Raw genomic sequence first — 57,671 nt, forward strand, 5'->3', positions numbered from 1 at the left:
GATTGTCACCGTGGGACGACCCGAACGAATTATTGGGGATCGCGCCTACGATAGTGATCCGCTCGATCAAAGACTTGTATTGACCCAGCCAAACCTGCTCACACTATGCCGCTAAAGCAAACGCCTCAGCCGGCGTCTTCATCCCCAACGCCTGATGCGGTCGGCGGTGGTTATAGAAGCCAATCCAGTCGCCAATAACGCGGCTGGCGTGCTGCAATGTCTCGAAGCGATGCCGGTGAGTGCATTGCTCCTTCAAGGTCCTGATGACGCGTTCGACCATGCCATTCTGCTGCGGGCAATGCGGCGTGATGAACTCCTGCTGCAGCCCGTAACTGCGGACCAACGCGGTGTAACTACGGCTGGTGAATACCAGACCGTTATCGGAGCGCAGCAAGAACGGCGCCGTCACGCGACCTAGCGAGCCATAACGCGCGATCAGCGCTTGCTCCAAGGCCGACTCTGCCGTCTTCGACTTACCCGAACGCGACAGATGCCAGCCCAGTAATTCCCGCGTGTGGCAATCAATCACCAGGGCCAGTACCGCCCAGCCATCACGCCCCGCCCAGATCCGGCACAGATCGGTTGCCCAGCGCTGGTCTGGTCCTGTGGCTACCGACGGCAAGGCTTTCACCCTGGGCCGGAACCCAATGGGCCGCTTTTTGACCGGCCAGCCTTTGAGCTGGAAGATTCTCTGCACCGTGTTCTTGTTGAGCCCAAGCAGGCCAGCCACCGTGCGATAGCCGAAGGACGGCTCTTCCAAGATCATCTTGCGAATGGGTTCGGCAAAGCGCTCCCGTACCTTGGGCTCGGCCTTCACCGGCTTGTAGTAGGCGCTGCGTCTGGGAATCCCGAACCACGTGCATATCTTGCTCACTGCCACATCGAAACCGTCTTCTTTGAGTCCCTGGCGGATGGTCTCGATTACTTGTCTTCCTCGCCCAACAGGGACGCCAATTTTTTTCTGGCGCGCAGCTCCAACATGGCTTCACCGTAGGCTTCCTGGAGCTCTTTGAGTTGCCGCTCGTACTGCTCACGGACATCCAAGGGCTTGGCCCGAAGAGCGTTCTCCATCCCTTTGCGGCCTTCATCGACCCATTCTTCGATCTCTGACGGCGGGATATCAAATGACCGACTGGCCTCTGCCACCGTCGTCTTCCCTTGGATGATTTCCATCACCAGCGCAGCTTTGCGCTTGGCTGTCCAACGCTTGAATTCTTCTTCCATGACCTTGCTCATTTTGATTTTCTTTCACGATTATCTACTGAGCAGGTTTTTAGTGGGTCATTACAAGCTGTTTTTAGCGTTTTTATTAAGATCTAAGTTGTTGATTTTAATTGGTCGTCTGTCCGAATACAATTTTCCACGACAGCAGCCTGCGCTGTTATTGATCGCAATTTTCCGGAAAACCGCGAGGGCCGAAATCGCTGACTTGGCTGCTCAAGTCTTGCCGATCCAGGCAAAGAAATCTCCCAATGACAAGCGCTGAAACAAGGCCGCTTCTTCCCGTTCACTGTCCTCCGCAAAAAACGCCGCACAGCACCCGCTGATCAGAATTGATAACGCAAGCGCAAATCCCCGGTCTGGGCCGTATAACCTGGCGCGACTTCCATCGTGTAGCGCGCCGTGATCGTCAGATTCTGCCGATTGACGAGCGTGGCGCTCAAGGCGAATACTCCGCTGTCGCGCAGCGGAGTGGCGCCGCTGCTGACAAAGGTGGAAGTTCCGGTGGTGTCGTCAGCAAAGCTTGAAATCGTGCGCAGCGCATTGCTGCGGTACTCGTGGCGCCATCCCATCTGAATGGCTGGCGACAATTCTCCATAGGTTGTGTCGACCATGCGCTCCAGCTTGAGCCCCACTTCGCTCTTGAGCGAATTGGCCGATACCCCGTCTACCCGCAGCGCCGCACCGTTGCCGCCGGTTTCGGTATAGGCATCCTGACGCAGATTGCTGTAGCTGATCTTGCCGATGGGGGTCAACGTGGTACGGGACCACATCTGGTCCAGACGCACAGGCAGACCCGCTTCCAATGACACGATGTTCTGCAGTCCCTGGAAACGCCCGCTGGCAATACTGGAGAAACCGGTGAAATCAATGACGCGTGCCGTATCGTAATGATGCTTGATGACACCGATGCTGGCATCGGCATACCACCGGTCAGCCGTGTAGCCGGCGTAGGCCATCGCCCCGTAGGAATCCACGTGAGAAGAACTGCCGGCGTTGTCATCGCGGCCCACGACCGAGTTGCTGACGTAGCTGGCCAGCGCGCCGACGCGCCAGCGCTCTTCCACGCTGCGATCCAGGCCCATCAGAAGGCCACTGTAGCTGGCGCGGAATCCGCTGACGTTATCGCGCATGCTCTGCCGGGCGCTTCCGGCCAGTGCTTGCCCCCACCAGGCCCAGTGACTCGCGGATTCGCCGGTGGCGATGCCGGAGCCGCTGCCGGCTTGCGCCACGCGCAAACCATCAACGTGCGCAGAAATGACGTCGACAATTTTATTGGTCGCACTGGAGACCGCCTGGTTGGCCGCCACCGTCCCGGCCGCCGGACTCAGTTGCGCACCCGCCTTGTTGGCCTCGCTCGCCGAGCCCAGTGCCAGAGCGGCGTTGAGCACGTTGAGCAAACGCTGGTTGGCACCGCCGTAGTTGATCAGCCCGTTGAAGGCGGATTGCGCATTGCTGGTGGTGGCGGGGTTGACGGCATCGCCCAGACTCAGCACCAGTGCCGTGCGGCCGTTATCGATGACATTGGCACCGCTGACCGTGAAGCCGCTGGCCACATAGTTCAGGTTGGCGGGATCATAGTTGGTGGTGCCACTGGTGGAGATGGCCACATAGCGCTGTCCGCGCGCAAAGGAATACGTGCTGTCCAGTTTCTTGAGCGAGATGGTGGTGCCGGCGGCCAGCGTCGTATTGCCATCGACCTGCAGGGAACCGTAGCCGCTATCACCGCTGTTGCCATTGGTGGTGGCGCCATTGGCCACGCCCAGGATCAATCCGGCAGCGGCCGCTTGCGTGTAGTTGCCGGTAATGTCCAGACGATTGTTGATCTGCAGCTGACTGCCGCTGTTGTTTACCGTATGTGTGCCGGCATTGATATGGTCATTGAGCAGCAGGTTGCCCGAGCTCAGTACCACGTCTGCGGCAGTGCTGGTGATGGTGCCGATGCCGTTGTTGTAGCCCGTGAGCACGCCCAAGCCCGAACCGCTTGCCCCGGAAATGGTGAGCGCGGCGGCCGCCGTGTTCTCGATGTCGCCAGCCAGCGTGCCGGTATTGGCAATGGTGCTGGCGCCCCCACTGAGGATCAGCGATTTGCCCTGGGAACGGATGGTGCCGCTGTTGCTGATGTTGTTGGCGGAGGAATCCAGATAGGCAGCATAGTCCACACCGCTGATGGTGCCGCTGTTGGTCAGACTGGCATTGCCTGTGATCGTGTTGCTGGCCGATGCCGAGGTGTCGTTGATGCTGTCGTTGCCCAGACCGGCGCCGCTGGTCATGGCCACGCCGGCCTTGCCGCTTACCTGTCCGGCATTGGTGATGCTGGCATTGCCTTGGGGGGTGTGGGCGACGATGGCAACGTCACTGTTGGCCGTCGCCGTTGCGCCGCCGCTATTGGTGATGGTGATGTCGCCGACATAGTCCACCGCTGCCCGCATGGCGGAGAAACCCGCGGTACCGGCGGACCCCGAGACCAGCTTGCCCGCGGTGGCGGTGCCGCTGTTGCTGATGGTGGCATTGCCGCGCTCGGTGAAGGCGACGATGGCGTTGTTGTCATCGGTGGTCGCGGTGCCGCTGTTGCTGATGGTCGTATTGCCAGCCTGCGACCACGCAACCAGTGCCTGTGCCGTGGTCGAATGTGCGCTGCCGGCATTGCTGGCCTGCGCCAGGCCGTAGTAGTTGATGACGCGAATGGCCGCCTGATAGGCCTCCACTGTGCCTGTCGCGGTATTGTTGATGCTGACGGTGACTTCAGGCCCGCTGGTGCCGGTGATGTTGTAGCTGCCATCCACGGTCACCGCCCGTGAATTGCCGTCCGCATACAGACCTCGTCCATTGGTGGCGGTGACGCTGCCGCTGTTGACCACGGTGGCTGCGCCCAGGTTGGTGGAGGCGCTCAGGCCATATCCTCCGCTGCTGGGATTGTTGCTGCTGTCCACGCCAAGCGATGTGACAGTGGCGGCGCTGTTGATACTGACATCGCCCGCGCCATCGTTGTGGGCGAATACGGCGGCCCCATACTGCACGTGCGAATTGATCGTCACTCCCTGGCCCAGGTTGATGGTGGAGTTGACCGTGTTGCCGTCATTGTTGGCGGCAGTGGACGTGCCAAGCGTGATCCCGATGCCACCATTGACGTTGGACTGGCCTGCTGTGCTGGAAAGCGAGGTGGTACCCGTGACGTTGAGGGTCTGATTGTAGGTTTGACCGGAGCTGTTCGACGGCGGGGCGTAGTAGATGCCAACCGAGCTTGTACCGTCCACCGTCACGCTGGAGCTGCCGGTGTTGGGAGCAATGGTGATTGCCGTACTGTCGCATTGCGTGACGGTGGCATTTGTCGCACTGCAGGCCGCTTGCGCCTGCGGTGCGACCAGGCCGCATAACACCAACGCCGCCGTGCAACGTGCCAGCGCAAAGCCGGCGGGGTGGTGATGATAGTTCAGCCGCACCGCGCGCGACGAATGGACTTCGGTCATGTGAGTCTCCCCTGAGAATGGAATCGAATTGAGTTTGATATTGTTTTTATGTCAATTTTTACGTTACCAATTCTAACGTAAACTCACACATTCATCGGGAACTCCGCTCGTCAAGTGTCAAGCGATGCCGCTTCTCGACAGTTCTTCAGCTCTTGCTGCGGATTTCGTTTCAATTCCCGCTAGCAGTCAGCCCAGGGCGGTGGCCATATACTGCGTGGCATAGTCCACGAAGGCGCGCACACGCAGCGGCAAGGTGCGGCGTACGGGATAGACCACGTGCGCGGGCAGGCTGCGTGCCTCCCAGCGGGGCAGCAGTCGCACCAATCGTCCCGAGACCAGGTCTTCCTCGATCAGCCAGGTCGGCAGGGCTGCCACGCCCAGATCCATGCGTGCCGCCTCGCGCAGACTGGTGACGCCTTCCGAGACCAGGACCGGCTGCACCTGCAACCGGCGTTGCTGGTCAGCTTCGCCATACAGCATGATTTCCCGTGTACCACCGAAGTTGGGCGAGGCCAGGATCAGCCAGGGCCAGGCCTGCAGATCCTCGGGCCGACGACACCGCCTGTGCGCCGCGATCAGCCCGGGAGAGGCTACCACGTGGCGTCTGATCGGCCCCAGCGAACGGGCCACCACGCGCTCATCGCTGAAGGTCCCGGCGACGATGCCGACATCGCACCCCTCCTCGATCATGTGCACCGGACGGTTGGAATAGGACAGTTCCATGGTCACGCCAGGATGCGCCTGGATGAAGCTGCTGATGAGCCGGCTGACCACGGTCTGTCCGAAGTCGATGGTGGAAAACACCCGGATGTTGCCCTGCAGCCCGCTCTGTTCCTGCCGTAGCCGCTGCTGGGCCTCCTCGGCCAGTTCGATCAGGGCGCGGGCGTCCTGAAGGAAGCGCTGCCCGCACTCGGTCAGGCTCATGCGATGGGTATCCCGACGCAGCAATTCGGTTCCACATTGCTCTTCCAGGCCCCCGAGCTGGCGGCTCAGGGTGGGTTGGGTCATGTGCAGGGCGCGGGCGGCGGCGGAGATGCTGCCACAGTCGACGATGGTGACGAAGCTGCGCAGCAGTTGCAGGTCGTTGAACATGGTCATGCAAAAAGTGGATAAGCGATATGCCGATTATACGGCTACAGGAGATCCGGTCAGGATGGGATGATGCTTTCATTCGCTTCACCCACCCACCTCTCAAGGAGAACCAGCATGAACACCATCCAATCTCAAACCACCCGCCCCTCCAGCCAGCAGGTCGCCATCGTCACCGGCGCCTCGCGCGGCATCGGCGCTGCCATCGCCCTGCGGCTGGCAGCCCAGGGCATCGCCATCGTCGTCAACTATGCCGGCCGCAAGGATGACGCCGATCGTGTCGTAGCCGAGATTGCCGCAGCCGGCGGGCGGGCTGCCGCCATTCAGGCCGACGTTGCCGTGCCGGCTCAGGTGGCGGCTCTGTTCGACCAGACCTGCACGCTCTTTGGTGGCGTCGATATTCTGGTCAACAATGCCGGCATCATCCAGCCCGGCCTGACCATGCTGGCCGATACGGATGACGAGCTCTTCGACAAGCTGCTGGCCATCAACATCAAGGGCAGCTTCAACACCATGCGCATCGCCGCCAAGCGCTTGCGCGAGGGCGGACGCATCGTCAATTTCTCCAGCAGCATGAAGACCATGGCCTCGCCTGGCTACTCCATCTACGCGGCCACCAAGGCGGCCGTCGAGACCATGACCAATGTCTTCGCCAAGGAACTGCGTGGCCGCAACATCACCGTCAACGCCGTCGCTCCGGGACCGACCGCGACCGAGCTATTCCTCAAGGACAAGACCCCGGAACAGATCGAGCGCCTGGCCAAGCTGCCGCCGCTGGAACGTCTGGCCCAGCCGGACGATATCTCCGGGATCGTGGCCTTCCTGATCGGCCCCGACGGCAGCTGGATCAACGGCCAGACCGTGCGTGCCAATGGCGGCTCGATCTGAGCGCGGCGCTTCATCACCCGACAAGCAAAGGAGATTTTCATGGACAAGGTGATCCTCATCACCGGCGCCTCCAGCGGCTTCGGCCGCCTGACCGCCGAAGCGCTGGCCCGCGCCGGGCACATCGTCTACGCCTCGATGCGCGCCACCGCCGGGCGCAATGCAGCAGTAGTGCAGCAGATGGCAAGCTTCGCCGCGGTGCATGCCGCTGACTTGCGTGCGATCGAACTGGATGTCCAGTCACAGGACTCCATCGACACGGCAGTCGATGACATCATCGCCGCGCACGGACGCATCGACGTACTGATCCACAATGCCGGCCACATGGCCTTCGGCCCGGCCGAGGCCTTCTCGCCGGAACAGTTCGCGCAACTCTATGACGTCAACGTCGTGAGTACCCAGCGCCTCAACCGGGCCGTGTTGCCGCATATGCGGTCGCGCCGGGAAGGCTTGCTGGTCTGGGTGTCGAGCAGCAGTTCGGCCGGTGGTGCACCGCCTTACCTGGCACCCTATTTCGCGGCCAAGGCAGCCATGGATGCGCTGGCCGTGCAATATGCTCGCGAGCTCGCGCGCTGGGGTATCGAGAGCAGCATTATCGTGCCCGGCGCCTTCACTTCCGGTACCAATCACTTTGCGCATGCCGGCAGTCCTGCTGATGAAGCGGTGCTGGCACAGTACGAGCAAGGGCCGTACGCGGGCTTGGGGGAACAGATCCAGCAAGCCTTTGCCGCCCTCGTGCCAGCCGACGCCGACGCGGGGCAGGTCGCCCAGGCCATCGTCGCCGTACTCGCCCAGCCGTTCGGGCGGCGGCCATTCCGGGTTCACATCGATCCCGCCCAGGACGGCGCCGATGTCGGTTTCGGCGTACTGGACCGCTTGCGTGCGGAAATGCTGCATCGGGTCGGCATGGCAGATCTGCTTGCGCCGCGACACCAGCAAGCGCATGCCTGATGCGCTTGTCATTGGCTGATGGTTGGTCCGGCGGGCTTTACTTCACGCCCGCCGCCACCGCCATCCGATCAAAATCTGCATCCAGCTTTTGCAGCGAGCCGGCAATGTGCTGCTGTCTCGCTTTGATCCAGGCGTCCTGTTGCGCCACTCTTGCCGTGGCTTCGCGCAGCATGCGATCCATCTCGGCCGGCTGCGGACCGCCGACGGTCGCGCGATTGCGTACGATGGCCACGGGATCGAGCGTGCTGCGAAATTCCTGTTCCGACATCGGCAGGCTCTGCGGGAATTCCGAATTGAGCACCGCTTCGTGATAGATGCGCTGCGCCTGGTCATAAGGGAAATCCAGCGGACGGATATCGTTGGCCTTGGCATACTCCACCACCTCCGAGGCAAAGTGGTGACCCACCCGGAACGGCAGCTTGTACTTGCGCATGAGCACATCGGCCAGCTCCTGGGATGCGGTCCAGTCACTGTTGAGTTCTTCCAGCGCGCGCTTGGGATCGATGACCAGCGCCCCCAGAATGCTCTCCCAGTTCTTCAGTACCTTGACCGTGTTGAGCACCATCTCCTTGTTGGGTTTGACATCCTTGGCATCGCTCATGCCGGGCGGCAGGTTGTGCGCCACGATGAGCACGCCCATGCCATCGGCAATGACCCGCGAGGCATCGCGCCGGGTGCCGTTGAGTAGCCCCGGATTGCGTTTCTGCGGCATGGCCGAGGACACGTAGGTATTGGCGCCGCCTTCCTGCAACAGGATCCATGGACGCGGCTGGGCATATTGCGTCATCACGTCCTGGATATAGGCGCCCGCATGCAGGGCGATGGACGAGACCAGGGCGCCCACTTCCACCGGGGCATCCACCGGCGAGAGCTGCGCGGCGTCATAGGCGTTGTCGACAATGGCCGCAAAGCCCAGGTAGTCCGCCATGCGCTGGCGGTTCAGCGGCCAGCTGGTGCCGTTAAGGACGGTGGTCCCCATGGCCGAGCGGTCCAGGCGCACATAGGCTTCGCGCAGACGCTGGGCGTCGCGGTCCAGTGCGGCCGCGAAGCCCAGCAGGTAGTGACCGTAGCTGTTGGGTTGCGCGGCCACGCCATTGGTGTAGTTGGGCACGATGGTGTCGCGCTGGCTGGCAGCCAGCTTTACCAGCGCGGCGGTGGTGGCGTTGAGCTGGCTGGCCAGGGTCAGCAGGTCTTCGCGCAGGATGGCCGCGCGCAGGGTGGAAAGCATGTCCTGGCTGGAGCGCCCCGCATGCAGCAGCGTGATCTGCGGGCCGGCGGCCTGGATCAGCAGCGGCTCGAAGGTGATCACCAGTGTCGGCCGTTTGGCCCCGGGCAGCTCGCCATCGGCCAGCACCTTGCGGATACCCTTGACGAACAGCGGCGTCATCGACTTGTCCAGCAAGCCTTCGTCGGTATTGATGACCGCCGTGGCCTTGTTGATTTCACCCAGCCAGAAGAATTCATCGTGGCGCGTGTGCTGCTGCGCGTGCAACGGGGGCGCGCTGCCCAACAGGGCGGCGCACAGCGCAAAGGCGAGGGTAGAAGGCTTGGGCAAGGCGGTCTCCTGGAGCAATGTTGGAATGTGCAGCGCCCATGATAGCGGTCATCGGCCCTTCGCGTGGAGGCAGCCACGTCACATCCTTCATACGCAGTCACGCCAATCTGTAGCGATTTGTCAGGACACGATATACTGTGCATTCATACAGTCATCTCGCCACGCCATCTCAGCCGCAATGCCCGCCGTCCCCGATCACCGCTTCTACTCCCTGAGCAATTTCCAGCAGGCGGCATGAGCGAGTCCACCCTTACCCCCATCGTTGTGGTGCAGGACAGGGGCGTGCCGCGCTATACCGTCTCGGTACGCGCCTTGTGCGAATTCACCGCCAAGGCGGGCGATCTGGACCTGCGTTTCACCCCCACGCCGACTGCCCGGGAAGGCATGGCCGGTCACCTCATCGTGGCGCAGCGGCGCGGGCAGGGCTACCAGAGCGAAGTGAATCTTTCGGCGCAGCATGGGGCGCTGCACGTGCGTGGACGCGCCGATGGCTATGACCCCATGCGCACGCGGCTGGAAGAAGTGAAGACTTATCGCGGTCAGCTCGCCAGCCTGCCGGACAACCACCGTCACCTGCACTGGGCGCAGTTGCGCGTCTACGGGCACCTGATGTGCGAGAAGCTGGGACTGGCGCACATCCATCTGGCACTGGTGTATTTCGATATCGGCAGCCAGCAGGAAACGCTGCTGGAAGAAATCCGCAGCCGTGAAGAACTGGCCGCACTCTTTGCCGCCCAATGCGAGCGCTTCATGCGCTGGGCCGAGCAGGAACTGGCGCATCGCCACGCGCGTGATGCGGCCTTGCAGGCCCTGCGCTTTCCGCATGGGGATTTTCGTCCCGGCCAGCGGCAACTGGCCGAGGCCGTCTTTCGCGCCCACACGGCCCGGCGCAGCCTGCTGGCACAGGCGCCCACCGGCATCGGCAAGACACTGGGTACGCTGTTCCCGGCGTTGAAGGCGGCACCGTTGCAGCGGCTGGACAAGATCTTCTTCCTCGCCGCCAAGACGCCGGGCCGGCAGCTGGCGCTGGATGCCGCGACCACCTTGAAGGAGCACGGCAGGCTGCCGCTGCGCGTGCTGGAACTGTGCGCCCGCGACAAGACCTGCGAATATCCCGACCGGCTGTGCCGGGGCGATTCCTGTCCCCTGGCCCAGGGTTTCTACGATCGCCTGCCGGCGGCCCGCGCGGCCTGTCTGACGCAGCCGCTGCTGGATCGCGACCAGTTGCGCAGCGTGGCCCTGCAACACCAGGTCTGCCCCTACTACCTGGGCAGCGAGATGACGCGCTGGAGCGACCTCATCGTCGGCGACTACAACTACTGGTTCGATGGCGGCGCCATGCTCTACGCAATGGCCCAGGCGCATGACTGGCGCGTGAGCGTGCTGGCCGACGAGGCCCACAACCTGGTCTCCCGCGCCCGCAGCATGTACAGCGCGCAACTGAGTCGCGCGGCCCTGCGTGCGGCACGCGCGGTGGCCCCGCCGGCGGTGGCCAAGCCGCTGGAACGGCTGGGCCGCGCCTGGACCGCCACCGGCAAGAAGGCCGACTTGCCCTATCAGGTGCTGGAGGCGCCACCGGCCAGACTGGTCGAAGCGCTCGCCGGCAGCGTGGGCGCCATCAGCGACTACCTGGCTCAGGTGGCGGTGCCGCTGGAGGCGCCGCTGCGGGATTTCTACTTCGATGCCATGGCCTTCGTCAGGCTGGCCGAATCCTTCGGTCCGCATTCACTGTTTGACCTCACGCGGGAAGATGAACGCAACACCGTGCTGTGCATTCGCAACGTGGTGCCCGCACCCTTCCTCGGACCACGCTTTGCCTGCGCGCATGCCACCATCCTGTTCTCGGCCACGCTGGCGCCGTGGAACTACTTTGCCGATCTGCTGGGCATGCCCGCCAGTACCGCCTGGGTCGACGTGGCGTCGCCCTTCCAGGCCAGCCAGTTGCAGATACGGGTGGCGCACCGGATCGCCACCACCTGGCAGCGCCGCGCCGCCTCCATCGCGCCCATTGGCGAACTGATGGCGCGCCAGTATGCAGAGCGTCCCGGCAATTACCTGGCGTTCTTCTCCAGCTTCGATTATCTGCAACAGGCGCATGGCGCCTTCGCCCATGCCCACCCGGAGATTCCCACCTGGCAGCAGTCGCGCCGCATGTCCGAAACCGACCGCGATGCCTTCCTGGCCCGTTTCGAAAGAGGCGGGCAGGGTATCGGTTTCGCGGTCTTGGGCGGTTCCTTCGGGGAGGGCGTGGATCTGCCCGGCGAGCGTCTCATCGGTGCCTTCGTGGCAACCCTCGGGCTGCCGCAGTTCAATCCGGTCAACGAGCAGATGCGCCAACGCATGGAGCAATTGTTTGGTTGCGGCTACGACTACGCCTACCTCTACCCCGGCATGCAGAAAGTAGTGCAGGCGGCCGGCCGCGTCATTCGTACCGAGAGCGACTACGGCACCGTGTGGCTGATCGACCAGCGTTTTGGCCGACCCGAAGTGCAGGCCCTGCTGCCCGCCTGGTGGCAACTCGATTCACCACCGGCAGCAACCCCCCGAGACCCTCGGTAGCCGCTGCGCAGCAGGGGCTGCACGGACTTGTCAGGTTTTTCCCGAGTGACAAGTTTTTTTGAATGGATAGCATAGGCGGTGTTGGTACGGGTAGGGCAAATTCGCCACATCTTCCTGCAAGATGGGAGGTGCGGCGCTGAGCGGCACAGGCTGGGCGATCTGGCCGAAAGGGCCAGGTGGCCGGTGTGTCAAATCCGCGTCGCGGCAGGAACAAATTGTCGCTGACAAGCGACAAGACGAGCCGCTGACATGTAAGATTCCGCCTCTTCCTTCATGTATTCCCGTCAAGAAATGAGTGTTGTGTCTTGTCGGCTTTTTACATTTTTGACAACGAAGAAGGTTGCGGTATCAGGATTTGTTTGTTTTAATGACAACTCGGAATGTGGTCGAAAATACAACATTCCTGCGCTTGGTCCGTACGGAGCATCACTCCGTAGGCAGAGGGGAACGCTCCGCCGATAGAGCGGATTAACGAATATAGCAGGGGGATGGCAGCATATGGGGAAACTTACCGCTTTTTAACAAGGTTGCAGGCAGGTCGTGCGCACCCGGTCAAAAGCCGCCGGTAGCAGGACTGGGCAGGGAGTCAAGCATGGGAAACGATATCTCCAACTTGCTGAGCAAGTTCGGGGCAACGGTGGACGGATACCTCGAGATCGAGGCTGCGATCAACTACAAGGAGCCGTCGCGCAAGCCCAAGGCGCCGCTGGTGGTGGCGCAGCAGGGCGCCGCCGTGACGGCAGCCGGGCCGGTGGACGGCAGTGCCGGGGCCGAGCCGGCACCGGTAGTGGCGGCCAGCGCAGCGGCTCCCTTGCTGGCGGACCCTGTGCCTTCTTCTTTGCAACGCATTGAGCCCGTGATGGATCCCGTCACGGCACCGTCGCCCGCTCCCGTGGCCGCCAGGCTGGCTCCGGTTGCCCCGCTTGCCCGTCCGGCACCTGCGCCGACCGCCCCGACCGCGACCCCGGCTGCGGTCTCACCCGATGCTTCTGCGAGCGTTCCTGTCCAAGCTGCCTCCACCACCGAGCCCGCCGTTCCCACCCTGTTGCGCTCCATGCTGGGCGAGGCCGCGCGCGAACGCGAAGCCCAGCAGCGCGCCAGCAATGACGACACCGGCCAGCCCCAACTGGCCGTGCCGCCTACTACACCGGCGCAGGTGATTGCCGTGGTCTCGCCCAAGGGCGGGGTCGGCAAGACCACCCTGTGTTCGGCGCTGGCCTGCAGCCTGGCGCGTCATGGCCGTGTGGTCGCCATCGACCTGGACCCGCAGAATGCCTTGCAATATCACCTGGGCGTGAGTGCCGAGGCCGTGGCCCGGCAGACTGCCGCGGCCGCCAGCGGGGACTGGCGCAGCAGCATGGCCGTCGGTACGGCCGGTACGCAGGTGTTGAGTCATACCGTGGTGGCCGCCGCCGGGGAAGCGGCGCTGGCGCGGCAGATGAGCGTGGATGGCCAATGGCTGCTGCGCCAGCTGCACGCGCTGCAATTGCAGGCGGGTGACGTGGTCCTGCTGGATCTGCCGGCCGGCCAGACCCCTTATCTGGAGCAGGCCCTGCAGGCGGCCGATCAGGTGCTGGCGGTGGTCACGCCCGATGCCGGTTCCTTCCTGGCACTGGAGCACATGCGCCAGGCCCTGCATGGCCGCAACAATTGCCGCTATGTGGTCAACAAGTACGACGGCAGCCGCAGCTTCTGCCAGGACATGCTGGAAGTCCTCAAGCGCTGGATGGGGCCGCGCCTGGCCGGTGTGGTCGCGCTCGATCACGCCATCAGCGAAGGTCTGGCCTACGGCTTCAATCCGCTGGTCAAGGCCGGGCATTCGCCGGTCTATGATCAGTTGCAGGGCGTCAGCGAAGTGCTGCGCGCCGCTGTGCTCAAGGCGGCCGCCGCAGGTGCACGCGCATGAACCATGGACCACAGGCAACATCGCCATCGCAACGCCAGCCCGACATGAAATCCCCCGCCACGCTGTCCCCTCATCCACCAGGGCAGGAGCCCTCGGCCCGCCCGTCGGCCAATCGCCTGCAGCAATGGATACAGCGCGTCGGCGAGCGCCTCGAAGGTCTGCCACGCGGCCCGCGCCGCCTGGTGCAATGGGCCGTGATGCTGTTTGCCACGCTGCTGGCCCTGCTCATCATTTCGGTGCCGCTGGATTTCACCGCGCAGTGCGTCTTTGCCATCGGCTGCTTCGTCGCCGCGCTGGTGTTGCGCAAGCAGTCGGGGCGCTTTCCGGTACTGGTGCTGATCACGCTCTCGCTGATCGTCTCGATGCGCTACATGTACTGGCGCATCACCTCCACGCTGGCCTTTGAAAGCTGGCTGGACATCGTCTTCGGCTATGGCCTGCTGGCCGCCGAAATGTATTCCCTGCTGGTATTGACGCTGGGTTACCTGCAGACCGCCTGGCCCTTGCGCCGCAAGCCGCAGATGCTGACCATGCCGCCCTCGCAATGGCCGACGGTGGATATCTTCATTCCCTCGTACAACGAATCGCTGGACATCGTCTCGCTGACCATCTTCGCCGCCCAGGCCATCGACTGGCCCCAGGACAAGCTGCGCGTGCACGTGCTCGATGATGGCCGACGTGAGCAATTCCGCGAGTTCTGCGACAACATCGGCGTGAACTATCTGGTCCGTTCCAACAACAAGCATGCCAAGGCCGGCAATCTCAACGAAGCGCTCAAGGTCACCGATGGCGAATTCGTCGCCATCTTCGATGCCGACCACGTGCCGACGCGTTCCTTCCTGCAGATCTGCATGGGCTGGTTCTACAAGGACCCCAAGCTGGCCATGCTGCAGACGCCGCACTTCTTCTTCTCGCCCGATCCCTTCGAGAAGAACCTCAATACCTTCCGCTCGGTGCCCAATGAGGGCGAGCTGTTCTATGGTCTGGTGCAGGATGGCAATGACCTGTGGAATGCCGCCTTCTTCTGCGGCTCCTGCGCCGTCATGCGCCGCACTGCCCTGACGGAAATCGGCGGCATCGCCACCGAGACCCTGACCGAGGACGCTCACACGGCGCTGAAGATGAACCGCGCCGGCTACAACACCGCCTATCTCGCCATCCCCCAGGCGGCCGGCCTGGCCACCGAGAACCTGGCGCGCCACATCCGCCAGCGCGTGCGCTGGGCGCGTGGCATGGCGCAGATCTTCCGGGTGGACAATCCCTTGAAGGGACGCGGGCTGCGACTGGGCCAGCGGCTGTGCTATCTCAACGCCATGCTGCACTTCTTCTATGGCTTGCCGCGCCTGATCTTCCTGACCGCGCCGCTGACCTACCTGTTCTTCGGTGCCCATATCTTCCACGCCTCGGCGCTGATGATCACGGCCTACGTGCTGCCCCACGTGCTGCACGCCAGCCTGACCAACTCGCGCATCCAGGGACGCTTCCGCCATTCCTTCTGGAACGAGGTCTACGAGACCGTACTGGCCTGGTACATCCTGGGGCCGGTGCTGCTGGCGCTGATCAATCCCAAGCTGGGCGGCTTCAACGTCACCGACAAGGGCGGCATCATCACCGACGACCATTTCGACTGGAAGCTGGCGCGTCCCTACATGTTGCTGCTGGCGCTGAACGTGGCCGGCCTGGGCTTCGGCATCTGGCAACTGATCCACGGCGACCCCAATGCCGTGACCACCATCCTCATCAACATGGCGTGGACGCTCTACAACGTCATCATCAGCAGTGCTGCCATGGCCGTCGCCTCCGAAACCCGCCAGGTGCGCAGCGAGCCGCGTGTGGCGGCCGAGCTGCCGGTGCGCATCAAGTGCGATGATGGCAGCCTCATCGAAGGCACTACGCTGGACTTCTCGCAGAAAGGCATCGGCCTGCGCCTGCCGGCCGGGGCGACCATCGCGCGCAATGCCCGCATCGAGGTCACGCTGTTCCGCAATGATCAGGAGAAAGTGTTCCCGGCAGTGGTGGTGTTCAGCCGCAACGACATGGTCGGTGCGCAGTTCCACGAACTGACGCTGCGCCAGCAAAGCGAACTGGTGCGCCTGACCTTTTCGCGCGCCGACATCTGGGCCAACAACTGGGGCAAGAGCCGTCCCGATACCCCGCTCAAGGCCCTGCGCGAAGTGGCCGGCATCGGCATGAATGGTATCCGGCAAATGTTCAAGGCGCTGGCGATCCAGCTGCGCCGCCGGCCCGCCGAAGCACGCGCGCCTGCCTCGGCAGCAGCCTCCGCCTCATCGGCAGATCCCGCACCTGCCATGGATAACACTCTGGAAAAACAATAATGAAAACGAAGCAGCCTCAAGCGCAGCGCGCCCTGTTGCGCCAACGCTCCCTGTGTCTGATGCTGGCGGCGGTGATGACCGCCGGCAGCCTGCCGCTGCCGGTGCTGGCGGCCTCTGCTGGCAGTCCCGCGAGTGCGGCCACGGCCACGCCCGGCCTGCCCGCACCGGTTCCGGTAGCTGGCGACCCTTACGTGTTCACCTTCAAGCAGCTGGGTCGCAATGGCTCCATGAACCTGCATGGCGTGGACGCTACCGACAGCCTCAACTTCGACGTGCCGGTCTCGCTGGTGACCACCGGCGCCCACGTGACGCTGTATTACACCTATTCCCCGGCCTTGCTGCCGGACCTCTCGCAGATCAACGTGATGGTCAACGACGTGGTGGCCGGCAGCATCCCGCTGCCCAAGGAAGGCTCGGGCAGCATGCAGACCGCCAAGGTCGACATCCCGCCCAAGCTCATTACCGAATTCAATCGGCTGAGCCTGCAATTCATCGGCCACTACACCATGGGCTGCGAGGATCCCCTGCATTCCAGCCTGTGGGCGCGCGTGGCCAATGGCTCCACGCTGGACCTGCAGACCACGCCCTTGCCGCAGAAGGATGACCTGGCGCAGATGCCATTGCCCTTCTTCGACCGGCGCGACATCCGCATGCTGAGTCTGCCCTTCGTCTTCGCGGGGAACCCCGACAACGGTACGCTGGAAGCGGCGGGTACGCTTTCTTCCTGGTTCGGCGCGCTGGCCGCTTATCGCGGCGCGCGTTTCCCGGTGCAGATCAATGCCTTGCCGCCGCGCGGCAATGCCGTGGTGATGGTGGCCGGCGAGGCCCCCACCAGTGTGGCCGGACTCGAGGTGGCCGCCCCCAAGGGGCCGACGCTGACCGTGCTGCCCAATCCGAATGATGCCAATGGCAAGCTGCTGGTGGTGTCCGGTCGCAACGTGGGCGAACTCAGGCAGGCCGCCGCCGCGCTGGCGCTGGGCAGCAAGGGCCTCTCGGGCAGCTCGGCAGTGATCGACAAGCTGCAGCCGCTGGCGCCGCGCCAGCCGTATGACGCGCCCAACTGGTTGCCCACCGATCGCGCAGTCAAGCTCTCCGAACTGATCGATCCCAAGCGCCTCAACGTGTCCGGTTACAACCCCGGCGAGATCACCATCCCCCTCAATTTCCCGCCGGCTCTCTCCAACTGGCGCCAGGATGGCGCGAAGCTGAAACTGGTCTATCGCTATACGCCCCAGCCCAAGTCCACCAACTCGTCCTTCCTGGTCAGCTTCAATGATGGCCTGATCAAGTCCGACATCCTGCTGCCCAAGGACAAGCTGGACAAGAGCCTGCTGGCTTCGATCAAGGATGAGGCCCTCACGCGCGAGATGGATCTGCGCCTGCCGCTGAACCTGGCCGGTCCGCAATCGCGCCTGCAACTGCGCTACATGTATGACTTCGTCAAGCAGGGCGAATGTCAGGACATCATCATCGACAACGTGCGCGGCAGCATCGATCCCGATTCCACCATCGACCTGCGCGGTTACGATCACTTCATGGCCATGCCCAACCTGGGCGTGTTCAAGGATGCCGGTTTCCCCTTCACGCGCATGGCCGATCTCTCGGAGTCGGCCGTGGTGTTGCCCGACAATGCCAGCACCGACGATCTCGCTGCCTACCTGACGCTGCTGGGCCGCTTCGGCAGCGCCACCGGATACCCCGCCACGGGCGTGGTGGTGACCCAGGCCGCCCAGGTCGACAAGGTCGCCTCGCGCGACCTGCTGGTACTGGCCTCGGGCCAGAACCAGCCATTGCTCAAGCAGTGGGCCGATCATCTGCCGGCGGCGGTGACGGGGGACAAGCAGCGCTTCGATGTGGGTGATTTCGCCCTGCGCGTACGCAGCTGGCTCAAGCTCGCCGACGATGACCAGGCCAAGCGCCGTGCGCGCCTGGCACTGGCCTTCACGGGCGGCGAACCGACCTCTTATCTGACCGGTTTCGAGTCACCGCTCGACAGTGGTCGCAGCGTCGTGGTGCTGGCCGGTGGCGACGCCACGGGCCTGGACCAGATCCTCGCGGCCATGGCCAGCAAGGATCCCGAAGCCGAGACCATCCAGGGCAGCCTGGTGGCCGTGCGCGGCACCACCATCGATCCGCTGCTGGCTGAAGAACAGTATTTCACGGGCAGCATGTCACCGCTGCGCATGCTGCGCTGGTGGCTGTCGCGCCACGTCCTGGCCATGTTCGTGCTCATTGCCGGTGGCATCCTGATGCTCGGCGGGCTGGCCTACCTGACCCTGCGCGCCAAGGCGAGAAAGCGTCTCAATGCCTGAGCTGTCGTTTCAATTTCGACGCCGCAGCCTGGTCAAGGCCATGGCCGCGCTGGCGCTCGGTGGCGTAGCCGGCGTGGTTGAGGCCGCGCCCGCGTCCTCCGCGTGTGCAGTCACGGACTGGCCGGCCTGGCAAGCCTGGGCCAGCGGCCACGTGCAGCCCGATGGGCGGGTCCTGCATTCCAGCCTGCTGCCCAATCACACCACCTCCGAAGGTCAGTCCTACAACCTGTTGCTGGCGCTGATCGCCAACGATGCACAACGCTTCGAGCAGATCTGGAGCTGGACCCGCGACAACATGATGGGCGCCGATGCCGCCAACCGCCTGCCGGGCTGGCTGTGGGGGCAGGGCGCCGATGGCAGGTGGCAATTGCAGGATGCCAATTCGGCTTCCGATGCCGACCTGTGGATCGTCTACGCCCTGCTGGAAGGCGCACGTCTGTGGCAGCGCCCGACCTACCGCAGCGATGCCCGGCGCCTGCTCGACAGCATCGAAGCGCGCCTGGTGGTGGACCTGCCGGGCCTGGGCAAGATGGTGTTGCCGGGACCGCAGGGCTTCAACCAGCACAACCAGGTCTGGACGCTCAATCCCAGCTATCTGCCGCTGCCGCTGCTGCGCCGACTGCACAAGGAGCGCCCCAAGGGGCCCTGGCAGCAGATCGCCAGCAATACCGTGCGCATGATCCAGGCCACCAGCCCCAAGGGCTTCGTGGCCGATTGGGTCGGCTACAAGATGACGGCGGTACAGGCCGGTCAGTTCATGGTCGATCCGGCCAAGGGCGAGCTGGGCAGCTATGACGCCATTCGCGTCTACCTGTGGGCCGGCATGACCTCGCCGCGCGACCCCGATGCCGCCGCGCTGCTGGCCGCACTGGACGGCATGCGCCAACGCATCCTCGCCACCGGCGCTGCGCCCGAGAAGGTGGCCGTGACCACCGGCGTGGCCGAAGGCCAGGGGCCCTTCGGGTTTGGTGCGGCCCTGGTCCCCTACCTGCAGGCCAAGGGGGAAACCACCCTGGCCGCGCAATGGCAGGCGCGCGCCGCACAGCAACTGGAAAGCGGACTGGCGCAACCCAGCGCGCAACCTGAAATCCTTTACTACAACGTCATGCTGGGCCTGTTCGGAATCGGATGGGCCGAGAAGCGATACCAGTTCCGCGATGACGGAACACTCAATCTGTCCTGGGAGAAGTCATGCGCACGCGCCGTACCACGCTAGCCATCGGAGTGCTGACCGCGCTGCTGGGGGCCCATGCCGCACCGGTCCTGGCCGAGTCCGCGGAGATCGAGGCCCAGTTGGTGGAGCAGGGCCAGTACTGGCAGGCGCGCAACAACAACCAGCGCGCCGCCGAGGTGTGGCAGAAGGTGCTGCAGCTGGACAAGTCCCAGGTCAATGCGCTGTACGGCATGGGTCTGATCGGCGTCAAGCAGAACCGACCACAGCAGGCCAACGACTATCTGGAACGCCTGCAGGCACTCTCGCCCCAGCCCTGGCAGGCCCGCCAGCTGGCGCAGGACATCGCCCTGGCGCGCCCGGAAAACCAGGCCCTGCTGGCCGAAGCGCGGCGCCTGGTCGATGCCGGCGAGCGTGACCGCGCCACCGATACCTTCCGCAAGATGTTCAACGGCCTCACCCCTTCGGGGTCGGTGGGCCGCGAGTATTACAACAACCTGGCCTTCAACGATGCCAGCTGGCCGGAGGCACGCAAGGGCATGGAACGCCTGTTGCGCGAGACACCGGGCGACAGCATCCTGGCCCTGTTCTACGGCAAGCAGCTGGCGCGCCATGAAGACACCCGGGTGGAAGGCATCCGCGTGCTTTCGCGCCTGACCAAGCAGGTGGACATCGCCGGTGATGCCGATGAAAGCTGGCGTCTGGCACTGACCTGGCTGGGTCCGCCGACACCGGCGCAGGTGCCGCTGTTCGAGGACTTCCTCAAGGTGCATCCGGACGACAAGGACATCCGTGATCTGCTGGCCAAGGGCCGGGCGCAGGTGGCCGCCGCGCAGACGCCCACGGTGCTCTCGCGCGGCTTGCAGGCGCTCGAGAAGGGGGATCTGCAGGAAGCCGAAAAAGCCTTCCAGGAGCGTCTTTCCACCCATCCCGATGAAGCCGATGCGCTCGGCGGCCTGGGCGTGGTGCGTCAGCAGCAGAACCGCCTGGCCGAGGCCGAACCGCTGCTCGCGCGCGCCGTCGCCAGGGGCGGCAGCGGCTGGAAGAAGGCGCTGCAGAGCGTGCGCTACTGGTTGCTGATCCAGCGCGGCCGCGACTTGCAGGCACGCGGCCAGAGCGCCCAGGCGCAAGATGCACTGACCCAGGCCCTGCGCCTGGATCCGAACAATACCGACGGCCTGGTGGCCATTGCCGACATCGAAGCCACGGCCGGCCGACTGGAGGCTGCCGCCGGCCATTATCGCCAGGTGCTGGCGGTGCAGCCGGCCCAGGTGGGCGCCATTCGCGGGCTGGTCAACGTGCTCTCGCAAAGCGGCCGTGCCGACGAAGCGCTGCGCCTGCTCGACAAGCTCACCCCGCAGCAGCAGGCCGAGTTCGGCGACCAGGGCCGCCTGCGCGCCCTGCGCGCCACTCAGCAGGCCAACCTGGCCGAACAGCGCGGAGACCTCAATGCCGCCCTGGAGGCCATGCGCGAAGCCGTACGCAACGACCCCGACAATGTCTGGACCACCTTCGATCTGGCGCGCCTGTATGTCAAGTCCGGTCAGTCGCGCCAGGCACGCGTGACCATCGACGACTTCACCCGCGCGCATCGCGACAACGTCGATGCGCTCTACGCCAGTGCCTTGCTCTCGGTGGAGATGGCGCAGTGGCAAGATGCGCAGGACACGCTGAGGCGCATCCCCGAGGCCCGTCGCACCGCCGCCATGACCGAGCTGATGCGCCAGGTCACGCTGACCATCCAGGTCGGCCATGCCACCGAGCTGGTCAAGACCGGTCAGCGTCAGGAAGCCCTGGCCCTGCTGGACCGCGTGCAGCCCGATGCAGCCGGCAATGCCGAACGTACCGGCACGCTGGCCTCGGCCTATGTCGACGCCGGTGACACCCCGCGCGCGCTGGCGCTGATGCAGCCGCTCATCGCGCCACCGGCCACGCCGACCATCGGCACCCGCCTGCAATACGCCTCGGTTCTGCTCAAGGCCGGTGAGGATGCCCAGGTCTACGGCGTACTGACGGCCTTGCAGAACCAGAACATGGACGTGGCCACCCGCAAGCAATACGACGACCTGCGCTTCCTGTACCGTGTGCGCCAGGCCGAACGCCTGCGCGAGGGCGGCGACCTGGCCGCAGCCTACGACACGCTGGCTCCGGCCCTCTCGCAGCGCCCCAGCGATGTCGGTGCCGTCTCGGCGCTGGCCCGCATGTTCAATGCCGCCGGCGACAACGCCCGTGCCCTGGCGCTCTACAAGCCGCTGGCCGCGCGCAATCCGCGCGACGTCAATGTCTTGCTGGGCGCGGCGGACACAGCCATGCAGGCGCGCGAGAACGACTATGCGATCAGTCTGCTGGAGCAGGTCGGCAAGCTCGACAGCACCGACCCCGCCACGCTGACCGAAGCCGCGCGCATCTATCGGGCGCTGGGCAAGGTCGGTGAAGCCACGGCGCTGTTGCGCCGGGCGGTGGCCATCGAAAACGGCGCGCGCCAGCGCACCCTGGCCGCGCGCGGCAATGGCTTCGACCCGGCTGTCAATCCCTTCCGTACCCGACGTACTCTGCCGGGCAACGAGAACGTGGCTGCCATTCCGCCGCCGGCGGAAACCCTGCTGCGCCCGGCCATGATGGCGGCCGCAGCACCGGCTGCCAGCGATGTACTGCCCACTCCCGCAGCGGCGCGTGCCAGCACGTCCACGGCAGCGCCGGCGGTGGCCTATGGCCAGACGCTCGGTCCCGTGTTCAGCAATGCAGCACCGGCCCAGATGGCCCAGACCACCCAGCCTGCCGCGATGCGCGGCTACGCACAGCCGCCGGTGCAAGCCGCGGCCACTGGCACCGCCTTGCCCGGCGCGGCCAGTGCAGCCCAGCGCGCTTTGCTGGCGCTGCAGGGGCAGGGCGACCAGCCCGCTGACAACCTGAGCCCGGCACAGCGTGCACTCAACGACATCCTGCAGGCCCGCAGTCCCTACGTCACGCAAGGCGTGGTGGTGCGCGGCAATGCCAGCGAATCCGGTCTGAGCCGCATCAACGACATCGAAGCCCCGCTGGAAGCCAACATGCCCGTCGGTAACGGCCGCGTGGCCGTGCGCGTGACCCCGGTCTCGCTGGATGCCGGCGCCATGACCGATGAGGCGGCCAGCCGCTTTGGCGGCGGCGGCTCCAGTGCTACCGGAGTGGGCAAGCAGAGCGCCAGCGGGGTAGGCGTGGCGGTGGCCTATGAGCGTCCCGACGATGGCATCAAGGCCGACATCGGCACCACGCCCAGCGGTTTCAAGTATTCCAACGTGGTCGGTGGCGTCAGTGTGGAGCAGCCGCTGGGCGGCAGCAGCACCAACCGTTTCGGCGTGACGGTCTCGCGGCGTGCCGTCAACGACAGCATCACGTCCTTTGCCGGCAGCACCGATACGCGCGTGGGCCGCTCCTGGGGCGGCGTGACCGCCAACGGCGGACGTGCCGAGATGAGTTCGGACGATGCCCGCACCGGCGTCTACGCCTATGGCGCCCTGCACAGCCTGCAGGGCCACAACGTGGAATCGAACACGCGCGTGGAACTGGGCGGCGGCGCCTACCAGTACCTGACCAACGGCAATGACGAGAAGATGACGGCAGGCGTCTCGGCCACCCTCATCAGCTACGCCAACAACCAGAACTTCTACACCTATGGTCACGGCGGTTACTTCAGTCCGCAAGCCTACCTGGGACTGGGCGTGCCGGTGACCTGGGCCAAGCGCACCGACCGCTTCAGCTTCCAGCTCAAGGGCTCGGCTGGGGTGCAGTACTTCCGCCAGGATGGTGCCGATTACTTCCCCACCGATGCCGCCCTGCAAGCGGCCAGCGGCAAGAGCTACGCCCAGCAGACCAAGACCGGCATCGGCTACAGCCTGGAAGGCAGCGGCGAATACCGCTTCGCGCCGCGCCTGTTCGTGGGCGGCACGCTGCGCCTGAACAATTCGAGCGACTTCCGCGAACTCAACGTCGCCATGTACCTGCGTTACACCCTGGAGGACATGCAGGGCAGTTTCCTGACCTTGCCGGTCAGCCCGTATCGTTCGCCGTATTCCAACTGATTTGACTGAACACTTTTTGATAGAGAGATCGCCATGGCAGCTGCATCCATCCTCGCTGGTCTGAGTATCCTGGTCCTGGGCGAAAGCCACATGAGCCTGGCCGACCACCTCACCGAACCCCTCAACGCCAAGCTGGTCCAGATGGGCGCCAAGGTCCACTCCATCGGCGCCTGCGGCGCCAGTGCCGGCGACTGGCTGACCACCAAGAAGGTCGACTGCGGCGCCGAGCAGATCGACAACGGCAAGATCCAGATCAAGGGGCGCGATGCCACCACCACGCCCATCACCGAGCTCATCGCCAAGGACAAGCCGGACCTGGTCGTGCTGGTCATCGGCGACACCATGGCCTCCTACGACAAGCCCGACTTCCCCAAGGCCTGGGCCTGGCAAAGCGTGACCAGCCTGACCAAGGCCATCGCCGCCACCGGCACCAAGTGCGCCTGGGTCGGCCCGGCCTGGGGCAAGGCCGGCGGCATGTACCACAAGAACGATGCGCGTACCGAACTGATGTCGCGCTTCCTGGCGGCCAACGTGGCGCCCTGCACCTACATCGATTCGCTGACCATGTCCAAGCCCGGCCAGTGGATCACCACCGATGGCCAGCACTTCACCGTGGCTGGCTACAAGTCCTGGGGCGCAGCCATCGGCGATGCGCTGGGCAAGCTGCCGGCCGCTGCCGTGAGTGCCAAGGGCGGCAAGAAATGAGCGCGCTGCGCGTACTGGCGGCCAGCATCGCCCTGCTGGGCTGCGGCGTAGCGATGGCAGCCGATATTCCCTTGTATCCGACCGGCCCGGCCGAGGATGCCGCCTTCATCCGCTTCATCAACGCCACCAGCGAGCCGCTGCAAGTGGTGGCCCGCAAGGGCCAGCCGCCCTTGAAGCTGGAGGCCGCCAAGCCGGTCTCGTCGTTCTTCCCGGTGCAGGCCAAGTCCACCATCAAGGGCACGCTCACCGTCGGTGCCAGGAGCCTCGAGCTGGGCGTGCAAGCCAAGCCGGGCGAGTTCGCCACCGTGGTGGTGCTGCCTGACGCCAAGGGCATCCGCCAGGTGACGGTCCAGGACAATCCGGATGACTTCAATGGCCTCAAGGCCTCGCTGGCCTTCTTCAACCTCGACGCCTCCTGCAGCGGTGCCGCATTGCGTCCGGCTGGCCGTACTGCCGACCTGTTCAAGGGCGTGGCGCAAGGCAGCCTGCAGCGGCGCTCCATCAATCCGGTCAAGCTTGCGGTGCAACTGGTCTGCGGCGGCAGCAACACCGGTCCTGCCCTGGATCTGGGCGAACTCAAGGCGGGCGAGCGCTACAGCGTGCTGCTGCTGCCCTCGGCCAGTGGTCCGCGATTGCTGGCGACCACCGACAAGCTGGCCAATTGAGTGACTCATCGACGTTGACTGCGCCACGCCATGGTCTTTGCCTCGCTTGAATTCCTCACGCTGTTCCTGCCGCTGTTCCTGCTGGTCTATGCACTGGCGCCGCAGCGCGCGCGCAATGGCGTGCTGCTGGCGGGCAGCTGGCTGTTCTACGGCTGGCTGAGCCCGCTGTTCCTGTCGCTGCACGTGGTGCTGACCATCGTGGCCTGGGTCGGCGGGCTGTGCGTCGATCGGGCCCGGGAGCAGGGCGGCCAGCGCCGTCCCGTGCTGCTGATCGCTCTGGTGGTCTTCAATACGGCCGTGCTGGTCTGGTACAAGTACGCCAACATCGTCGCCGCCACCCTGAGCGAGGTGATGCAGCATTACGGTGCCCTGCCGCTGGCCTGGCAGAAGGTGGCGCTGCCGGCCGGACTGTCCTTCATCGTGCTGCAGGCCATCTCCTACCTGGTGGACGTGCAGCGCCGCACGGTGGCGGTGGAGCGCAGCTTCATCAATTACGCCACCTACATTTCCATGTTCGGGCACTCCATTGCCGGACCCATCATCCGTTATGACTGGGTACAGCGCGAGTTGCGCCAGCGCTGGTTCAACCGGGAGAATTTCTCCCTGGGTGCGCGCCGCTTCATGGTCGGCATGGCCATGAAGGTGCTGGTGGCCGATACCCTCTCGCCGCTGGTCGATGCCGCCTTCCACCTGGAACATCCGGCGCTGGTGGATGCCTGGATCGGCTGCCTGGCGTATTCGATGCAGCTGTTCTTCGATTTCTCCGGTTACAGCGCCATGGCCATCGGCCTGGGCCTGATGCTGGGCTTCCACTTTCCCGAGAACTTCAACCATCCTTATCTGGCCGGCAGCATCCAGGATTTCTGGCGGCGCTGGCACATCTCGCTCTCCAGCTGGTTGCGCGATTATCTCTACATCGGCCTGGGCGGCAACCGCCACGGGGTCTGGAAGACCTATCGCAACCTGTTCCTGACCATGGCCATCGCCGGACTCTGGCACGGCGGCGACAGCTGGAACTACCTGCTGTGGGGCTCGGCCCACGGTGTGGCGCTGTGCATCGATCGCGCCTGGTCGCGCTCGTCGCTGCCGGCCATCCCCTCCTGGCTGGGCCATGTGCTCACGCTGCTGTTCGTGTGCCTGGCCTGGACCCTGTTCCGCGCCCCCGATTTCGACACCGCCCTGGCCATGTATGCGGGCCAGTTCGGCCTGCATGGACATGGCCTGAGCGATGCGCTGGCCGTGATGCTGCGTCCGGTACAGGCGCTGGCCGTACTGCTGGGCCTGTTCTGGATCGTGGCACCGCTGTGGCAGTCGGCGCTGGAGGCACGCTGGGGCAGGCGCGCGCTCTATCTCTGGTTCGTGCAGCTGTGGCCGATTGCGGCCTTCCTGCTCTCCTTCGCACTGATCGCCAGCCGCGAGACCGTTCCTTTCCTTTATTTCCAGTTCTGAGTCCACGATGAGCACGCCTCCCGTTTCCGCTGCGCATACGCCCCCTGAGCCCAGCGCCATGGCGCGCCGGGCCAGCCGCTGGGCCGGTAGCGCGCTGGCCGCCGTGCTGTGTGCCGGATTGCTCTCCTGCGGCTGGCTGGTGTATGCCGGCAAGATCGACTGGCTGCCTGCCCGCTGGACGCGCGAGGATGCCTTGCACGGCGAGCTCACGCATCTGCTGGCCAAGCAGCTCTCCAATGCCTGGCTGCCTGACCAGGCCGCCAGACTGGAACGTGCCGGCAGCTGGTTGCTGCTGGGCGATACCGGCCCGCGCGTGCGGGTGGGCTGTCCCGGCTGGCTGTTCCTGGCCGAAGAATTGCAGGTCAATCACCACGCCCAGGCCAATGCCCAGGCCAAGCGCGCCGCCGTGCTGGCGATCCGCCAGGCGCTGGCGCGTCGTGGCATCGGGCTGCTGGTGGCAGTGGTGCCGGACAAGAGTCGCATTGCCGCCAATGCCTTGTGTGGCCTGACGCGCCCCCCCGAATTGAATACCCGCGCAGCGCTCTGGGTGGCCGGTCTGCAGCAGGCCGGCGTGAACGCCATCGATCTGGCCGCCACGCTGGCGCCGCTGGGAACGGCGGCCTATCTGCATACCGATACCCACTGGAACGAGGCCGGTGCCCGCGCGGCGGCCCAGGTGATTGCCGCGCGCATCGTCGCATCCGGTTTCCATGCCACGCCCGAGCAAGCCTACTCCGCCCAGCCCGGCCCCATGGCGCGTCGTCCCGGTGACCTGGTGCATCTGGCCGGTCTGGACTGGCTGCCGCTGCGCTGGCAACCGACTCCGGAAAGCGTGGCCGCCACGGTCTTCACGGAAGTGCCCGGTGCAGGGGCCGGGCAGGGCGCTGCCACCAAGGGCGGCGATGATCTCGACGACCTGCTGGGCGACAGCCAACTGCCCAACGTGGCCTTGATCGGCACCTCCTTCTCGCGCAATTCCAACTTCCTGGGCTTCCTGCAGCAAGCCCTGGGCGCGAAGATCGGCAGCTTCGCCAGGGATGGCGGCAAGTTCTCCGGCAGCGCCCGCGAGTACTTCGCCAACCCGGCCTTTACCCAGACCCCGCCCAAGCTGGTGCTATGGGAAATCCCCGAGCGTGACCTGCAGACGCCCTATGAGCCCATCACCCTGGCACCTGGCCCCGTGAGCCATCATTAAGCCTGGCTTAATGCTGTCACTACGGGCATTAATGTTGCGTTAATGCAATAAATCATTTCCTTTCCGCTGCATTTTCCGTTGCCCCATCGTCCGCTTTGCTGGAGGCTGTCCCGCGGGCCTGCTAAACTTGCCGGTCCGCCCACTGACCGGGCCAGGACCCAGGCTTGTACCTGGTCAACAGCCACGACAAATTGACAGAAGAATTCGACCCCGCTCCCCTTGCGGACGAGCATGAATCCGGCTCCTTCGAGAGCTACTTCCGCGATCCTTCGCAAGCCGCCGAAGCGCCCCTGGCCTGGGGCCTGGGCCAGCGGCTGGACGTGCTGGACGCGCTGCGCGGCCTGGTCTCCGGCGGCCAGGCGGCGGCGCGCCTGCGCATCTGGATGTTCCTCGAACTGGCGGCGCAGCCGCAGGGCCGCCTGCAGCGCGAGGACCTGAACCAGCTCTTCTATGCCTTGAAGCCCGAGGCCATGGAAGCGGCCTTGAAGCGCCTGCGCGACCTGGACCTCCTGGTCTGGGATGCCACCGGCCAGGATTACCAGCTCTCGCCCATCGCCCAGCAGGTGCAAGCCCTGCTGGCTCCGCTCACGCGCGCCGTCGGCGAGGATGACGAGATGGCCGCGCTGCTCTCTCAGGTCGCCGGTGCGCAGGCACTGGGCCTGTCCGACGCCAGCCAGATCCGTCACCTGCATGCCCAGCTGGCGCGCCTGCACGACCAGTTCGCCGATGCCATCGCCAGCGGTTCGGAAGCCCTGCTGCGCCAGGCTCAGCCGCGTTTCGAGCGGGCCTTGAAACTGGTCAACCGCGCCGGTGAAGCGCTGACTGCGCTCATCCGCAGCGAGCACGCCGACGCCCGTCTGGAGCGCGAAGCGCGTGCCCTCGGCAATGGCCAGGCACGCCTCTTGACCATGGCCAGCCAGTTCACCCGCGCCCTGCAACAGGCTGACCGCCAGCGCGTCACCCTGGGCAGCACCGGCGTGACCAGTTCGGATGTGCGGCGCTGGCTGCAGGCGCATGCGGACTTGTCCTCGCTGATGGGGGAAGCGCTCTCCATGGGCGTAAAACCGGTCTTCGTCAGTGGCCATGAATTGCTGGACGTGGCCGAAGGCGAGTTCGAGCGCGACCGCCCCGATGCCCAACGCTCGCAAGGTTTGCCGCCTCCGGCCCAGGCCGTGGAAGGCAAGATCGAGGCCCTGCGCATGCCCGCCGAGCTGGGCGAGCTGATTGAACAACTCACGCGCCTGGGCGTCCTGCCGGAAGGCGAGGAGGCCGCCGAGCTGCAACCGCAGCCGCTGAGCACGGTGGTGCTGGGCGGCAGTTTCGGCAAGGCGGCCTATCGCCTGCAACTGCTGCCGCTCCTGGGAGACGCCCAGGCGCGCACCCTGCAAGGGCAGACCGGCGACCTGGCACGCCTGCCGTGGCAAGCCGGCTTCCTGCCGCGTGTCGATAAAGTCGATGACCCCGATGTCGCCGCCATGAGCGCCGGGGCCGTCCATCCAGATCCATCCCGGGAAAGACCGAATGAGTGAGACCCTAGACGAGGCCGGCCTGTTGGCCGCCGAACTGCTGGCACGCCGCTGGCTGCCCCGCAAACACCCGCGCGTGCGCCGCGCCCTGGTCGATGCCGACCTGTGGCAAGCCCTGCAGGACCGCCTGGCCCAGGTCGGCCTGCGCCTGGTGGACAACATCCACGCCGACCACATCAGCGTGGTGCTGGTGCGTCCGGCCGAATCCGCCGTCTTCGGCGAAGCCGGCATGAATGCCAACAACAACCTCGACCTGCCGCGTGACGCCATCTCGCTCTTGGTAGTGCTGTGGGCACTGATCGTATTGCCCAAGCGCGAGCGCCAGTCGGCGCGCGCTGCCGGCGACGACGCCCAGCAGCAGGACGAGATGTTCCAGACCGAAAAGCCCATGCCCAGCGCCGCCGAGGTCAGCCCGGTGGTGTCCTATACGGCACTGCTGGCCGACTTCGGCAACCAGCTCGGCAAGAAGACGCGCATGGACACCAACCTGCGTCGCCTGGAAGCCCACGGCTTCATCGTGCGCCGTGGCGTGGACATCGCCGAAGGTCCCTTGCTGGACCTGCTGCTGGACTACGATGCCCTGGCCCCACGCATTCTTGACGGTGCCTTAGGCGACGTGCTGGCCCGCGCCACGGTGCGCGACGAGAGTGGTGCCGCGCAGGCCGAGGCCGACGCCGATGCTAGCGATGAATCATCCGAAGAGGGAGACGCCTGATGTTCCACCTGCAATCGCTGGAACTGTTGCAGTGGGATTATTGCCAGCGCCTGACGCTGCCCCTGGACGGTTCCATCATCACCATCGCCGGGCCCAACGGGTCCGGCAAGACCACGCTGCTCGATGCCATGCGCACCCTGCTGGGCCTGGATTGCTCGGGCGGGCGCAGCTACAAGACCTATGCCCGCCACGCCAATGCCGATACCACCTGGCTGCGCGCGACGGTGGACAACCGCCCGCATGGCCGCCAGAGCTCGACCCGCCCGTTCGCGCGCAACCTGCTCTATGCGGACCAGGTCACGCTGGCCTGTCGCATCGAACGCAACGGCGGCGACTGGCAGCGTCGCTACTGCATGAGCGATGGCGACGTCGCCATCGAAACCCTGGCGCAATTGCCCGAGAAGGATTGGCTGGGCCTGGACCACTGGCGCAAGCGTCTGGAAGGAGCCGGCCTGTCGCGCGCGATTGCCCGCGTGCTGGCGCTGGAGCAGGGCCAGACCGACCGCCTGTGCGAATTCTCTCCCAAGGAATTGCTGCGCCTGGTCTTTGAAGTCTTTGGTGACCAGGAAGTGCTGGACCGCTACGAAGAAGCCCGTCGCCATCAACGCGACCTGGCCGCCGAGGTCACGCTGGCCGAACAGGAACTGGCCTACAGCGAAGCGCAACTGGCACAGCTGGACAGCCGCGTGACCCTGTATCGCCAATACCAGGGCAAGCTGCGCGAGCGCGAGATGCTGTCCACCGAAGTCATTCCGGTACTGCGCTGGCACGAGGAGCGGCAGGGCACGGCCACGCGCCTGCGCGAACTGCATCGCCAGCGCCTGCACCACCATCATCTGCGCCGCCAGCGCAGCAGTGACACCCTGCTGCTGTCCTCGCTGCTGACACAGCAACAGGCTGCGCGCGAGAAGGTCGCCACGCTGGAGCGCGACAAGGCCGATGCCCAGCAGGCCCAGCAAAAGGCGCGCGACGCCGAAAAACCCGTGGAAGAACTGGTCAAGCAGGCCGATGAACTGCTGGCCCTGTCTGCCGTGGAAGGTGATGCCACGCAACTGCTGGCGCGCGTGGATGAACTGGAACAGCAGAAGAACACGCTGCACGACCGCTGGCGCGATCTGGAGCAGCAGCGCAAGGACGCCAGCGGCGCGCTGGAGCGCCTGACCGGACAACGCCAGGCCCCGCGCCCGAACGACGTGCAGCAGTTCACGCGGGCCTTGCGTCAGGCCGACATTGCGCATCACCTGCTGGCCGACGTGATCGAGATTGCCGACGACCACTGGCGTGCCGCAGCCGAAGGCGTCTTGCGCGCTTCCTGCTGGGTAGTGGTGCTGGACGATCCCAAGGATGAAGCTGCCGCCATGGCCCTGGCCGAGCGCGAGCGCTATCGTCACTACGTCGTAGCCGACGCCGCCACGGCCAGCGCGCAGCCGCCGGCAGAGAGCCTCCTGGCGGTGCTGCGTTTCTCGGCCAAGGCACCGTCCTGGCTGCTGCGCCAGCTGGCGCAGATCCACCGCGTGGCCGATACCGTGGAAGGTGCGCGCAGCGGCGGCGAATGGATCACGCCGCAAGCCTACTGGCGCGATGGCCGCGGCGGGCGCAGCGTATGGCGCGATCCGGGCGACTACCAGTTCGGCGCGGCGGCACTGGCGGCGCGTCAGACCTCCATCCAGAAACGCCTGGCCACGCTGGACGAGCAATTGACGGACGTGGTCCTGAAGCAGAGCGACATCAAGCGCCAGCTCGACGCCGCCAAGAAAGCCACCGAGGGCCACCTCGCCGCAGAGGCGCTGGCGAAGCGAAGTGAAGAATTCGAACAGGCACGCCGCCAGTTGCCGGCCCTGCGTCAGGCGCGGGTGGCTGCCAGTGAACGTTGGGGTCAGCTGGATGCCCGGCACGCCGAGGCCATCGAACAGCGCACCATCCTCGATGGCAAGCTCGATGCCCTGCAACGCCGCCTGCGCGACAGCGAAGGGGATCTTGCCGGACAGGAGCGCGAATGGCGTGCACGTCACGATGAGCAGCGCGCCCGTGCGCTGGCCTCGCGCGCACAGAAGAGCCGTTTCCCGGCGCACTGGATTGTCGCGGCGACGGTGCAGGCTTTGTACGAGAAATACACCAACGCCAAGCAGGCCGAGCTGCGCATGGCTTCGGTGGAGAATGAACTGGAGAGCGGCCAGTGGGAGAAGGACGGCACGGTCGAGGACAAGCACCTCATCATGCAGGGCACGGTAGGCAACCAGCGCAATGAACTGGATGCGCGCAAGATCAGCAATCACCAGGCCGAGGAAGCCGTGGGCAATGCCCGCGAACGCTACATCGACGTACTGCGCGCCACCGTGCGCCGCTATCGCAAGAACATCGTCGACCTGGGCGCGTTGGCCGGGGTGGTGGTCAGCGCCGACCTGCCGCATCTGGACAATGACGACACCATCCTGCGCCAGGCCGAACTGAAGGTCAGTTTCAACTTCGACGGCAAGGGCGAGATCGGCCTGAACGACGGTGAAGCCTCGGGTGGCCAGCAGGTCATCAAGTCGCTGATCCTGCTGGTGGGCTTGTTGAAGGACGACGACATGCCGGGTGGTTTCGTCTTCATCGACGAACCCTTTGCCCACCTGGACGTGCGCAACATCCAGCTGGTCGGCAACTTCCTCAAATCGACCCGAGCGCAATACGTGCTCACCACGCCGATCACGCACAACGTCGAAGTCTTCGAGCCGGCCGATATCACGCTGGTCACGTCGAAGAAACCGCGCGAGGCGCGCTGGGCGCCGCCCATTGGCGTGTTGCAGCGGCGCTTGCGGTTGGATGCGTAAGAGGGGGCAGCATGAGTCATTTGGTCGCGAGGCCCATCGGTAAAAGACGTCGAGACGGTACAGAGTTTCAGGTGCGGGAGGCATCAGGAGCGGTTCCCTCGGTGCTGAGACATTTCGAGCCGAATCAAATGGCTGCACTGCGCCTGTGGGTGGACGAAGATGACTCCAAGCCGCACAAGCGAGAGAGCTTGCTGAAGATTGCCGTGAAGAAGATCGAGGGTTTTAGACTTGAAGACGGCGATCTGTTGGTCGAGCATCTTTTGCAAGATGGCTGGGTGATCTGCACTGAGGTCAGAAAGCCAAAGTGTGCCTGGCAATGGGTGAGTCTTGCCTGGCGCGACTTGACCAAACTGCAGTCCTTGTTGGGGGTGAGTGGCACCCTCGGACGCCAGCAACAACGCCAGACGCATCTGTCTCAAGCCAAAGAGCAGCTCATCGCCCGTCTCGACAGTTTTGCGCAAGGCGATACCGATCCTTACCTTAACGATGAGTTGGCCCAGGCCATTGAAGAGCTGGAAAAAGCCAAGACGCTCACGCCCGATGCCTTGAAGCGACGCCTGGATCTGATGTTCCAGGTGGCGCACTGGCGCGATAGTGGTCAGCAGGGGATGCGTCAGGACTTTGCCTTGTCCGCGCGGGATGGGACAAAGGCCATCGAGGCCAATGAATGGAAGTGGCTGGATACGGTCTTCGATCTTGAACGCCTGGGTATCAGCCGCTTTGCCCAGACCGCATGGCTGGCAGGGGAGGTGGAGCTGTGCTGGTCAAATCGCAAGATGGAATTGTCCGCCGTCCATTTTCTGGGCATTCCCCTCAAGGACATGCAGCACCTGGAGCGGCTTGAGGGGGTGCAGCAATGGTGGCTGATCGAGAACCGGACTAGTTTTGAACGCAATGCGCGCAAGCTTCCTCACGGTACGCTTCTGCTCTGGATGCCGGGACGCCCCTCGTTGGGATGGCAGGCGATGATGGCCCATTTGCTGACCAAGGCGCCATGCCCGGCCTGGATCAGCGCTGATGCCGATCCGGCTGGCGTGGATATCGCGTGTGCGGTCGGTCGTCTGTGGGAGCAAGCCGGCCTGACCTGGGAAGCGCATCAGATGAGCAGTGTCGAGTTGACACAGACCAAACAGAAGTGGGACTTGACGCCACGAGATCGCTTGCTGTTGCAAAACTTGCTGGCACGTGAAACACTGCCGGCCACACTGCGCACCTTGTGCGAAACCATGCAACGCGAAGACCGCAAGGCCGAGCAGGAAGCCTGGCTTTAAGTTTTTATCGGGGGACTGGAGCCCCCGCTTCACCTTCTCACATTCCTTCCGTCAGGAACTGCACCACCGCCTGCGTGAAGGCACGGGGCTGCTGCTGGTTGGAAATGTGGGCCGCATCGAATTCCACATACAGCGCTCCGGGGATGCTGGCGCGCATGAACTGTGCATCGGCCGGGGGCGTCGGCACGTCACCACTGCCGGCGATGACCAGCGTGGGCGCACGGATGCCTGCAATCGCTTCCCTCAGATCATTGTCGCGCACCGCGGCACAGGCGCCTGCGTAGCCTTCGGCCGGGGTGGCCAGCAGCATGGCGGTCAGGTCCTGGACCTGCTGCGGATGCTGCGCTGCATACTCGGGCGTCAGCCAGCGCGAGACCACGGCGGCGGCGATGGCAGAGAGGCCATCACGCTGCACCGTCTCGATGCGACTGTTCCAGGCGTCCGCCGTGCCGATCCTGGCGCCCGTGTTGCAGAGGATCAGTTTGTTCACCCGCTCGGGATGATGCACCGCCAGCCACATGAAGGTGCTGCCGCCCATGGAGAGTCCGCAGAAGTGCGCTTGCGCAATCTCCAGCTGGTCCAGCAGGGCGATCACATCGCTGCCCAACTGGGCGATGGTGTAGGGGCCGGGCGTGACCTCGGACTGGCCGTGACCACGCGTGTCGTAGCGCAGCACGCGGAAGTGCTTGCTCAGTTCGGCAATCTGCGGATCCCACATCGCCAGCGAGGTGCCCAGCGAGTTGGACAGCACCAGCACCGGCAGGGCGGCGTCGCCGTCGAGCTGGTAATGCAGTTTGATTCCGTTCAGGGTTGCGAAGGGCATGAGTAAATCCTTGGCCCGCGCCACCGGACGGTGGGTGCGGGCGTGTGTGAATCAAAAAGCGTCAGATACGCCGGGAATCAGCCAATCTGCGCGATGGCCGAGGGATGCTGGGTCAGCGGTGTGACCGAAATGGTCATGAACGGGTAGAGCGGCAGGGCCGAGAGGATGTTGTGCAGCTCATCATTGCCGGACACATCGAAGATGCTCACGTTGGCATACTGACCGACCACGCGCCACAGGTCGCGCCACTTGCCTTCACGCTGCAGATTCTGTGACATCTCCTTCTCATCCTTCTTCAACTGGTCGGCCACGGCCTTGTCGAGCGTGGCGGGAATGTTGACCTGCATTTGAACCATGAACAGCATGATGTTTGCTCCGTTGTCGTTATAGGGGATGTTGCGATGTTCGATAGTCGAACATAAATCCTTTATTCGCACAAACCAGTGTAGGCGTCCGTGCTTGGACCTGTCAACTTGGGCAGACGGTTTTCTCCGCGTCAACAGCGATCCGCCTGTCGCTGCGGCGCCGTCTCCATGCGGCTCAGTCGCGTCGGTCGGGAATCGGAAAGCCGGTAGCCGGGAAGGAGCTGGTTTCGATATCGAGCCAGGCCGGGCGCTCGGCATACATGTCGGCCACCAGTTGCTTGATGGCCTCGATGTACCAGGCATTGTCGTTGATGCGGTGGGTCAGGATGATGGGTGAGGTCGCGCGGGGATCGTCGATGAGCCGGTAATGCAGGTCATTGCGCAGCCGTGCCGAGGCCGGGATCAGGCACAGCCCCGATTCGGCCGCCACCAGGCCCAGCGCGGTCTGGATCTCGCGCACTTCATGCACTTCGGCCGGATGGATGTCCTGGTCGTTGAGCAGACTCAGGATGTGGTCGGCGAAACTGGGGCGCGGCTCCTTCGGATAGACGATCAGCTTCTGCCCGTGGACTTCCTTGAGGTTCACGCGCTGCTGGCTGGCCGCCAGCGGGAAGGAGGGCGGGATCGCCAGCACCAGTTTTTCCTCGCGCAGGACGATGCGCGCCACCGTCGCGTCATTGCTGCGGATACGCCCGAAGCCGACGTCGATGCGCCCCGACTTGAGGGCCGCAAACTGCTGCATCGAGGTCAGCTCCAGCAACTGGATGTCCACCTCCGGGTAGTGCTGGCGCAGCTTGCGCACCAGCACCGGCAGGCCGCCATAGAGGGTCGAGGCGACGAAGCCGATGGACAGCGTCTGGCGCTGGTTCAGGCCGATCTGCTGGGTGGCGTTCTTCAACTGCTCCAGGCGGTTGAGGATCTGCAACGCCTGCTCATAGAACACCCGACCGGCTTCGGTCAGGCGCAGCGGACGGCTGTTGCGCAGGATCAGCTGCACCCCCAGTTCTTCCTCCAGCAGCTGGATCTGGCGCGACAGCGGCGGTTGCGCGATGTGCAGCTGTTCCGAGGCGCGGGTGAAGTTGCGCGTATTGGCCACGGCCACGAAGTATTTCAGTTGTCTGATGTCCATGGCGGAAAATCATATCTCACAGAAACTAATGATGTCTAATCCTTTGATTTTTATAGGAGACATTGGAAACTATATAAAAAAGGTATGAAACTAGACGAATTTAGTGTTGGCAATGGCAGGGCTTCCGGGTGTTCAATGCAGTCCATGGATACCCAAGCACACTTTCATAGCGCAGCCCCGGCCTTGATCGACCGGGTCGAGACCTTCCTGGTCGATCTGCCGACCATCCGTCCGCATCAATTGTCCATGGCGACGATGAACGGGCAGACCCTGATGCTGGTACGTCTGTACTGCTCCGACGGTACCGTCGGCGTGGGCGAGGGCACCACCATCGGTGGCCTGGCCTACGGCGCCGAATCGCCCGAGGGCATGAAGCTGGCCATCGATACCTACTTCGCGCCGCTGCTTCTGGGTGCCGATGCCAGCCTGATCCCGGCCATCATGGCGCGCCTGAACAAGGCCATCCAGGATAACCGCTTCGCCAAGTGCGCCATCGAGACTGCGCTCTTCGATGCCCTGGGCCAGCGCACCGGCCTGCCGGTCTCGCAGCTGCTCGGCGGCCGTGCCCGCGAAAGCCTGCCGGTCGCCTGGACCCTGGCCTCGGGCGACACCGCCAAAGATATCGACGAAGCCGAACGCATGCTGGCCGCGCGTCGTCACAGGATTTTCAAGCTCAAGATCGGTCGCCGCGACGTCGATGCCGATGTGGCCCATGTGGCCGCCATCAAGAAGGCGCTCGGTGATCGTGGCGCGGTGCGGGTGGATGTGAACATGGCCTGGAGCGAACTGGAGGCCCAGCGCGGTCTGGCCGGTCTGGTCGATGCCGGCTGCGAACTGGTGGAACAACCGGTGGCTTCGGCCCAGGCGCTGGCGCGCCTGAAGGGCAAGCACGCCATCGCCATCATGGCCGATGAGTCGCTCACCGGTCCGGCCTCGGCCTTTGCGCTGGCGCGCATCGGCGGGGCGGACGTGTTTGCGATCAAGATCGAACAATCCGGTGGCCTGCGTGCGGCCCAGCAGGTGGCCGCCATCGGCGACGCGGCCGGCATCGAGCTGTATGGCGGCACCATGCTGGAAGGGGCCATCGGCACCATCGCCTCGGCGCATGCTTTTGCCACCTTCCGTGAATTGCAGTGGGGGACGGAATTGTTCGGCCCGCTGCTGCTGACCGAGGAAATCCTGGCCGAGCCCTTGCAATACCAGGATTTCCAGCTGGCCATCCCCAACCGCCCTGGCCTGGGCATCGTGCTCGATGAGGAGCGTGTGCAATACTTCCGGCGCGATCGCAAGCAAGGGGCGACAGTGACAGCAGCGAGGCCGGCCACCCTGGCCGGATAAAACAAGAAAACGCACTTCCCCAATCTACAAATCGAAAAGGAGACTCAACATGGCAGCCAAGATTTTCAGCACCCCCGAAGTCCAGGACTTCCTGCGCCTGGCCAGCGGCCTCGATACCGAAGGCGGCAGCCCGCGCACCAAGCAGATCGTGCATCGCATCCTGTCCGACCTGTTCAAGACCATCGAAGACCTGGAGATCACCTCCGACGAATACTGGGCCGGTGTGGCCTACATCAATCGCCTGGGAGCGTCCAGCGAAGCCGGCCTGCTCTCGCCTGGCCTGGGCCTGGACCGCTTCCTGGACATGCGCATGGATGCCGAAGACGCCGCACTGGGCATCACCGGCGGCACCCCGCGCACCATCGAAGGCCCGCTGTACGTGGCCGGTGCGCCGGTGGAACAGGGCTTCGCGCGCCTGGATGACGGTAGCGACAAGGACGGCCAGACCATCATCATGCACGGCACCGTCTATGGCGCCGATGGCAAGCCCGTGCCGGGCGCACAGGTGGAAGTCTGGCATGCCAACACCAAGGGTTTCTATTCCCACTTCGACCCGACCGGCGAGCAGAAGCCCTTCAACATGCGCCGCACCATCATCACCGATGCCCAGGGCCGCTACAAATTCCGCAGCATCATGCCGGCCGCCTATGGCTGTCCGCCGGCCGGCCCCACCCAGGGCCTGCTGAACCAGTTGGGCCGCCACGGCAACCGTCCGGCGCACATCCACTTCTTCGTCACGGCGGACGGCCATCGCAAGCTGACCACCCAGATCAACATCGACGGTGATCCGCTGATCTATGACGACTTCGCCTACGCCACCCGCGAAGGCCTGGTGCCGCCGCTGGTCGAGCGCACCGATGCGGCCAGCATCAAGGCCGAAGGACTGGAAGGCCCGTTCGCCGAGATCGTCTTCGACATCAGCCTGACCGCACTGGTCAACGGTGCCGACAACCAGGTCGTGGACCGTCCGCGCCTGGCCGCCTGATCGACTGATCGACTTGCGCCAGCAGCTGGCGCAGGACAGCCTCATCCCCGCCGACTGCCTTGCCGCGATGGTTTTCCATCGCCACAGGCGGGCTGCACCCTGGAGAAAAGACATGACCACCCTTGCCGCCGACAAGTATGACGAGGTCGAGCGCCTGCTCGACACCGCCCTGGACGAAGACGCCACCAACGGCATCTTCCGCTGCCGCCGCGACATCTTCACCAATGCCGACCTGTTCGAGCTGGAGATGAAGCACCTGTTCGAATCGAACTGGGTCTACCTGGCCCACGAGAGCCAGGTCCCCGAGATCAACGATTACTACAGCACCTGGATCGGCCGCCAGCCGGTGGTGGTCACCCGTGACAAGAACGGCGAGCTGCACGCCATCATCAATGCCTGTGCCCACAAGGGGGCCATGCTGTGCCGTCGCAAGCATGGCAACAAGAGCAGCTTCACTTGCCCCTTCCACGGCTGGACATTCTCCAACAGCGGCAAGCTGTTGAAGGTCAAGGACGAGAAGACCACCGAATATCCGGTCTCCTTCAACAAGAACGGCTCGCATGACCTGACCCGCGTGGCGCGCTTCCAGAATTATCGCGGCTTCCTCTTCGGCAGCCTCTCGGAAGATGTGCTGCCGCTGGAAGAGTACCTGGGCGAGACCCGCGTCATCATCGACCAGATCGTCGACCAGGCCCCCAACGGCCTGGAAGTCCTGCGCGGCAATTCCAGCTACCTCTATGACGGCAACTGGAAGATGCAGATGGAAAATGGTTGCGATGGTTACCATGTCAGCTCGGTGCACTGGAACTACGCCGCCACCATGAGCCGCCGCAAGGAAGGCGGCACCAAGGCCACCGACGCCAACAACTGGAGCAAGGCTGTTGCAGGTGTCTACGGTTTCGAGAACGGCCACATCCTCTTGTGGACCAATACGCTCAATCCAGAAGTGCGCCCGATCTGGAACCAGCGCGAAGAACTCGCCGCCCGCGTGGGCCAGGCGCGCGCCGATACCATCGTGGCCCAGACCCGCAACCTGTGCCTGTATCCCAACGTGTTCCTGATGGACCAGTTCGGTACGCAGATCCGCGTGGCCCGTCCGATCAGCGTGAACCAGACCGAGATCAGCATCTTCTGCTTCGGTCCCAAGGGCGAGAGCGATGAAGACCGCCGCGTGCGGATTCGCCAGTATGAGGATTTCTTCAATGTCTCCGGCATGGGCACCGCCGACGACCTGGAAGAGTTCCGCGCCTGCCAGGCTGGCTATGCCGGTTCGGCCGTGCGCTACAACGACATGAGCCGGGGGGCGCCGCTGTGGAAGCAGGGCCCGGACGAGAATGCGAAGAAGATGGGCATGAACCCCAAACTGAGCGGTGAGCGCAGCGAGGACGAAGGTCTCTTCGTCTGCCAGCACCACTACTGGACCGAGCAGATGCGCAAGGCGGTCAGCAAGGAACGCGCAGCCGCAGGGCAAGGAGAACAAGCATGAGCCAGCCGACCCGACTCGATGCCGTCTGCGCCTTCCTCTATCGCGAGGCGCGCTATCTCGACGAACGCCAGTGGGAATCCTGGCTGGAACTGTACGCCGCGGACGTCGAATACTGGATGCCGGCCTGGGACGACGATGACCAGCTCACCGAAGACCCGCACCGCGAGATCTCGCTGATCTACTACGCCAACCGCGATGGCCTGGAAGACCGCGTCTTCCGCATCAAGACCGAGCGCTCCAGCGCCTCCATGCCGGAGCCGCGCACCAGCCACATGATCGCCAACGTGGAGATCCTGGAGGAGACCGATGACGCGGTGGAGGTGCGCTACAACTTCCATACGCTGTCGCACCGCTACAAGATCACCGACCAGTTCTTCGGCACCACCCTGGTCAGCTTGCGCAAGACCGAAGGCGGCTTCCAGATCGCCCGCAAGAAGATCGCCCTGAAGAACGACTACATCCGCCAGGTCATCGACGTCTACCACGTCTGACCAGCGCGCAGGAGACATGACATGAGCAGCTATCGCATCGCCCTCAACTTTGAAGACGGGGTGACCCGCATCATTGACTGCGGTCCCAAGGAGAAAGTCCTGGACGCGGCGTTCCGTCAACGCATCAACCTGCCCATGGATTGCTCCGACGGCGTGTGCGGCACCTGCAAGTGCCGCGCCGAGAGCGGACAGTATGACCTGGGCGACGACTACATCGACGACGCCCTCAGCAGCGATGAAGCCGAGCAGGGACTGGTGCTGACCTGCCAGATGATCCCGCAATCCGATTGCGTGGTCGCCGTGCCGGTGGCCTCGACCGCCTGCAAGACCGGCAGCGCGAAATTCGCTGGCAAGGTGGCCGAGGTCAGCGCCTTCGGTGAGGCCGCCTTCGAACTGGTGCTGGAGGTGGCCGCCGATGCCCCGGCTTTCCTGCCGGGGCAATACGTCAACATCACGGTGCCGGGCAGTGGCCAGCATCGTTCGTATTCCTTCAGCTCGCCCTCGGGCGCCAAGCGCATGAGCTTCCTCATCAAGAACGTCCCCGGTGGCCTGATGAGTGGCTGGCTGGGCAAGGCCGGCAGCGGTGACGCGCTGGAGATGACTGGCCCGCTGGGCAGCTTCTACCTGCGCCCGGTCGACAAGCCGGTGTTGATGCTGGCCGGTGGTACCGGGCTGGCGCCTTTCCTGTCGATGCTCGAAGAGATGGTGCAGCGGGGTGGGCAGCACCCGGTACACCTGATCTATGGCGTCACGCGCGACCAGGACCTGGTATTGGTGGATCGTCTTGAAGACCTGGCCAAGCGTTTGCCCGGGTTCAGTTTCACCACCTGTGTGGCCGATGCCGCGACCACGCATCCGCGCCAGGGCTACGTGACCCAGCACATGCCTGCCGAGGTTCTGCATGACGGCCAGGTCGATGTCTATCTGTGCGGTCCGCCGCCGATGGTGGAGGCGGTGCAGAAGCACTTCCAGTCGCAGGGCATCGCCCCGGCCAGCTTCCATTACGAGAAGTTCGTCACCAGCCAGCCGGTAGCGGTGGCGGCATGAGCGCAGCGCTCACGCGTGGACGCTTCGCGGGCAAGGTGGCCGTCGTCACCGGCGCGGCCCAGGGCATCCTGCAGGGCGTAGCCATGGGCATCGCCGCCGAAGGCGGCCAGGTCGTGATGGTGGACCGGGCCGACTTCATCCATGACGTTGCGATGCAGGCACCGGACGGACGGGCTACCGGCTGGGTCGCCGACCTCGAAACCTATGCCGGCGCACAGGCCGCGATGGCGCGTGCGATCCAGCTGCATGGTCGCATCGACCTGCTGGTCAACGGCGTGGGTGGTGCCATCCGCATGCGGCCCTTTGCCGAATTCGAGGCCGCCCAGATCGATGCCGAGATCCGCCGCTCGCTCATGCCCACCCTCTACGGCTGCCATGCCGTACTGCCGCACATGCTGCGGCAGGGGCGGGGCACCATCGTCAATGTCTCTTCCAATGCCACGCGCGGCATACGCCGGGTACCCTATTCGGCGGCCAAGGGCGGTGTGAATGCCATGACCATGGCACTGGCGATGGAATACGGTGAACAGGGCATCCGCGTGGTGGCGACCGCGCCCGGTGGCACGCAAGCACCGCCGCGCCGCGTACCGCGCAATGCGGAAGGCGACAGCGTGCAGGAACAGGCGTGGATGCAGCAGGCCGTGCAGCAGGTCACCGATTCCACCTTCTTCAAGCGCTACGCCACGTTGCAGGAGCAGGTCGCGCCCATCCTCTTCATGGCCTCCGATGAGGCCAGCTATATCACCGGGGCGGTGCTGCCGGTGGCCGGTGGTGACAACGGCTGAGCCGCTTGTCCCTCTACACTGAAACGGAGAAACCATGTCTGAACGCCAGGCCATCATTCCCAAGGGAATGGAAGATGTCTACGAAAAAATCGGTTATGCACCCGGCGTATTGGTCGGCGATGTGCTCTACGTTTCCGGCCAGATCGGACGCGGTCCCGACATGCAGCTGGTCGAGCCGCGCGAGGCGCAGATCGTGCAGGCTTTCGAGAATCTGAAACGGGTGGTGGAAACCGCCGGCGGCACCCTGGACGACATCGTCGACCTCTCCACCTTCCATACCGACATGCGCGACCTGCCCTTGTTCATCAAGGTCCGCAACCAGTACCTGAGAAGCTATCCACTGCCTGCCTGGACGGCGACCGGTGCCCACATGCTGGGTGGCGGTCCCGGCTACCTCATCGAGATCAAGGCGGTGGCGCATCTGCGCAAGAAGGGACCAGCCTGACCGATATCGAAAAACGGCAAGGCAACGCTGGAAATCGCAAGAAAACAGCAAGGCATAACGACACATAACAACGCCAATCCCGCAAGACAAACGACAACGGAGGAGACCCCATGAAAACCCAGGAAGTGAGCCAGATCATCGATGGCGCGCGTTTCACGCAATTCCACTGGATGGTGATGTGCCTGTGCGCATTGCTGCTGGTGTTCGACGGTTATGACCTGTTCATCTACGGCGCCGTGCTGCCGGTATTGATGAAAGAGTGGACCTTGTCACCCGTGCAGGCAGGTGCATTGGGCAGCTATGCACTGTTCGGCATGATGTTCGGTGCCTTCATCTTCGGCCCCCTGGCCGACCGCATCGGCCGCAAGAAGGGCGTGGCGATCAGCTTCGTGCTCTTCAGCCTTTCCACCTTCGCCAGCGGCTTTGCCAGTTCGCCCAACGAGTTCGGCATCTTCCGCTTCCTGGCCGGGCTGGGTTGCGGCGGTCTGATGCCCAATGCCGTGGCCCTGATGAATGAATACGCCCCCAAGCGCCTGCGCAGCACCCTGGTGGCCATCATGTTCAGCGGCTATTCGCTGGGTGGCGTGTTGTGTGCGGGCCTGGGCATCTGGATGCTGCCCCGCTTCGGCTGGCAATCGATGTTCTTCGCTGCGGCCGTGCCGCTGGTGCTGCTGCCGCTGATCCTGTGGAAGCTGCCTGAATCGGTCGGCTTCCTGCTGCGTGCCGGCAAGCAGGAGCAGGCGCGCGCCATGCTGGCGCAGGTGGCGCCGCACGCCGCGCCTGGTGCCGATGTACAACTGGTGCAAGGGGAGGCCAAGCCCTCTGGCGCACCGATGCTGGAGCTCTTCAAGCAGGACCGCACCGTCGGCACGCTGATGATCTGGATCGCCTTCTTCTGCTGCCTGCTGATGGTCTATGCACTCGGTTCCTGGCTGCCCAAGCTCATGGCCAGCGCCGGTTACAGCCTGGGTTCGTCGCTGTCCTTCCTGCTGGCGCTCAACTTCGGTGGCGTGGTCGGCGCCATCGGCGGCGGCTGGCTGGGTGACCGCTTCACCCTGCCCAAGGTGGTGGTGAGCTTCTTCGCGGTCGGCACCGTCGCCATCGCCCTGCTGGGGTTCAACAGCCCCACGCCGGTGCTGTACCTGCTCATCATCGTGGCGGGCGCGACCACCATCGGTACCCAGATCCTGTTGTATGCCAATACCGCCCAGTTCTATCCGCTGGCGATCCGTTCCACCGGTCTGGGCTGGGCTTCCGGTGTGGGTCGCTCGGGTGCCATCGTCGGCCCCTTGCTGGGGGGCGCACTGATGGCGGCGGCGCTGCCGCTGAGCATGAATTTCCTGGTCTTTGCGATTCCCGGCCTGGTGGCGGCGCTGGCCTTCGGCATCTTCCTGCTGCGCTATCGTCACGGGCAGCGCGCCGTGGCGGCCGAGGCGACATCGACCGTGTCGGCTGCCACGATCTCGCGCAGCGTTTAAGCTAGTCATTCAAGCCGGTTCGGCGCCCCGGAGCATCGCTCCATCGGGCGCCGGACCTTTTCCCTTTTGTACGCTGGTGCGGTTGCCTCTGCAAGGAAGCTTCAATGGTTCAACGACAAGGCTCGCTCACCGCCTGGGTGGCGGGGTTTCTGGCAGTACTGATCTCCTACGCCGGCCCGCTGGTGATCTTCGTGCAGGCCGCCCATGCCGGCCAGGTGCCGCAGGCGCAACTGGTGTCCTGGGTGTGGGGGATTTCCATGGGGGCGGGCGTGAGCGGGTTGCTGCTCAGCTGGTGGTTCAAGATGCCCATCATCACGGCCTGGTCGGCCCCGGGCACGGCGCTCTTGCTGAGTCTGTTTCCCGCCATCGGCATGCCGGAAGTAGTCGGTGCCTACCTGATGGCCGCCGTGATCCTGATCGTCATCGGCGTGACCGGCTACTTTGAAAAAATCCTCGCCGTCATCCCCAAGGGCATCGCCGCCGGCATGATGGCCGGCATCCTGTTCCAGTTCGGGGTGCAGGCCTTTCGCTCCAGCACCAATGCCCCGCTGATGGTCTCGGCCATGCTGGGCGCCTATCTCGCGGGACGCCGCTGGTGGCCGCGCTACGGCATCGTGGTGGTGGCGCTGACCGGTTTTGCGATGGCCTTCGCCAGCGGCAGGACCGAACTCGGCGTGTTGCACCTGGAACTGGCGCGGCCCGTCTTCATCGCCCCGCACTTCAGCGTGGGCGTGTTCTTCAGCCTGACGGTGCCGCTCGTGCTGGTGAGCCTGACCGGCCAGTTCCTGCCGGGCATGGCGGTGCTGCAACTGGCGGGCTACCATCCGCCCACGCGCGCCGTGGTCACCGGGACCGCGCTGGCCTCGCTGGTGACGGCCTGCTTCGGCGGCATCACCATCGTGCTGGCCGCCATCACGGCGGCGCTCTGTACCGGCAAGGATGCCCATCCCGAGCCCGGCAGACGCTACGTGGCCGGCATCGCCAACGGCGTCTTCTATCTCATCGGCGGCACCTTCGCGGCATCCATCGTGACGCTCTTTGCCGCCTTCCCCAAGGAACTGATCGCAGCCCTGGCCGGGCTGGCACTGATCGGCGCCATCGTGTCCAACATCCGCCTGATGAGCGAGGACGGCATCCACGCCGAGCCCGCCGTCATCACCTTCCTCGCTACCGCGTCCGGCATGACCCTGTTCGGACTGGGCGCGGCCTTCTGGGGCGTGGTCATCGGCATGGCTGCGCACTGGCTGATCGGCCGCCCCACACAGAAAAAATGAACACAAGGAGACCCCCGATGAAATCGCCGCATGATGATGTCTTCGATCCGCTGGCCCGCGAGGTGCTGGCCGTGGCGCCGGGCCGCGCGCATGACTTGGCGCGCCTGCGCGTGCTGGCGCAAGTTCACGCCGTGCCGACCGTGACGGTGGTCGGCAAGTACAACCACGGCAAGAGCCGCCTGCTCAACGAGCTGATGGGCCGCGACGTTTTTGCGGTGGCCGACCGGCGCGAGACGGTGACGCTCTCCGAGCACCATCACGCCGAACTGCGCTGGCTGGATGCCCCCGGACTGGACGCCGACGTCGCCCTGCAGGACGACAGTCACGCCCAGGAAGCCACTTGGCTGCAAGCCGATGTGCGCCTGTTCGTGCATGCGGCCAAAGAGGGCGAACTGGATGCGGCCGAACGCCACCTGCTGCAGGCCCTGCGCGAGGATCAGCAGCGCACGCGGCGGCAGACGCTGTTCGTGCTCACGCAGGTGGACCAGATGAGCGACGAAGAGCAACTGGCCAAGGTCAGCGCCGCCATCGTTGCGCAGATGCCGGGACTCGCGCTGCATCCGGTGTCCTCGACGCGGCATCGCAGTGGTGTGGAGGGCGGCAAGTCCCTGCTGCTGCAACGTAGCGGCATCCCTGCACTGCAGGCGCTGCTGCGGGAGGTGGTGGAGCAGGTCCCGGGCGCTCGCCAACATGAACGCAGCTTGCTCTTCACGGAGATCGGCCAGCAGCTGCTGCAGCAGCAGGCTGTGCTGGAGAGCGGGCTGCAGACACTGCGCCAGCGCCAGCAACAACAACGCCAGGATTTTGAACAGGGACTGCAGGCCGTGCTGGAAAAAGTGCATCAGGACCTGCTGCCGGTCGTCGAATTTCAAGGGGACGATCCTGCCCTGGTGCCCGATACCGCCGCCGACGAATTCAAGCTCACCGCAGGCAAGCGTGAACGGGCGCGCATCCATGTCGCTTATTCCCGCGCCTGCATCGCCATTCGTGCGCACCTGATCCAGCATGGCGTGGAAGGTCTGCCGGCCAGTCAGCAGACCTCGGTGGCCAGTCTGGATACGGTGATGGTGGCCGTGCTGGGCATCTCCATCAAATACCGGGCCGACCTGCGCCGCCGTTTCTGCGAACCGGCAGGGCAGGCGCAACTTGCGCAATCCTTCCTGCATTACTACGAACTGTCCGAAGATCGCCAGGCCCTGCAGCAGCAGATCGCCAACAGCCAGTCCGATCTGCACGCGCATGCCCGCGCGCGCCAGGCCCTGGCGCGGCTGCAAGACGGGGAGGGCGCATGAGCCGCGAAGAACAGCGTTTCATCGATGCCATCGGCCGCACCGGCCAGGGCGAGGCCGACCTGCAGCCGCTGCTGGCGGCGCTGCGCGACTGGCTGGCCGCGCTGGGCCAGGCACTGGCGCAAGCGGCGCTGCCCGGCGGCGGCTTGCAGTCTGTCTGCCCCATGGCGCGCCGCATCGCCGCCTTGCAGGAAGACCGGATACGGCAGGCACGCCGCCGTGAAGAACAATGGATTGCGCTCGCCCCCGCACGCGCGCTGGCCCAGCGCTTCGAGGGCAAGCTCATGCTGCTGGTGTTCGGCAAGTTCAATGCCGGTAAAAGCTCGCTATGCAACTTTCTCGCGCAGCGCTTCGGCCAGCGCCACCAGACGGTGCAGTATTTCCATCTGCAAGGCGGGCTATTGGTGGAGAGTGAAGTTCCTTTCCCTGAAGGCGCCACCGAAACCACGGCACGCCTGCAGGGCGTTTGCCTGGGCCAGGGCCTGGTACTGCTCGACACCCCCGGCCTGCACTCGGCCACCGACGAGAATGCGGCGCTGACGCAGCGTTTCCTCGACAGTGCCGATGCCGTACTGTGGCTGACCAGTTCGACTTCGCCAGGACAAGTCCAGGAGCTCGATGAACTGGCGCGCGAACTGCGCCGTGGCAAGCCGCTGCTGCCGGTGCTCACGCGCAGCGACGTGATCGATGAGGATGAGGTGGACGGGCAGATCGTCAAGATCCTGCGCAACAAATCCGACGCCAACCGCGCCGACCAGGAAGCCGACGTGCGCGCCCGCGCTGCCGACAAGCTGCAATCGCTGGGCGTGGCGGTGCATCAGTTGAAGACGCCGGTGTCGGTCTCCGCGCATGTGGCCCGGACCGCCGGTGCCGATGCCCAGGCGATGCAGGGGGCCGGCTTCGAGCGCCTGTATGCGGCGCTCGCCGAGTTGCTGGCGCCTGCCCTGGCCTATCGCGACCGCAAGCCGGCGGAGGTCCTGCTGCATCATCTGCAGGAGGATGTGCTGGCGCCCCTGCAAGCGCAGACTTTGCCCGCGCTGCAGGGCTTGCAGCAGCTGGTGCAGGATGAACTGGATGCACTGCCGGCCCGGCGTGCGCGCATCGTGCAACTGGCCTGGCGCGAGGTGATGCCGGGTCTGCCGGCCCTGCTGGAGCAACATGCCGCCAGCGATGAGGTGGACGCTGTACTGGCCAGCCTGCACGCGCAACTGATGCACGCCTTCGAACGCCACGCACGCGCGGTACTGGACAGCCATGTGCTTCCGGCACCGGTACCGGTGGCATTGGCTCTGCCGGCCGGAAGCGGCTATGAACGCGTGGCCGAGGATCTGCCGCCGTCCTACGAAAAACTGTATGAGGCGATCGGACAAAGTGTACTGGCCGTGCTGGAGGAACTGGCCGATGAAGTGGCCAGCTACTGTACTGCCCGGATGGCCGCACTGTCTGATGCAGTGTCCGTGCAGCGGGCGCTGATCGAAGAGCATGCGCGGCGGCTGGCGCAGCTGGAAGAAGATCTGCGTCAGCCACAGGCCATGGCGGCGCGCTGACGTCGCTGTCTGGCGAGATGGCGGCTCGCCTGGAATCTTTTGGCGTGTTAAGGATCGCTTAATTTTGTCGACCTACAGTAAAGCATCGACGGTCGGCTCAGCATTGGGCTGGCCCCGACGCTGCGCCATGGAGCGGCAGCACTTTCATCCTGAACCACGACAAGGAGCCATCATGGACATCACCAAGATCACCGCCATCAGTGCCATCGTCTTCGGCCTCGCCGGCATGGCTGCGCCATTGACCTACGCCCAGGACATGCAGGGCACGGTCGCCTACATGAACGGCGGCATCGGTGCCGGCGAGCAGGCCAAGCTGCGCGAGGCGGCCAAGGACTACAACCTGCGCCTGCTGTTTTCCGAAGCCAAGGATGGCGCCTACGTCAGCAACGTCAAGCTCGATGTCACCGATCATCACGACAAGAGCGTCTTTCATCTGCCCAGTGCCGGCCCCATGACCAACCTCAAGCTGCCAGCGGGACAGTACCAGGTCACCGCCATCTACAACGGCGTCAAGAAGACCAGCAAGGTCAGCGTGGGTGAAAAGCCCGTCTCCTTGAGCTTCAACTGGGTGCATCAGGATAACTGAGCCCGCCTTCCCCCTTGGCCAGCCTCGGCCACCCCTCAATACCTGCCTGAACGCCGCCACCCTGCGCCATGAGCGCGGTGGCGGTGCTCGCGCCTGGTCGGCGTGGTCATGGTGCGGCAAGGATCCGGAAACGGGGAGGCAAGGCGCCATTGTGCCCAACTTTGGGCCGACACGCGGCCAAGCAAGACCAGGACTATTGATGGAACGCCAACAAGGCAGCAGCTGAAACGCCCGCCATCCCCTCCGCACCCAAAAAATTAATGTTTTACATTTCATAATGTTTCCACCCGGCCAGTTTGGGATATCCTTGCCTGGCAAGGGTTTGCGGGCTTGCGTTGCCGTTTCGGCATACCATGTTTCTTCATTTTGAACTGGTCGCCAGGCCAGCGCACTCCTAGAATCGACCGCATGCAGGGCGGCGGTCACTGGAAGGCCAAGGGGTTGGCACCAGTCTTGCTGGTACGCATCAGGGGGCAAGCCGGACGGTCAGGGAAAGTCCGTCTTTCGGGGCGCCATAGTCAACATGGTTGGGATGGAAAGAAGCATGATCAAGAACATACGTATCGGCTCGCGTCTGGGGGCGGGCTTTGCCGTGGTGCTGGTGTTTTCCATGGTGGTTGCGGCGGTGGGCATCTGGCGCCTCAAGACGGTGGCCTACCAGACGCAGGAGATGATGGATGTGCCGCTGAAGACGGAACGGCTGGTGTCGCAATGGAATACCTTGCTGCTCATCGCCATCCAGCGCACCACCACCGTGGTCAAGAGCCATGATCCCGAGCTTGAAGCCTTCCTGGCCAAGGAAGCCGCCGCCTCCAGCAAGGAGTCCGCGCAAACCTTGAAGAGCGTCGAGCAACTGCTCAACAGCGAGGACGAGAAAAAACTCTTCGCAGCCATCAACGTGGCGCGCAAGCAGTTCCTCACCATCCGCGACCAGATCTATGCGGCCAAGAAGCTGGGCGATGCGGCCAAGGTGGAGGAGCTCTACCAGCAGCAATACGTGGGCATTGCCAACCATACCCAGGCCGCCATGCGCGCCTTGCTGGATTTCGAACGGGCGCGCATCGATGAGATTTCCGCCGACATTGCCCGCGATGCCGCCAGCAGTCAATGGCAGATCTTCGCGCTGGAAGTCGTGATCCTGATCTGCGGTATTGCCTTTGCGCTGCTGCTCACACGCAGCATCACCCGGCCGGTACATGCGGCACTGGCCATCTCGCAACGCGTGGCCGCCGGTGACCTGACCTCGCGCGCCGCCCCCATGGGCCGCGACGAACTGGGCCAGCTGGTAGCTTCGTTGCAAGGCATGAGCGAGCGACTGCATGGTGTGGTCTCCACGGTGCGCCTGGGGGCCGACAGCATCGCCGTGGCCTCGGGGCAGATCGCCAATGGCAACCTGGACCTGTCGGCGCGCACCGAAGAGCAGGCCGGTGCGCTGGAAGAAACGGCCGCCTCCATCGAGCAGCTCACCTCCAGCGTGCGTACCAATTCCGAGAACGCGCATCAGGCCAATGACCTCGTCAAGACCGCTGCGTCCATCGCCGGCCAGGGCGGGCAGGTGATGCAGGAGCTCATCGATACCATGGGCAACATCAATACGTCGTCGCGCAAGATCGTCGACATCATCGGCGTCATCGATGGCATCGCCTTCCAGACCAACATCCTCGCGCTCAATGCCGCCGTGGAAGCGGCGCGTGCAGGCGAACAGGGACGCGGCTTTGCCGTGGTGGCATCCGAAGTGCGCGCGCTGGCGCAGCGTTCGGCCTCGGCCGCCAAGGAGATCAAGCAGTTGATCGATGACTCGGTCTCCAAGGTCGATGCCGGCAGCGGTCTGGTGGAGCGCGCGGGCAAGACCATGCAGGAAGTGGTGGGCAGCGTGCAGGGCGCGCATACCCTGGTGGGCGACATCAGCACCGCCAGCCGCGAACAGGCCGAAGGCATCCACCAGGTCAACCAGGCAGTGGCCCAGATGGATGGCGTGACCCAGCAGAATGCGGCGCTGGTGGAGCAGGCTGCGGCCGCGGCCAAGTCGCTGGAAGACCAGGCGGCGCAACTGAAGCGGGCGGTGGCTTTCTTTGCCTTGCAGGCCGCGTAAGCCAATCGCAGGCAACAGGAAACATCGACGAGGGCCGCAGCATGCTGCGGCCCTTGTCATGCAGGCTCAGGAAAGAGGGTAGAGGGTCGAGGGAAGAGGGAAGATCAGGACAGTTCAGCAGCGATCAGGCCGCCCTGAGAAATTCAGGCCCGAAGTCCATCAGCACATCGCGCACCAGCGTTGCCGTGCTCTGGCAGCCGAGCTTGTCCTTGACGCTGGCGCGATGCACGTCCACCGTCTTGACGCTGATGTTGAGGTCGCGCGCGATGAGCTTGCTGGACTGGCCCATGATGACCTTCTCCAGGATCTCGCGCTCGCGTGCCGTGAGCGTTTTCAGGCGCGCCTTCAGTAGCTGGCGGCGCTCGCGGGCCTGCATGTTGCCGGCCACGTGCTTGAGCGTCATCTGGATGCGTTCGAGCATCTGCTGCGAGTTGTAGGGCTTTTCCAGGAAGTCGACCGCGCCATTGTGCAGGGCGCGCACCGACATGGGGATGTCGCCATGCCCCGAGACGAAGATCACGGGGATGTCGGCCCCGATTTCCTTGAGGCGATCCTGCAGCTGGAAGCCGCTGATCTCGGGCATGCGCACATCCAGAATCAGGCAGGACAGGCTGTTGGCGTCATAGGCCTTGAGAAAGGCCTCGGGACCCTCGAAGCATTCGGTCCGGATATTGACCGAGCTCAGCAGCCAGGCCAGAGAGGTCCGAACGGCCTCGTCATCGTCGACGATGTAGACCACCGGCGGGTTGGTTTCCATCTGCACTCCTCGTCTCGTCAAAATGGAGCCGGCTTGCACCGGCACTATTTCCGACCCTCTCGATGTCTTGATGGACTGGTCGGCACAAATCAAATCCTTGCGCTTTGACTTATGCAAAAAACAGGCCTGAAATTCTTGGGATCAGCGCCACTGTAACACCCTCCTCCTGACGATGGTCTAGGTATTTTTACCTAGATCTTTTGCCGCAATCCCCTGTGGGGCGGGCGTGTGGCCCGGATTGTCTGCACCATGCTCATGCCTTAACCTGCTGTCATCGAGCGCCGTGCTTCATCGGCGTGCATCACAGGGAGATTCCATGCACAGCACCGCCATCCAGAAAGAAAAAACCGCCGCACCCATCGCCCGCGCCGCCCTTGCGCCCGAGCAACTGGAATTTCGCAATGCCATGGCGCATCTGCCGGCGGCGGTGTCCATCATCACCACCGATGGCCAGGGAGGCCGTTGCGGCATCACTGCGTCGGCGGTCTGTTCGGTCACCGATACCCCGCCCACGATCCTGGTCTGCATCAATCGCGGCAGTGCCATGCACGACGTGTTCAAGAAGAATGGTCGCCTGTGCGTGAACGTGCTCTCCGACGAGCTGGAACAACTGGCCATGCACTTCTCCGGTGCCACCAAGGTCCCGATGGAAGAGCGCTTCGGCTGGGATATCTGGGAAGAACCCGGCGAACTGGGGCAGCCGGTGCTGGCCGACGCGCTGGTCAAGCTGCAGGGACGCATCCGCGAGTTCAAGGAGGTGGGCACGCACTCGGTGATGTTCGTGGAGCTGGCCGAGGTCAAGGTCAATGAGAAGAAGGACAGCCTCATCTACTTCAACCGGCTGTTCCACAAGGTCAAGCGTACTGCGCTGTAAATTCTTTACCCGTCATCAAAGATGAATGCCATTCAGCACAATGCTGAATGGCATTCATGCTTTTGCGTCCGGCTATTTGAGAACAGTGTGCGCGCAGAGTGTGCGAAAACCGTTCGGACCAGGACAGACGCCAGTGTGTGCGTCAAAGATCCAGCACCAGCATCCCCGACCTGGCCCGCGAGACACAGGTGCAGATCTGGTCATTGGCCGCCTTTTCCTTCCTGGACAGGCAATTGTCGCGATGATCCGGCTCGCCCTCCAGCAGCGGTACCACGCAGGTGCCGCAGATGCCTTCGCGGCAGGAGGTATCGATGACGATGCCCTCGCGCGCCAGGATATCGACGATGGGAATACCTACCGGAATCTGCACCACCTTGCCCGAGCTGGCCAGCTTGACTTCGAAGGCAGCATCACCACCGACTTCGGCAGAAGTGGCCGGGGCCGCCGGTGCGGCGAAGTGTTCAAGGTGGATCGCCTCTTCGCTGCGGCTGGCCGCTGCGCACTTGACCACCGCTTCCATGAAAGGCGCCGGGCCACAGGTGTAGACGTGGGCTTCCTTGCTGCCGGCTTCCAGGCAAGCCGTGAGGTAGTGCGCCATCTGCGCCGGCATCACCGCATAGTGGAAACGCACCTGCGCGGCGAAGGGGGCATTCTCCAGCAGATCGGCAAAGGCCGCATGCTCGCGTGCCCGCACGAAGTAATGCAGTGTGAAGGGCTTCTGGTCAGCCCAGAGGCGATAGGCCATCGCCAGCAGAGGGGTCACGCCGATGCCTGCACCGAAGAGCAGATGTTCCGGTGCGCTGGTGTCGAGCGCGAAGAGGTTGCGCGGCGTACCCACTTCCAGTTCCATGCCCGGCTTGACGGCATCATGCAAGGCCGCCGAGCCGCCGCGCGAAGCCGCTTCACGCTTGACCGCGATGGTATAGCCGCAGCGATCTTCCAGCGGGCCGCACAGCGAGTATTGGCGCATGATCCCGGTCGGCCCGGTGACGTCGATGTGGGCCCCTGGCTCGTAAGCCGGCAGCGGGGCGCCATCGGCGCGCACCAGGCGGAAGGAACGGATGTCGCCGGTTTCGTCGGTAACGGTGTCTACGATCAGTTTCATGAGGCCAATACTCGTCGGTTCATTTCAATGGCGAATGGGCGCTGCGCGCTCAGAGCAGGAAGCCCAGGGCGTTGAGGCTGTCCATGGAGTTGATCAGGCGGATCACCTTCTGCTCGATCTTCGGACCCTGGGGCGTGAAGCGCAGGCGATGCGTGAGGTTGGCCACGAACATCGTGTGCTGCTGGCGCTTGTAGCCCACCAGCACCTGGGCCGAGGTGATTTCGACCAGCTCCTCCGACAGGTGCACCGGGACGAAGCGCGACACCGTGCGCACGGTCGCCGCCGCATCCACGGCCGACATCGCGTGGCCCGAGGTCAGGCGTTCGATGCGGATCTTGCGCATGTGGGCATTGTCGTAGGCGTAGTTCAGCGTGGCCGCATAGTCGGTGGTCTCGGGATCGATGGGCACCACGTAGTAACCGTCCTCGGTCCACAGGGACTGCCAGGCGGCATAGTCCTTTCGGTCCAATAGTTCAGCTTCCTTCCAGATGAAGGCGATGGCACGCGCCATGGGCGCGGGGATGCCTTGCAGAGTGTCTTGTTGGTTCATATCGATCATTTCTCCATCATCTTTTTCCACATGGCATAGGCTTCGCGCATGCCGGTTTCATCGGTCGAGTGCGACACCTTGTCGCCGTTGTCGTCCACCCATTCGCGGTTCAGGCCGCGATTGACCAGGATGGGCGCATTGCGACCGGCGTAGGAGCCGGTCTGTACGCGTTCCCAGGCTTCGGCGTCATCGGGGCTGCCAAAGCCGAACGGACCCTGGAAGTGTTCGTGGATGCGCAGGCGTTCGCGGTTGGCGATTTCGGGGCCGCCGTCCATGCCCAGGGCCACGTGGCGGATCTGTGTCTCGCCCACCGACACCGGATGCAGCACCCGGAAGAAGGACATCGACATGGCCACATTGGGGAACAGGTTCAGGTTGAAGCCGGCGCCGTGCAGCGAGCGCACGATGCGGCGCACCTGTTCGGGCGGCATGGTCCTGGAGAGTTCTTCGGTGACGTGGGCGAAGCGCTCCTGCAGTTGTTCGCTGCCATCGTCCACATCCAGGTCCACGTGTTCGGGCACCATGATCATGACGCTGTGGCCATTGCCCAGCGAGCGGGTGATGGACTGGTCATCGGTCATGAAGGAGAGCATCTCGGAAGTTTCTTCATCGACCGACGACAGGAAGGTCTTGTGCACCACCGGGAAGTGATAGCCGTCAGTGGTGTTTTCCAGCTGGATCTTCCAGTTGCCCTTGAAGCTGAACTTGTGCTCGCCCTGGACCTTGATGGGGAATCCGGCCCCTTGCTTCATGAACAGGTCGATCCATTTCTTGGCATGGCCGAGAAAGTCCGACAGCGGTTCGATCTCCTGGTTGAAGGAGGCGAAGATCATGCCGTTGTAGCTCTCCGCACGCAGGCTCTGCAGGGGCAGGTCGGCCTTTTCGATGACCTCTTCATAGCCTTCCGGATAGGGCAGGCCGCGCAGCTTGCCATCCAGGCCATAGGACCAGCTGTGATACGGGCAGGTGAAACCGGTGGCATTGCCCTTGTGCTTTTCGCACACGGTGGCGCCACGGTGGCGGCAGCGGTTTTCCAGCACGTTGATCTTGCCGGTCTTGTCGCGTACTACGATGACCGGCTGACGGCCGATCTGGGCAGTCTTGAAGTCGCCCGGGTTCCTGATCTCGCTTTCATGGGCGACCCAGATCCAGGTCTTGTAGAAGATCTTGTCCATCTCCGCTTCGAAGATGGCCGGATCGGTGTAGAGCGAAGGATCCACCACCGCATCCTGTACCAGATCGGCATAGGAGGAATCGGTCTTGCGCGGGTGGAAGCGTAGCGGTGCATTCATGGCTTTCTCCAGTGGCTTGCAGTCGTTGTCAGTGTTGATCTTGGCGAGCTGATGTGATCGGTGATGCTCATGCCTGCTGGCTGAGCACGCGCTCCAGGTGCAGGCCGAGCGCGCAGATGCGTTCGTCATCGCCCTTGCGGCCCACCAGTTGCAGCCCGGCCTTGAGCGGGCTGCCGGCGATGGGCACCGGAATGCTCAGGGCCGGATGGCCGGACAGGTTGAAGGGCCGCACCAGCGAAGACAGCATCAGCACCGAGGCGCCCTGGCCGATCGCCGCCAGCGTCGGCGGCAGGGCCGGCAGCGTCGGCAGCAGCAGCGCATCGGCGTCAGCCAGTGCAGCATCGACTTCGGCGCTGAAGGCGGCGCGCACGGCTTCGGCCTGGGCCACGGCTTCATCGGTGGTGGTGGCTGCCGCCGAGAGGCGTTTCTCGATATCCGCCCCCAGCTTGCCCAGGCCCAGCAGATGACCGAAGGCATCATGGGTCTCGCGGTTGATGAGGGTCATGCCGGCTTCAAAGGCGGCGTGCATGTGGTGCGGGGTCCAGGCAGCGCCTTGCCAGCCGCTGGCGGCGAAGGCGGTGGCGACGGCCTCTGCGATCTCGGGATCGGCCTGTACCGTCACCAGTTTTACGCCGGCCTGTGCTACCGCTGCGGTAGCGGCAGCGCGGTCGAAACCGGGGGCGATGCTGGCCATGGCGCTGATGATGAGGTCCATGCTGCGCGCAAACGGGCCCACGCAATCCAGACTGCTCACCGTCGGATACGCCCCGGCGCGGCTGACGCGTCCAAAGGTCGGCTTCAATCCGATCACGCCGCAGCAGGCTGCGGGCAGGCGGATCGAGCCGCCGGTATCGCTGCCGATGGACATATCCACCAGCCCCGCGCCCACGGCCGAGGCCGAGCCGCTGGAGGAGCCACCGGTCATGCGGCTTGCGTCCTGTGGATTGACGGCGGTGCCGTTCCAGTCATTGATGCCGGTCATGCCATAGGCCAGTTCGTGCATGTTGGCGCGGGCGGTGATTTGCCAGCCGGCCTCCAGCAACTTGCGGACCACATCGGCGTGGGCCGTGGCCGGTGGTGCGTCGGCCAGCGCGGCGCTGCCGCCGCAGGTGGGTTGGCCGGCGATGTCGATGCAATCCTTGATGGCCACCGTCGGGCCGCTGCCCCCCAGGTGGAAGCGCGAGAGCAGGGCGTTGCCGGTGCCGGGGACGGTGCGCGGGGTGGCGTTGCTCATCCTGCGGCTCCCAGGCAGACGATGCGGGCCTGTTCTTGCAGGGTGGACTGCTCGCGGCGCTTGCGGGCCGAAACAGGGGCTGACACTGTCGTCTGCCGGGGAGAGGAAGACATGGGCTGAGGGTTCATGGCGCTGCCGTTCAAATGGGGGCGTACAGGCTGGCAATCCACGCGGGAAGCGGGATGCAGGCGGGTTCCTTGGCTGATATGAAGCATTCTAAAAGTCGCCTTAAAATAGATCAAATTGATGTAAAATATTTTTCACATAAGCGGCATGGATAGTGATGACCGCTTTTCCTTGATATCGCTGATCGGCCCCAGGCCCTGCGCGACCCCTTCCGGAGACTGCTATGGCGACCTTCAACAACATGGACCTGAACCTGCTGCGGGTCTTCCAGGCCATCGCCGATGAACGCAGCCTGACCCTGGCCGGCAATCGCCTGCACCTGTCACAGCCAGCGGTGAGCTACGCCCTGGGACGGCTGCGCCAGATCTTCGATGACCCGCTCTTCATCCGCACCAAGGAGGGCATGCAGCCCACCCCCGCCGCGCTGGAACTGTCCAAGCCCATCAATCGCGCGCTGCAGGCGGTGCAGGATGCGTTGCGCTATACCGAGCGCTTCGATCCGGCCGCCAGTACGCGCGTCTTTCGCGCCTCGATGACCGACGTGGCCGAAATGATGTTCCTGCCGCAGCTGTGCGAACTGCTGACGGCGCAGGCACCGCACACGCGACTGCAGGTGGAGCAGGTGTCGCCGGCGCATCTGGAAGAAGCCCTGCGCACGGGACAGCTCGATTTCGCCTTCGGCAACCTGCCGGCCCTGAAGGCGGTGACCTGCCACGAA

Annotated in this window: 45 protein-coding genes (1 of these 45 running past the window's edge); 32 read left to right on the plus strand and 13 right to left on the minus strand. The window is 64.3% G+C overall.

Translation table 11 applies throughout. The features are described from left to right. Nucleotides 1–103: 103 nt before the first annotated feature. The gene (locus tag HWE01_RS20160; protein ID WP_241822683.1) at nt 104–874 is read right to left on the minus strand and encodes an IS3 family transposase; all 771 of its coding nucleotides are present in this window, start codon (nt 872–874) and stop codon (nt 104–106) included. Nucleotides 875–921: 47 nt separating this feature from the next. Continuing rightward, nucleotides 922–1,236: a transposase gene (locus tag HWE01_RS20165; RefSeq protein WP_017455550.1), complete on the minus strand. Its 315-nt coding sequence runs from the start codon at nt 1,234–1,236 to the stop codon at nt 922–924. On the opposite strand from HWE01_RS20165, the gene HWE01_RS20170 reads away from it, so the two are divergent. Next, complete coding sequence (locus HWE01_RS20170) at nt 1,223–1,486, plus strand: hypothetical protein (protein ID WP_241822684.1); 264 nt, start codon at nt 1,223–1,225, stop codon at nt 1,484–1,486. The genes HWE01_RS20165 and HWE01_RS20170 overlap by 14 nt on opposite strands. Before the next feature lie 61 nt (nt 1,487–1,547). On the opposite strand, the gene HWE01_RS20175 is transcribed toward HWE01_RS20170, so the two are convergent. Beyond that, complete coding sequence (locus HWE01_RS20175) at nt 1,548–4,691, minus strand: autotransporter outer membrane beta-barrel domain-containing protein (protein ID WP_241822685.1); 3,144 nt, start codon at nt 4,689–4,691, stop codon at nt 1,548–1,550. A gap of 186 nt (nt 4,692–4,877) precedes the next feature. Beyond that, nucleotides 4,878–5,789: a LysR family transcriptional regulator gene (locus tag HWE01_RS20180; RefSeq protein ID WP_241822686.1), complete on the minus strand. Its 912-nt coding sequence runs from the start codon at nt 5,787–5,789 to the stop codon at nt 4,878–4,880. A gap of 108 nt (nt 5,790–5,897) precedes the next feature. Between HWE01_RS20180 and HWE01_RS20185 the strand changes: the two genes are divergently transcribed. Both HWE01_RS20185 and HWE01_RS20190 read left to right on the plus strand, forming a co-directional pair. Continuing rightward, nucleotides 5,898–6,668 carry an SDR family oxidoreductase gene (locus HWE01_RS20185; protein WP_008326622.1) on the plus strand — a complete coding sequence of 257 codons (771 nt, stop codon included), beginning with the start codon at nt 5,898–5,900 and terminating at the stop codon, nt 6,666–6,668. 39 nt (nt 6,669–6,707) lie between these two features. Then, on the plus strand, nt 6,708–7,616 hold the full coding sequence (locus HWE01_RS20190) for an SDR family oxidoreductase (RefSeq protein WP_241822687.1): 909 nt from the start codon (nt 6,708–6,710) through the stop codon (nt 7,614–7,616). 37 nt (nt 7,617–7,653) lie between these two features. Here HWE01_RS20190 and HWE01_RS20195 read toward each other — a convergent pair whose 3' ends face one another. Next, nucleotides 7,654–9,171 (minus strand): lyase family protein, encoded by a 1,518-nt coding sequence (locus HWE01_RS20195; RefSeq protein WP_008326633.1) that lies wholly within the window; start codon nt 9,169–9,171, stop codon nt 7,654–7,656. Between the two features lie 234 nt (nt 9,172–9,405). Between HWE01_RS20195 and HWE01_RS20200 the strand changes: the two genes are divergently transcribed. The 14 genes from HWE01_RS20200 (at nt 9,406) to HWE01_RS20265 (ending at nt 33,855) form a co-directional block, all read left to right on the plus strand. Then, nucleotides 9,406–11,730 (plus strand): ATP-dependent DNA helicase, encoded by a 2,325-nt coding sequence (locus HWE01_RS20200; protein WP_241822688.1) that lies wholly within the window; start codon nt 9,406–9,408, stop codon nt 11,728–11,730. Between the two features lie 592 nt (nt 11,731–12,322). Further along, nucleotides 12,323–13,636, plus strand: a complete 1,314-nt coding sequence (gene bcsQ, locus HWE01_RS20205) for a cellulose biosynthesis protein BcsQ (protein ID WP_241822689.1) — start codon at nt 12,323–12,325, stop codon at nt 13,634–13,636. Nucleotides 13,637–13,680: 44 nt separating this feature from the next. Continuing rightward, on the plus strand, nt 13,681–15,972 hold the full coding sequence (gene bcsA, locus HWE01_RS20210; protein ID WP_241822690.1) for a UDP-forming cellulose synthase catalytic subunit: 2,292 nt from the start codon (nt 13,681–13,683) through the stop codon (nt 15,970–15,972). Next, nucleotides 15,972–18,284 carry a cellulose biosynthesis cyclic di-GMP-binding regulatory protein BcsB gene (bcsB, locus tag HWE01_RS20215; protein WP_008326658.1) on the plus strand — a complete coding sequence of 771 codons (2,313 nt, stop codon included), beginning with the start codon at nt 15,972–15,974 and terminating at the stop codon, nt 18,282–18,284. Before bcsA ends, bcsB begins: the two co-directional genes overlap by 1 nt. Next, complete coding sequence (gene bcsZ / locus HWE01_RS20220; RefSeq protein WP_241822691.1) at nt 18,277–19,500, plus strand: cellulose synthase complex periplasmic endoglucanase BcsZ; 1,224 nt, start codon at nt 18,277–18,279, stop codon at nt 19,498–19,500. The genes bcsB and bcsZ overlap by 8 nt, the downstream gene beginning before the upstream one ends. Further along, nucleotides 19,476–23,516: a cellulose biosynthesis protein BcsC gene (locus HWE01_RS20225; protein WP_241822692.1), complete on the plus strand. Its 4,041-nt coding sequence runs from the start codon at nt 19,476–19,478 to the stop codon at nt 23,514–23,516. The genes bcsZ and HWE01_RS20225 overlap by 25 nt, the downstream gene beginning before the upstream one ends. Before the next feature lie 33 nt (nt 23,517–23,549). Beyond that, nucleotides 23,550–24,221, plus strand: coding sequence for an SGNH/GDSL hydrolase family protein (locus HWE01_RS20230; protein WP_008326661.1), 672 nt, complete (start codon nt 23,550–23,552; stop codon nt 24,219–24,221). Next, a complete protein-coding gene (locus tag HWE01_RS20235; protein WP_008326664.1) occupies nt 24,218–24,886 on the plus strand; it encodes an alginate O-acetyltransferase AlgF in 669 nt (222 codons plus the stop codon). Before HWE01_RS20230 ends, HWE01_RS20235 begins: the two co-directional genes overlap by 4 nt. Nucleotides 24,887–24,916: 30 nt before the next feature. Next, nucleotides 24,917–26,335 carry an MBOAT family O-acyltransferase gene (locus HWE01_RS20240; protein ID WP_241822693.1) on the plus strand — a complete coding sequence of 473 codons (1,419 nt, stop codon included), beginning with the start codon at nt 24,917–24,919 and terminating at the stop codon, nt 26,333–26,335. Between the two features lie 7 nt (nt 26,336–26,342). Next, a complete protein-coding gene (locus tag HWE01_RS20245) occupies nt 26,343–27,530 on the plus strand; it encodes an alginate O-acetyltransferase AlgX-related protein (protein ID WP_241822694.1) in 1,188 nt (395 codons plus the stop codon). A 191-nt stretch (nt 27,531–27,721) separates the two neighbouring features. Further along, nucleotides 27,722–29,059, plus strand: coding sequence for a hypothetical protein (locus tag HWE01_RS20250; RefSeq protein ID WP_008326677.1), 1,338 nt, complete (start codon nt 27,722–27,724; stop codon nt 29,057–29,059). Beyond that, on the plus strand, nt 29,052–29,771 hold the full coding sequence (locus HWE01_RS20255; RefSeq protein WP_241822695.1) for a DUF4194 domain-containing protein: 720 nt from the start codon (nt 29,052–29,054) through the stop codon (nt 29,769–29,771). The genes HWE01_RS20250 and HWE01_RS20255 overlap by 8 nt, the downstream gene beginning before the upstream one ends. Beyond that, nucleotides 29,771–32,584 carry an ATP-binding protein gene (locus HWE01_RS20260; RefSeq protein WP_241822696.1) on the plus strand — a complete coding sequence of 938 codons (2,814 nt, stop codon included), beginning with the start codon at nt 29,771–29,773 and terminating at the stop codon, nt 32,582–32,584. The genes HWE01_RS20255 and HWE01_RS20260 overlap by 1 nt, the downstream gene beginning before the upstream one ends. A gap of 128 nt (nt 32,585–32,712) precedes the next feature. Next, the gene (locus HWE01_RS20265) at nt 32,713–33,855 is read left to right on the plus strand and encodes a toprim domain-containing protein (protein WP_241822697.1); all 1,143 of its coding nucleotides are present in this window, start codon (nt 32,713–32,715) and stop codon (nt 33,853–33,855) included. A 37-nt stretch (nt 33,856–33,892) separates the two neighbouring features. On the opposite strand, the gene pcaD is transcribed toward HWE01_RS20265, so the two are convergent. The 3 genes from pcaD to HWE01_RS20280 form a co-directional block, all read right to left on the minus strand. Beyond that, the gene (gene pcaD / locus HWE01_RS20270; protein WP_241822698.1) at nt 33,893–34,678 is read right to left on the minus strand and encodes a 3-oxoadipate enol-lactonase; all 786 of its coding nucleotides are present in this window, start codon (nt 34,676–34,678) and stop codon (nt 33,893–33,895) included. A 77-nt stretch (nt 34,679–34,755) separates the two neighbouring features. Beyond that, on the minus strand, nt 34,756–35,043 hold the full coding sequence (gene catC / locus HWE01_RS20275; protein WP_241822699.1) for a muconolactone Delta-isomerase: 288 nt from the start codon (nt 35,041–35,043) through the stop codon (nt 34,756–34,758). A 175-nt stretch (nt 35,044–35,218) separates the two neighbouring features. Next, nucleotides 35,219–36,172: a LysR family transcriptional regulator gene (locus HWE01_RS20280; RefSeq protein ID WP_241822700.1), complete on the minus strand. Its 954-nt coding sequence runs from the start codon at nt 36,170–36,172 to the stop codon at nt 35,219–35,221. A 144-nt stretch (nt 36,173–36,316) separates the two neighbouring features. On the opposite strand from HWE01_RS20280, the gene HWE01_RS20285 reads away from it, so the two are divergent. The 13 genes from HWE01_RS20285 (at nt 36,317) to HWE01_RS20345 (ending at nt 51,015) form a co-directional block, all read left to right on the plus strand. Then, the gene (locus tag HWE01_RS20285; RefSeq protein ID WP_241822701.1) at nt 36,317–37,510 is read left to right on the plus strand and encodes a muconate/chloromuconate family cycloisomerase; all 1,194 of its coding nucleotides are present in this window, start codon (nt 36,317–36,319) and stop codon (nt 37,508–37,510) included. Nucleotides 37,511–37,559: 49 nt separating this feature from the next. After that, a complete protein-coding gene (gene catA, locus HWE01_RS20290) occupies nt 37,560–38,495 on the plus strand; it encodes a catechol 1,2-dioxygenase (RefSeq protein ID WP_088757075.1) in 936 nt (311 codons plus the stop codon). 112 nt (nt 38,496–38,607) lie between these two features. Further along, on the plus strand, nt 38,608–39,981 hold the full coding sequence (locus HWE01_RS20295) for a Rieske 2Fe-2S domain-containing protein (RefSeq protein ID WP_088757076.1): 1,374 nt from the start codon (nt 38,608–38,610) through the stop codon (nt 39,979–39,981). Continuing rightward, nucleotides 39,978–40,472: a benzoate 1,2-dioxygenase small subunit gene (gene benB, locus HWE01_RS20300; RefSeq protein WP_241822702.1), complete on the plus strand. Its 495-nt coding sequence runs from the start codon at nt 39,978–39,980 to the stop codon at nt 40,470–40,472. The genes HWE01_RS20295 and benB overlap by 4 nt, the downstream gene beginning before the upstream one ends. A gap of 21 nt (nt 40,473–40,493) precedes the next feature. Next, entirely contained in the window at nt 40,494–41,519 is a 1,026-nt protein-coding gene (gene benC, locus HWE01_RS20305; protein ID WP_241822703.1) for a benzoate 1,2-dioxygenase electron transfer component BenC, read from the plus strand. Continuing rightward, on the plus strand, nt 41,516–42,304 hold the full coding sequence (gene benD / locus HWE01_RS20310; protein ID WP_008326695.1) for a benzoate diol dehydrogenase BenD: 789 nt from the start codon (nt 41,516–41,518) through the stop codon (nt 42,302–42,304). The genes benC and benD overlap by 4 nt, the downstream gene beginning before the upstream one ends. Nucleotides 42,305–42,338: 34 nt before the next feature. Then, nucleotides 42,339–42,749: a RidA family protein gene (locus tag HWE01_RS20315; RefSeq protein ID WP_241822704.1), complete on the plus strand. Its 411-nt coding sequence runs from the start codon at nt 42,339–42,341 to the stop codon at nt 42,747–42,749. A gap of 110 nt (nt 42,750–42,859) precedes the next feature. Continuing rightward, complete coding sequence (locus HWE01_RS20320; RefSeq protein WP_008326697.1) at nt 42,860–44,227, plus strand: MFS transporter; 1,368 nt, start codon at nt 42,860–42,862, stop codon at nt 44,225–44,227. A 104-nt stretch (nt 44,228–44,331) separates the two neighbouring features. After that, entirely contained in the window at nt 44,332–45,501 is a 1,170-nt protein-coding gene (locus HWE01_RS20325; protein WP_241822705.1) for a benzoate/H(+) symporter BenE family transporter, read from the plus strand. A gap of 17 nt (nt 45,502–45,518) precedes the next feature. Then, a complete protein-coding gene (locus HWE01_RS20330; RefSeq protein WP_241822706.1) occupies nt 45,519–46,793 on the plus strand; it encodes a GTPase in 1,275 nt (424 codons plus the stop codon). After that, nucleotides 46,790–48,337, plus strand: coding sequence for a dynamin family protein (locus HWE01_RS20335; RefSeq protein ID WP_241822707.1), 1,548 nt, complete (start codon nt 46,790–46,792; stop codon nt 48,335–48,337). The genes HWE01_RS20330 and HWE01_RS20335 overlap by 4 nt, the downstream gene beginning before the upstream one ends. Nucleotides 48,338–48,509: 172 nt before the next feature. Further along, entirely contained in the window at nt 48,510–48,923 is a 414-nt protein-coding gene (locus HWE01_RS20340) for a hypothetical protein (protein ID WP_008326701.1), read from the plus strand. Between the two features lie 544 nt (nt 48,924–49,467). Beyond that, nucleotides 49,468–51,015, plus strand: a complete 1,548-nt coding sequence (locus tag HWE01_RS20345; RefSeq protein ID WP_008326706.1) for a methyl-accepting chemotaxis protein — start codon at nt 49,468–49,470, stop codon at nt 51,013–51,015. A 124-nt stretch (nt 51,016–51,139) separates the two neighbouring features. Here HWE01_RS20345 and HWE01_RS20350 read toward each other — a convergent pair whose 3' ends face one another. Continuing rightward, nucleotides 51,140–51,772: a response regulator transcription factor gene (locus HWE01_RS20350; RefSeq protein ID WP_008326707.1), complete on the minus strand. Its 633-nt coding sequence runs from the start codon at nt 51,770–51,772 to the stop codon at nt 51,140–51,142. 316 nt (nt 51,773–52,088) lie between these two features. Between HWE01_RS20350 and hpaC the strand changes: the two genes are divergently transcribed. Beyond that, nucleotides 52,089–52,646 carry a 4-hydroxyphenylacetate 3-monooxygenase, reductase component gene (gene hpaC / locus HWE01_RS20355; RefSeq protein WP_241822708.1) on the plus strand — a complete coding sequence of 186 codons (558 nt, stop codon included), beginning with the start codon at nt 52,089–52,091 and terminating at the stop codon, nt 52,644–52,646. A 142-nt stretch (nt 52,647–52,788) separates the two neighbouring features. Here hpaC and HWE01_RS20360 read toward each other — a convergent pair whose 3' ends face one another. From HWE01_RS20360 to HWE01_RS20375, 4 genes are all read right to left on the minus strand, one after another. After that, nucleotides 52,789–53,751, minus strand: coding sequence for a PDR/VanB family oxidoreductase (locus HWE01_RS20360; RefSeq protein ID WP_241822709.1), 963 nt, complete (start codon nt 53,749–53,751; stop codon nt 52,789–52,791). A 49-nt stretch (nt 53,752–53,800) separates the two neighbouring features. After that, nucleotides 53,801–54,301 (minus strand): aromatic-ring-hydroxylating dioxygenase subunit beta, encoded by a 501-nt coding sequence (locus HWE01_RS20365; protein WP_034349976.1) that lies wholly within the window; start codon nt 54,299–54,301, stop codon nt 53,801–53,803. 5 nt (nt 54,302–54,306) lie between these two features. After that, nucleotides 54,307–55,593 carry an aromatic ring-hydroxylating oxygenase subunit alpha gene (locus HWE01_RS20370; RefSeq protein WP_175344070.1) on the minus strand — a complete coding sequence of 429 codons (1,287 nt, stop codon included), beginning with the start codon at nt 55,591–55,593 and terminating at the stop codon, nt 54,307–54,309. A gap of 67 nt (nt 55,594–55,660) precedes the next feature. Then, nucleotides 55,661–56,827, minus strand: a complete 1,167-nt coding sequence (locus HWE01_RS20375; protein WP_241822710.1) for an amidase family protein — start codon at nt 56,825–56,827, stop codon at nt 55,661–55,663. A gap of 349 nt (nt 56,828–57,176) precedes the next feature. Here HWE01_RS20375 and HWE01_RS20380 point away from each other — a divergent pair, with 349 nt between their 5' ends. After that, nucleotides 57,177–57,671 carry the 5' portion of a LysR family transcriptional regulator gene (locus HWE01_RS20380; protein WP_008326720.1) on the plus strand. The gene runs 435 nt beyond the window's last position, so only the first 495 of its 930 coding nucleotides appear in the window; its start codon is at nt 57,177–57,179; its stop codon lies off the right edge, out of view.

The organism is Herbaspirillum sp. C7C8 (assembly GCF_022627875.1).
Taxonomy (GTDB): Bacteria; Pseudomonadota; Gammaproteobacteria; order Burkholderiales; family Burkholderiaceae_D; genus Herbaspirillum.

What these genes read in the sequence shown, in the direction of transcription:
- HWE01_RS20170 (WP_241822684.1), top strand. Translation starts at nt 1,223, where the DNA reads ATGACCTTGCTCATTTTGATTTTCTTTCACGATTATCTACTGAGCAGG.
- HWE01_RS20165 (WP_017455550.1), bottom strand. Translation starts at nt 1,236, where the DNA reads ATGAGCAAGGTCATGGAAGAAGAATTCAAGCGTTGGACAGCCAAGCGC.
- HWE01_RS20175 (WP_241822685.1), bottom strand. Translation starts at nt 4,691, where the DNA reads ATGACCGAAGTCCATTCGTCGCGCGCGGTGCGGCTGAACTATCATCAC.
- HWE01_RS20180 (WP_241822686.1), bottom strand. Translation starts at nt 5,789, where the DNA reads ATGACCATGTTCAACGACCTGCAACTGCTGCGCAGCTTCGTCACCATC.
- HWE01_RS20185 (WP_008326622.1), top strand. Translation starts at nt 5,898, where the DNA reads ATGAACACCATCCAATCTCAAACCACCCGCCCCTCCAGCCAGCAGGTC.
- HWE01_RS20190 (WP_241822687.1), top strand. Translation starts at nt 6,708, where the DNA reads ATGGACAAGGTGATCCTCATCACCGGCGCCTCCAGCGGCTTCGGCCGC.
- HWE01_RS20200 (WP_241822688.1), top strand. Translation starts at nt 9,406, where the DNA reads ATGAGCGAGTCCACCCTTACCCCCATCGTTGTGGTGCAGGACAGGGGC.
- bcsQ (WP_241822689.1), top strand. Translation starts at nt 12,323, where the DNA reads ATGGGAAACGATATCTCCAACTTGCTGAGCAAGTTCGGGGCAACGGTG.
- bcsA (WP_241822690.1), top strand. Translation starts at nt 13,681, where the DNA reads ATGAAATCCCCCGCCACGCTGTCCCCTCATCCACCAGGGCAGGAGCCC.
- bcsB (WP_008326658.1), top strand. Translation starts at nt 15,972, where the DNA reads ATGAAAACGAAGCAGCCTCAAGCGCAGCGCGCCCTGTTGCGCCAACGC.
- bcsZ (WP_241822691.1), top strand. Translation starts at nt 18,277, where the DNA reads ATGCCTGAGCTGTCGTTTCAATTTCGACGCCGCAGCCTGGTCAAGGCC.
- HWE01_RS20225 (WP_241822692.1), top strand. Translation starts at nt 19,476, where the DNA reads ATGCGCACGCGCCGTACCACGCTAGCCATCGGAGTGCTGACCGCGCTG.
- HWE01_RS20230 (WP_008326661.1), top strand. Translation starts at nt 23,550, where the DNA reads ATGGCAGCTGCATCCATCCTCGCTGGTCTGAGTATCCTGGTCCTGGGC.
- HWE01_RS20235 (WP_008326664.1), top strand. Translation starts at nt 24,218, where the DNA reads ATGAGCGCGCTGCGCGTACTGGCGGCCAGCATCGCCCTGCTGGGCTGC.
- HWE01_RS20240 (WP_241822693.1), top strand. Translation starts at nt 24,917, where the DNA reads ATGGTCTTTGCCTCGCTTGAATTCCTCACGCTGTTCCTGCCGCTGTTC.
- HWE01_RS20245 (WP_241822694.1), top strand. Translation starts at nt 26,343, where the DNA reads ATGAGCACGCCTCCCGTTTCCGCTGCGCATACGCCCCCTGAGCCCAGC.
- HWE01_RS20255 (WP_241822695.1), top strand. Translation starts at nt 29,052, where the DNA reads ATGAGTGAGACCCTAGACGAGGCCGGCCTGTTGGCCGCCGAACTGCTG.
- HWE01_RS20260 (WP_241822696.1), top strand. Translation starts at nt 29,771, where the DNA reads ATGTTCCACCTGCAATCGCTGGAACTGTTGCAGTGGGATTATTGCCAG.
- HWE01_RS20265 (WP_241822697.1), top strand. Translation starts at nt 32,713, where the DNA reads ATGGCTGCACTGCGCCTGTGGGTGGACGAAGATGACTCCAAGCCGCAC.
- pcaD (WP_241822698.1), bottom strand. Translation starts at nt 34,678, where the DNA reads ATGCCCTTCGCAACCCTGAACGGAATCAAACTGCATTACCAGCTCGAC.
- catC (WP_241822699.1), bottom strand. Translation starts at nt 35,043, where the DNA reads ATGCTGTTCATGGTTCAAATGCAGGTCAACATTCCCGCCACGCTCGAC.
- HWE01_RS20280 (WP_241822700.1), bottom strand. Translation starts at nt 36,172, where the DNA reads ATGGACATCAGACAACTGAAATACTTCGTGGCCGTGGCCAATACGCGC.
- HWE01_RS20285 (WP_241822701.1), top strand. Translation starts at nt 36,317, where the DNA reads ATGGATACCCAAGCACACTTTCATAGCGCAGCCCCGGCCTTGATCGAC.
- catA (WP_088757075.1), top strand. Translation starts at nt 37,560, where the DNA reads ATGGCAGCCAAGATTTTCAGCACCCCCGAAGTCCAGGACTTCCTGCGC.
- HWE01_RS20295 (WP_088757076.1), top strand. Translation starts at nt 38,608, where the DNA reads ATGACCACCCTTGCCGCCGACAAGTATGACGAGGTCGAGCGCCTGCTC.
- benB (WP_241822702.1), top strand. Translation starts at nt 39,978, where the DNA reads ATGAGCCAGCCGACCCGACTCGATGCCGTCTGCGCCTTCCTCTATCGC.
- benC (WP_241822703.1), top strand. Translation starts at nt 40,494, where the DNA reads ATGAGCAGCTATCGCATCGCCCTCAACTTTGAAGACGGGGTGACCCGC.
- benD (WP_008326695.1), top strand. Translation starts at nt 41,516, where the DNA reads ATGAGCGCAGCGCTCACGCGTGGACGCTTCGCGGGCAAGGTGGCCGTC.
- HWE01_RS20315 (WP_241822704.1), top strand. Translation starts at nt 42,339, where the DNA reads ATGTCTGAACGCCAGGCCATCATTCCCAAGGGAATGGAAGATGTCTAC.
- HWE01_RS20320 (WP_008326697.1), top strand. Translation starts at nt 42,860, where the DNA reads ATGAAAACCCAGGAAGTGAGCCAGATCATCGATGGCGCGCGTTTCACG.
- HWE01_RS20325 (WP_241822705.1), top strand. Translation starts at nt 44,332, where the DNA reads ATGGTTCAACGACAAGGCTCGCTCACCGCCTGGGTGGCGGGGTTTCTG.
- HWE01_RS20330 (WP_241822706.1), top strand. Translation starts at nt 45,519, where the DNA reads ATGAAATCGCCGCATGATGATGTCTTCGATCCGCTGGCCCGCGAGGTG.
- HWE01_RS20335 (WP_241822707.1), top strand. Translation starts at nt 46,790, where the DNA reads ATGAGCCGCGAAGAACAGCGTTTCATCGATGCCATCGGCCGCACCGGC.
- HWE01_RS20340 (WP_008326701.1), top strand. Translation starts at nt 48,510, where the DNA reads ATGGACATCACCAAGATCACCGCCATCAGTGCCATCGTCTTCGGCCTC.
- HWE01_RS20345 (WP_008326706.1), top strand. Translation starts at nt 49,468, where the DNA reads ATGATCAAGAACATACGTATCGGCTCGCGTCTGGGGGCGGGCTTTGCC.
- HWE01_RS20350 (WP_008326707.1), bottom strand. Translation starts at nt 51,772, where the DNA reads ATGGAAACCAACCCGCCGGTGGTCTACATCGTCGACGATGACGAGGCC.
- hpaC (WP_241822708.1), top strand. Translation starts at nt 52,089, where the DNA reads ATGCACAGCACCGCCATCCAGAAAGAAAAAACCGCCGCACCCATCGCC.
- HWE01_RS20360 (WP_241822709.1), bottom strand. Translation starts at nt 53,751, where the DNA reads ATGAAACTGATCGTAGACACCGTTACCGACGAAACCGGCGACATCCGT.
- HWE01_RS20365 (WP_034349976.1), bottom strand. Translation starts at nt 54,301, where the DNA reads ATGAACCAACAAGACACTCTGCAAGGCATCCCCGCGCCCATGGCGCGT.
- HWE01_RS20370 (WP_175344070.1), bottom strand. Translation starts at nt 55,593, where the DNA reads ATGAATGCACCGCTACGCTTCCACCCGCGCAAGACCGATTCCTCCTAT.
- HWE01_RS20375 (WP_241822710.1), bottom strand. Translation starts at nt 56,827, where the DNA reads ATGAGCAACGCCACCCCGCGCACCGTCCCCGGCACCGGCAACGCCCTG.